Annotated in this window: 56 protein-coding genes (1 of these 56 running past the window's edge); 32 read left to right on the top strand and 24 right to left on the bottom strand. The window is 59.7% G+C overall.

The genetic code is table 11. The features are described 5' to 3' along the window. Positions 1-1,012: the 5' portion of a DUF748 domain-containing protein gene (locus tag CXK96_RS00280; RefSeq protein ID WP_102834529.1), read on the bottom strand. The gene continues 65 nt to the left of window position 1, outside the view; the window shows 1,012 of its 1,077 coding nt (coding positions 1-1,012); the start codon lies at positions 1,010-1,012; its stop codon lies off the left edge, out of view. A 138-nt stretch (positions 1,013-1,150) separates the two neighbouring features. On the opposite strand from CXK96_RS00280, the gene cysK reads away from it, so the two are divergent. The 3 genes from cysK (at position 1,151) to CXK96_RS21110 (ending at position 4,505) form a co-directional block, all read left to right on the top strand. After that, complete coding sequence (gene cysK, locus CXK96_RS00275) at positions 1,151-2,125, top strand: cysteine synthase A (RefSeq protein ID WP_102834528.1); 975 nt, start codon at positions 1,151-1,153, stop codon at positions 2,123-2,125. 353 nt (positions 2,126-2,478) lie between these two features. After that, positions 2,479-4,200 (top strand): bifunctional isocitrate dehydrogenase kinase/phosphatase, encoded by a 1,722-nt coding sequence (gene aceK, locus CXK96_RS00270; RefSeq protein ID WP_102834527.1) that lies wholly within the window; start codon positions 2,479-2,481, stop codon positions 4,198-4,200. A gap of 179 nt (positions 4,201-4,379) precedes the next feature. Then, positions 4,380-4,505: a PA1414 family protein gene (locus tag CXK96_RS21110; RefSeq protein WP_336442425.1), complete on the top strand. Its 126-nt coding sequence runs from the start codon at positions 4,380-4,382 to the stop codon at positions 4,503-4,505. Between the two features lie 23 nt (positions 4,506-4,528). Here the strand turns inward: CXK96_RS21110 and CXK96_RS00265 are convergent, their stop codons facing one another. Further along, a complete protein-coding gene (locus CXK96_RS00265) occupies positions 4,529-5,200 on the bottom strand; it encodes a glutathione S-transferase family protein (RefSeq protein ID WP_102834526.1) in 672 nt (223 codons plus the stop codon). Between the two features lie 91 nt (positions 5,201-5,291). Between CXK96_RS00265 and CXK96_RS00260 the strand changes: the two genes are divergently transcribed. Next, positions 5,292-5,876, top strand: a complete 585-nt coding sequence (locus CXK96_RS00260) for a tRNA-uridine aminocarboxypropyltransferase (RefSeq protein ID WP_102834525.1) — start codon at positions 5,292-5,294, stop codon at positions 5,874-5,876. Positions 5,877-5,883: 7 nt separating this feature from the next. Here the strand turns inward: CXK96_RS00260 and CXK96_RS00255 are convergent, their stop codons facing one another. Then, positions 5,884-6,285: a YbaN family protein gene (locus tag CXK96_RS00255; protein ID WP_102834524.1), complete on the bottom strand. Its 402-nt coding sequence runs from the start codon at positions 6,283-6,285 to the stop codon at positions 5,884-5,886. Between the two features lie 15 nt (positions 6,286-6,300). Beyond that, on the bottom strand, positions 6,301-6,888 hold the full coding sequence (locus tag CXK96_RS00250; protein WP_102834523.1) for a YecA family protein: 588 nt from the start codon (positions 6,886-6,888) through the stop codon (positions 6,301-6,303). A 246-nt stretch (positions 6,889-7,134) separates the two neighbouring features. Between CXK96_RS00250 and recQ the strand changes: the two genes are divergently transcribed. From recQ to CXK96_RS00235, 3 genes are all read left to right on the top strand, one after another. Continuing rightward, positions 7,135-9,258, top strand: a complete 2,124-nt coding sequence (gene recQ, locus CXK96_RS00245) for a DNA helicase RecQ (RefSeq protein WP_102834522.1) — start codon at positions 7,135-7,137, stop codon at positions 9,256-9,258. A gap of 167 nt (positions 9,259-9,425) precedes the next feature. Beyond that, positions 9,426-9,863 carry a MarR family transcriptional regulator gene (locus CXK96_RS00240; RefSeq protein WP_102834521.1) on the top strand — a complete coding sequence of 146 codons (438 nt, stop codon included), beginning with the start codon at positions 9,426-9,428 and terminating at the stop codon, positions 9,861-9,863. A gap of 279 nt (positions 9,864-10,142) precedes the next feature. After that, complete coding sequence (locus CXK96_RS00235; protein WP_102834520.1) at positions 10,143-12,107, top strand: peptidoglycan-binding protein LysM; 1,965 nt, start codon at positions 10,143-10,145, stop codon at positions 12,105-12,107. A 30-nt stretch (positions 12,108-12,137) separates the two neighbouring features. On the opposite strand, the gene CXK96_RS00230 is transcribed toward CXK96_RS00235, so the two are convergent. Next, positions 12,138-14,318, bottom strand: a complete 2,181-nt coding sequence (locus tag CXK96_RS00230) for a patatin-like phospholipase family protein (RefSeq protein ID WP_102834519.1) — start codon at positions 14,316-14,318, stop codon at positions 12,138-12,140. Positions 14,319-14,393: 75 nt separating this feature from the next. On the opposite strand from CXK96_RS00230, the gene CXK96_RS00225 reads away from it, so the two are divergent. Beyond that, entirely contained in the window at positions 14,394-14,678 is a 285-nt protein-coding gene (locus CXK96_RS00225) for a SelT/SelW/SelH family protein (RefSeq protein WP_102834518.1), read from the top strand. Between the two features lie 36 nt (positions 14,679-14,714). On the opposite strand, the gene CXK96_RS00220 is transcribed toward CXK96_RS00225, so the two are convergent. From CXK96_RS00220 to CXK96_RS00205, 4 genes are all read right to left on the bottom strand, one after another. After that, positions 14,715-15,623: a DMT family transporter gene (locus CXK96_RS00220; RefSeq protein ID WP_102834517.1), complete on the bottom strand. Its 909-nt coding sequence runs from the start codon at positions 15,621-15,623 to the stop codon at positions 14,715-14,717. A gap of 141 nt (positions 15,624-15,764) precedes the next feature. Then, complete coding sequence (locus tag CXK96_RS00215) at positions 15,765-16,532, bottom strand: AraC family transcriptional regulator (RefSeq protein ID WP_102834516.1); 768 nt, start codon at positions 16,530-16,532, stop codon at positions 15,765-15,767. Between the two features lie 75 nt (positions 16,533-16,607). Then, on the bottom strand, positions 16,608-17,996 hold the full coding sequence (locus tag CXK96_RS00210; protein ID WP_102834515.1) for an adenylate/guanylate cyclase domain-containing protein: 1,389 nt from the start codon (positions 17,994-17,996) through the stop codon (positions 16,608-16,610). 175 nt (positions 17,997-18,171) lie between these two features. Further along, positions 18,172-18,489, bottom strand: a complete 318-nt coding sequence (locus tag CXK96_RS00205; protein ID WP_102834514.1) for an Mpo1-like protein — start codon at positions 18,487-18,489, stop codon at positions 18,172-18,174. 172 nt (positions 18,490-18,661) lie between these two features. Between CXK96_RS00205 and CXK96_RS00200 the strand changes: the two genes are divergently transcribed. The 3 genes from CXK96_RS00200 to CXK96_RS00190 all read left to right on the top strand — a co-directional run bounded on the left by CXK96_RS00200 (position 18,662) and on the right by CXK96_RS00190 (position 21,189). Then, positions 18,662-19,663, top strand: a complete 1,002-nt coding sequence (locus tag CXK96_RS00200) for an AraC family transcriptional regulator (RefSeq protein ID WP_102834513.1) — start codon at positions 18,662-18,664, stop codon at positions 19,661-19,663. A 113-nt stretch (positions 19,664-19,776) separates the two neighbouring features. Beyond that, complete coding sequence (locus CXK96_RS00195) at positions 19,777-20,706, top strand: DUF808 domain-containing protein (protein ID WP_102834512.1); 930 nt, start codon at positions 19,777-19,779, stop codon at positions 20,704-20,706. Between the two features lie 42 nt (positions 20,707-20,748). After that, on the top strand, positions 20,749-21,189 hold the full coding sequence (locus CXK96_RS00190) for a nucleoside deaminase (RefSeq protein ID WP_102834511.1): 441 nt from the start codon (positions 20,749-20,751) through the stop codon (positions 21,187-21,189). Between the two features lie 5 nt (positions 21,190-21,194). On the opposite strand, the gene CXK96_RS00185 is transcribed toward CXK96_RS00190, so the two are convergent. Further along, positions 21,195-22,646 carry a TrkH family potassium uptake protein gene (locus CXK96_RS00185; protein WP_102834510.1) on the bottom strand — a complete coding sequence of 484 codons (1,452 nt, stop codon included), beginning with the start codon at positions 22,644-22,646 and terminating at the stop codon, positions 21,195-21,197. A 189-nt stretch (positions 22,647-22,835) separates the two neighbouring features. Here CXK96_RS00185 and CXK96_RS00180 point away from each other — a divergent pair, with 189 nt between their 5' ends. Then, on the top strand, positions 22,836-23,207 hold the full coding sequence (locus CXK96_RS00180) for a YkgJ family cysteine cluster protein (protein WP_102834509.1): 372 nt from the start codon (positions 22,836-22,838) through the stop codon (positions 23,205-23,207). Positions 23,208-23,331: 124 nt separating this feature from the next. Beyond that, positions 23,332-23,898 (top strand): nitroreductase family protein, encoded by a 567-nt coding sequence (locus CXK96_RS00175; RefSeq protein ID WP_102834508.1) that lies wholly within the window; start codon positions 23,332-23,334, stop codon positions 23,896-23,898. A 4-nt stretch (positions 23,899-23,902) separates the two neighbouring features. On the opposite strand, the gene CXK96_RS00170 is transcribed toward CXK96_RS00175, so the two are convergent. The 6 genes from CXK96_RS00170 to ispZ form a co-directional block, all read right to left on the bottom strand. After that, the gene (locus CXK96_RS00170) at positions 23,903-25,249 is read right to left on the bottom strand and encodes a sensor histidine kinase (RefSeq protein ID WP_102834507.1); all 1,347 of its coding nucleotides are present in this window, start codon (positions 25,247-25,249) and stop codon (positions 23,903-23,905) included. Between the two features lie 78 nt (positions 25,250-25,327). Then, on the bottom strand, positions 25,328-25,732 hold the full coding sequence (locus CXK96_RS00165) for a Spy/CpxP family protein refolding chaperone (protein ID WP_102835010.1): 405 nt from the start codon (positions 25,730-25,732) through the stop codon (positions 25,328-25,330). 144 nt (positions 25,733-25,876) lie between these two features. After that, entirely contained in the window at positions 25,877-26,554 is a 678-nt protein-coding gene (locus CXK96_RS00160) for a response regulator transcription factor (RefSeq protein WP_102834506.1), read from the bottom strand. A gap of 17 nt (positions 26,555-26,571) precedes the next feature. Further along, positions 26,572-26,961: a hypothetical protein gene (locus CXK96_RS00155; RefSeq protein ID WP_102834505.1), complete on the bottom strand. Its 390-nt coding sequence runs from the start codon at positions 26,959-26,961 to the stop codon at positions 26,572-26,574. Between the two features lie 90 nt (positions 26,962-27,051). Beyond that, positions 27,052-27,351 (bottom strand): YciI family protein, encoded by a 300-nt coding sequence (locus CXK96_RS00150; protein ID WP_102834504.1) that lies wholly within the window; start codon positions 27,349-27,351, stop codon positions 27,052-27,054. Between the two features lie 9 nt (positions 27,352-27,360). After that, entirely contained in the window at positions 27,361-27,942 is a 582-nt protein-coding gene (gene ispZ, locus CXK96_RS00145; RefSeq protein ID WP_102834503.1) for a septation protein IspZ, read from the bottom strand. Between the two features lie 180 nt (positions 27,943-28,122). Here ispZ and CXK96_RS00140 point away from each other — a divergent pair, with 180 nt between their 5' ends. The 5 genes from CXK96_RS00140 (at position 28,123) to scpB (ending at position 32,569) form a co-directional block, all read left to right on the top strand. Next, a complete protein-coding gene (locus tag CXK96_RS00140) occupies positions 28,123-28,989 on the top strand; it encodes a PHP domain-containing protein (protein ID WP_102834502.1) in 867 nt (288 codons plus the stop codon). Between the two features lie 13 nt (positions 28,990-29,002). Further along, positions 29,003-29,626, top strand: a complete 624-nt coding sequence (locus tag CXK96_RS00135; protein ID WP_102834501.1) for an L-threonylcarbamoyladenylate synthase — start codon at positions 29,003-29,005, stop codon at positions 29,624-29,626. Positions 29,627-29,672: 46 nt separating this feature from the next. Next, positions 29,673-30,878: a tryptophan--tRNA ligase gene (locus tag CXK96_RS00130; RefSeq protein WP_102834500.1), complete on the top strand. Its 1,206-nt coding sequence runs from the start codon at positions 29,673-29,675 to the stop codon at positions 30,876-30,878. A gap of 63 nt (positions 30,879-30,941) precedes the next feature. Beyond that, complete coding sequence (locus CXK96_RS00125; RefSeq protein ID WP_102834499.1) at positions 30,942-31,802, top strand: segregation and condensation protein A; 861 nt, start codon at positions 30,942-30,944, stop codon at positions 31,800-31,802. Further along, positions 31,799-32,569, top strand: coding sequence for an SMC-Scp complex subunit ScpB (gene scpB / locus CXK96_RS00120; RefSeq protein WP_102834498.1), 771 nt, complete (start codon positions 31,799-31,801; stop codon positions 32,567-32,569). The genes CXK96_RS00125 and scpB overlap by 4 nt, the downstream gene beginning before the upstream one ends. Here scpB and CXK96_RS00115 read toward each other — a convergent pair. Further along, the gene (locus CXK96_RS00115) at positions 32,563-33,039 is read right to left on the bottom strand and encodes a methylglyoxal synthase (RefSeq protein WP_102834497.1); all 477 of its coding nucleotides are present in this window, start codon (positions 33,037-33,039) and stop codon (positions 32,563-32,565) included. The genes scpB and CXK96_RS00115 overlap by 7 nt on opposite strands. A 34-nt stretch (positions 33,040-33,073) precedes the next feature. Beyond that, positions 33,074-34,075: a type I glyceraldehyde-3-phosphate dehydrogenase gene (gene gap, locus CXK96_RS00110; protein WP_102834496.1), complete on the bottom strand. Its 1,002-nt coding sequence runs from the start codon at positions 34,073-34,075 to the stop codon at positions 33,074-33,076. Between the two features lie 122 nt (positions 34,076-34,197). On the opposite strand from gap, the gene edd reads away from it, so the two are divergent. From edd to CXK96_RS00060, 10 genes are all read left to right on the top strand, one after another. Continuing rightward, the gene (gene edd / locus CXK96_RS00105) at positions 34,198-36,027 is read left to right on the top strand and encodes a phosphogluconate dehydratase (protein WP_102834495.1); all 1,830 of its coding nucleotides are present in this window, start codon (positions 34,198-34,200) and stop codon (positions 36,025-36,027) included. Continuing rightward, positions 36,024-36,995 carry a glucokinase gene (locus CXK96_RS00100; protein WP_102834494.1) on the top strand — a complete coding sequence of 324 codons (972 nt, stop codon included), beginning with the start codon at positions 36,024-36,026 and terminating at the stop codon, positions 36,993-36,995. The genes edd and CXK96_RS00100 overlap by 4 nt, the downstream gene beginning before the upstream one ends. Positions 36,996-37,034: 39 nt before the next feature. Then, a complete protein-coding gene (locus CXK96_RS00095) occupies positions 37,035-37,769 on the top strand; it encodes a response regulator (RefSeq protein WP_102834493.1) in 735 nt (244 codons plus the stop codon). After that, positions 37,753-39,213 carry an ATP-binding protein gene (locus tag CXK96_RS00090; protein WP_102834492.1) on the top strand — a complete coding sequence of 487 codons (1,461 nt, stop codon included), beginning with the start codon at positions 37,753-37,755 and terminating at the stop codon, positions 39,211-39,213. The genes CXK96_RS00095 and CXK96_RS00090 overlap by 17 nt, the downstream gene beginning before the upstream one ends. Positions 39,214-39,380: 167 nt before the next feature. After that, positions 39,381-40,631, top strand: coding sequence for an ABC transporter substrate-binding protein (locus CXK96_RS00085; protein ID WP_102834491.1), 1,251 nt, complete (start codon positions 39,381-39,383; stop codon positions 40,629-40,631). 178 nt (positions 40,632-40,809) lie between these two features. Next, positions 40,810-41,718 (top strand): carbohydrate ABC transporter permease, encoded by a 909-nt coding sequence (locus CXK96_RS00080; RefSeq protein WP_102834490.1) that lies wholly within the window; start codon positions 40,810-40,812, stop codon positions 41,716-41,718. Beyond that, entirely contained in the window at positions 41,711-42,556 is an 846-nt protein-coding gene (locus tag CXK96_RS00075) for a carbohydrate ABC transporter permease (protein ID WP_102834489.1), read from the top strand. Before CXK96_RS00080 ends, CXK96_RS00075 begins: the two co-directional genes overlap by 8 nt. A 10-nt stretch (positions 42,557-42,566) precedes the next feature. After that, complete coding sequence (locus tag CXK96_RS00070) at positions 42,567-43,724, top strand: ABC transporter ATP-binding protein (protein WP_102834488.1); 1,158 nt, start codon at positions 42,567-42,569, stop codon at positions 43,722-43,724. Positions 43,725-43,959: 235 nt separating this feature from the next. Next, positions 43,960-45,183, top strand: a complete 1,224-nt coding sequence (locus tag CXK96_RS00065) for a maltoporin (RefSeq protein ID WP_102834487.1) — start codon at positions 43,960-43,962, stop codon at positions 45,181-45,183. 66 nt (positions 45,184-45,249) lie between these two features. Further along, a complete protein-coding gene (locus CXK96_RS00060; protein ID WP_102834486.1) occupies positions 45,250-45,462 on the top strand; it encodes a DUF1289 domain-containing protein in 213 nt (70 codons plus the stop codon). On the opposite strand, the gene CXK96_RS00055 is transcribed toward CXK96_RS00060, so the two are convergent. Then, positions 45,463-46,326 carry a MurR/RpiR family transcriptional regulator gene (locus CXK96_RS00055; protein ID WP_102834485.1) on the bottom strand — a complete coding sequence of 288 codons (864 nt, stop codon included), beginning with the start codon at positions 46,324-46,326 and terminating at the stop codon, positions 45,463-45,465. Positions 46,327-46,479: 153 nt separating this feature from the next. On the opposite strand from CXK96_RS00055, the gene zwf reads away from it, so the two are divergent. The 4 genes from zwf (at position 46,480) to rluB (ending at position 50,575) form a co-directional block, all read left to right on the top strand. After that, a complete protein-coding gene (zwf, locus tag CXK96_RS00050) occupies positions 46,480-47,949 on the top strand; it encodes a glucose-6-phosphate dehydrogenase (protein WP_102834484.1) in 1,470 nt (489 codons plus the stop codon). Beyond that, entirely contained in the window at positions 47,936-48,649 is a 714-nt protein-coding gene (gene pgl, locus CXK96_RS00045) for a 6-phosphogluconolactonase (RefSeq protein WP_102834483.1), read from the top strand. The genes zwf and pgl overlap by 14 nt, the downstream gene beginning before the upstream one ends. Before the next feature lie 17 nt (positions 48,650-48,666). Beyond that, positions 48,667-49,317 (top strand): bifunctional 4-hydroxy-2-oxoglutarate aldolase/2-dehydro-3-deoxy-phosphogluconate aldolase, encoded by a 651-nt coding sequence (locus CXK96_RS00040; protein WP_102834482.1) that lies wholly within the window; start codon positions 48,667-48,669, stop codon positions 49,315-49,317. A gap of 124 nt (positions 49,318-49,441) precedes the next feature. Then, complete coding sequence (rluB, locus tag CXK96_RS00035; RefSeq protein ID WP_102834481.1) at positions 49,442-50,575, top strand: 23S rRNA pseudouridine(2605) synthase RluB; 1,134 nt, start codon at positions 49,442-49,444, stop codon at positions 50,573-50,575. Between the two features lie 84 nt (positions 50,576-50,659). On the opposite strand, the gene CXK96_RS00030 is transcribed toward rluB, so the two are convergent. The 5 genes from CXK96_RS00030 to CXK96_RS00010 all read right to left on the bottom strand — a co-directional run bounded on the left by CXK96_RS00030 (position 50,660) and on the right by CXK96_RS00010 (position 55,454). Then, positions 50,660-51,592: a GGDEF domain-containing protein gene (locus CXK96_RS00030; RefSeq protein ID WP_102834480.1), complete on the bottom strand. Its 933-nt coding sequence runs from the start codon at positions 51,590-51,592 to the stop codon at positions 50,660-50,662. Between the two features lie 205 nt (positions 51,593-51,797). Further along, positions 51,798-52,538: a YciK family oxidoreductase gene (locus CXK96_RS00025; RefSeq protein ID WP_102834479.1), complete on the bottom strand. Its 741-nt coding sequence runs from the start codon at positions 52,536-52,538 to the stop codon at positions 51,798-51,800. A gap of 76 nt (positions 52,539-52,614) precedes the next feature. Continuing rightward, positions 52,615-53,283 carry an N-acetylmuramic acid 6-phosphate phosphatase MupP gene (mupP, locus tag CXK96_RS00020; protein WP_102834478.1) on the bottom strand — a complete coding sequence of 223 codons (669 nt, stop codon included), beginning with the start codon at positions 53,281-53,283 and terminating at the stop codon, positions 52,615-52,617. Then, positions 53,283-53,981 carry a bifunctional 2-polyprenyl-6-hydroxyphenol methylase/3-demethylubiquinol 3-O-methyltransferase UbiG gene (ubiG, locus tag CXK96_RS00015; protein WP_102834477.1) on the bottom strand — a complete coding sequence of 233 codons (699 nt, stop codon included), beginning with the start codon at positions 53,979-53,981 and terminating at the stop codon, positions 53,283-53,285. The genes mupP and ubiG overlap by 1 nt, the downstream gene beginning before the upstream one ends. A gap of 141 nt (positions 53,982-54,122) precedes the next feature. Then, positions 54,123-55,454 (bottom strand): TRZ/ATZ family hydrolase, encoded by a 1,332-nt coding sequence (locus CXK96_RS00010; protein WP_102834476.1) that lies wholly within the window; start codon positions 55,452-55,454, stop codon positions 54,123-54,125. Positions 55,455-55,943: the final 489 nt, after the last annotated feature.

Here is a 55,943-nt window from a genome sequence, read left to right as displayed (position 1 = left end):
GGAGAATCGCAACGAAGGCCTGGAAAGGGCTGACATCGGCATTTTTAGTACTTCCATTCAGCTCAACGCGCGTAGCGAATTGCTCCTTGCGCTGGTTCTGCAGCACTTCCTCACCGGCGCCGACAACCGCTTCCCAGATGCCACGGAAGAATCCCTTGTCTTCGTTTCTAACGTCCTGCTTGAAATTGAATACCTCGACATTTCTCAGCAGCGGCTTGATATAACCGTCCAGCTGAGCGTCCTTGGCCTCGGCTTCTATTACCAGATCGCCGGTACCGCTAGCGAAGTCAAAGCTTCCATAGGCGTTGCTGAAATCATTCAATTTGGTCAGTTCGACGCCTGTCACACGCAAACTGAACTGGAAGTCTTCCCAGTCCGTATAGGGATCGAACTGTGCGCTGGCTTCCATCGGGGCCTGGTTGAAGAATTGAGCAGTGCCTTCGAAGCGTGCGACGCGGCCCTGCTGCTGGTTGGCAGTATTGGTCAGGTTGAAGAGGCTGGCATTGATGGCACTGGCATAGACGTGAACGGGCGGGTCTGCCTGAAAGTTGCGAAACGAGACCTGCCCGTTCACAACCTTCAGTTCATTAAGCGTGAACGGCATCAGCTCATTGAGGCGATCACGCCAATCGACCCCATCGCCCGTTTGCGAGCTTTCCTTTTTCTCACCGTCGACGAAGTTCAGGTGCGGCTGTGCAAGAATGATTTCCCCGACCAGCGCTTGATCCCTCCAGAGCGCCGTCCAGCTAAGGCCGATATCGACGGCGTGGGTGGTGAACAAGGGCGCCTGGACCTGCTCGTTCTTTTTCTCTATCACCAGATCGTTCAGGCGATAGGCACCACGCCACCAGGCCAGATCGACGTCTTCGATGTGGCCGCGATAGTCGCCCATATCGGCGAGCTTGCCGTTCAGGTAGTTGAGGACGAGGTAGGGCAGCGTTAGATGAACCGCCAGCAACAGCAGTGCAAGCGACAACAAGGTCCATAGTAGGGGTCGGTAACGTGTCTTCATCGGAGGCCTGGTTAGGTGGAAGCATGGGCGGCTCTGCTTCTGGATTGACCGTGCCCAAAGACCCTGAGTTCGGCTGGACGACTCCGTTGACTGCGCTTAGGCTCATTAGTCTGGTTTTTTCATCGCAGGGACACCGTCATGAGCCGCATCTTCGCTGACAACGCGCAAACCATCGGCAACACGCCACTGGTAATGATCAACCGGCTGGGGCCCAAGGGCGTCAGCATCATGGCCAAGATCGAAGGTCGTAATCCCGCCTATTCAGTCAAGTGCCGTATCGGCGCCGCAATGATCTGGGACGCCGAAGATAGCGGGCAATTGAAACCGGGCATGACGCTGGTCGAGCCGACCTCGGGCAACACGGGTATTGGCCTGGCTTTCGTCGCAGCGGCGCGGGGCTACAAGCTGATGTTGACCATGCCTGCGTCGATGAGCCTGGAGCGGCGCAAGGTATTGAAAGCGCTCGGCGCTGAACTGGTTCTCACCGAGCCCGCAAAAGGTATGAAGGGGGCCATCGAGAAGGCTGCTGAGATTGCTGCTTCAGCGCCAGATACCTATTTCATGCCGCAACAGTTCGAGAACCCGTCGAACCCCGCCATTCACGAAAAAACCACCGGGCCTGAAATCTGGAACGACACTGAAGGCAACATCGACGTGCTGGTGGCTGGTGTGGGAACGGGCGGGACCATCACGGGCGTATCGCGCTATATCAAGAACACCAAGGGCAAGCAGATTCTGAGCGTCGCGGTGGAGCCGGTCAGCTCGCCTGTGATCAGTCAGACGCTGGCGGGTGAAGAAGTCAAACCCAGTCCGCACAAGATTCAGGGCATCGGCGCGGGCTTCGTGCCGAAGAATCTGGACTTGTCGATCGTCGATCAGGTCGAGCGTGTCGATGATGATGAGGCGAAAGCGATGGCGCTGCGCCTGATGCGTGAGGAAGGCATTCTGTGCGGTATTTCGTGCGGTGCGGCGATGGCTGCGGCGGTGCGCCTGGCCGAGAAGCCGGAAATGCAGGGCAAGAATATCGTGGTGATCCTGCCTGACTCGGGTGAGCGCTACCTGTCGTCCATGTTGTTTTCCGACATGTTCGGCGAGCAGGAGCTGCAGCAATAATCGATGCTGTGCGGGGCTGTATGCAGTCCCGCCGTAGTCGATGTGATCAACGATAACGAGTGCCGGTTTCGCCTAGCCGCGGCGGGTCCTTGGCACCGCCTAGGCGCACAGCGCAGGTGCCAAGCACCGGCGCGATGATGCGCAGGAAGAGAAAGTTGGCGCTATAGACAGTGCAAGGCTGAGGAGGCGCAGCCTGTCGAAAAGTCTTAGTAGCGCTCCGGCGGACAGTCGTCAGTTTTGGTGAGGCGTGCCTGGCACTCGGCTCGCGCTTTCAAACACCCGTTGAGCTGACTGGCTTTCATTGAACGGGGTCCGTGGATAAGCTCGACGTTTTCATGCAGCGAGAAAATGATATGGCGCAGCATTCGCCGGACCTCGAGATCGCCCGACAGATCCTTCTGGGGTTCGATGATTACCGCGAACATTTCAGGCTTATCACCGAGGGCGCCAGGGCGCGCTTCGAGCAAGCCCAGTGGCAGGATGCGCAGCGTGCATCGGCAGCGCGCATCAACCTGTACGAAGAAAAGGTCAGCGAAACCGCGGCGGTTTTGCGCTCGGCTGTTGATCCGCAGGTTCTGCTCGACGTGAACCGTTGGCCGCAGATCAAGGGCGAGTACATCGGCCTGATCAATCCGCGCTTTGACGATGAGCTTTCGGAAACTTGGTACAACTCGATCTTTTGTACCTTGTTCAGCCATGACTGCATCAATGACAGCACCATGTTCATCCACACCACGCGGCCAGCTAATCGCGCCCAGCGGATGGCTCAGACGCGGCGCTACCAACCCAGCGGTGACCTGCATGGCGTGCTCGAGCAAATCCTCAGCGATTTCGCATTCGATGTACCGTATGGCGATCGGGAGGGGGATCTGCAGCGACTCGAGGCGCAGCTGGAGGTGTCCCTGCCGGATTGGGTTTGCAAGGATCCGGAGCTTGTCGTCGAGCTGTTCACCTCGGTGCTGTATCGCAACAAGGGCGCCTATCTGGTCGGGCGCATCTTTACTTGCGACGAGCAATGGCCGCTGGTTATCCCGCTGCTGCACCGGGAAGGCGACGGATTGGTCGCCGATACCCTGATTACGGATGAAGCGGAAGTGTCGATCATTTTCTCGTTCACCCGTTCGTACTTCATGGTTGAAGTCCCGATCCCGGCGGAGTTCATCGGCTTCCTCAAGCGGATCATGCCAGGCAAGCACATCGCTGAGCTCTACACCTCGATAGGCTTCTACAAGCACGGCAAGTCTGAGTTCTACCGCGCGTTGATCAACCATCTGGCGACCACGGACGACCGTTTCATCATGGCGCCGGGCGTACGAGGGATGGTCATGAGCGTGTTCACGTTGCCGGGCTTCAACACCGTGTTCAAGATCATCAAGGATCGTTTTTCCCATACCAAGAACGTCAACCGCGCGACGGTCATAGAGAAGTACCGGTTAGTCAAAAGCGTCGACCGGGTAGGGCGCATGGCCGATACGCAGGAATTCGCCGACTTCCGCTTTCCCAAGAACAAATTCGAGCCGGAGTGCCTGGCTGAATTGCTGGAAGTTGCGCCCTCTACGGTGGAAGTCCAGGGCGATACGGTTCTGGTGCGGCACTGCTGGACCGAGCGGCGGATGACGCCATTGAACCTGTACGTGGAAAGCGCAAGCGAGCAGCAGGTCCATGAGGCACTGGAAGATTACGGGTTGGCCATCAAGCAACTGGCTGCCGCTAACATCTTCCCTGGGGACATGTTGTTGAAGAACTTCGGAGTGACCCGCCATGGCCGCGTTGTGTTCTACGATTACGACGAGATCTGCTTTCTCACCGAAGTCAATTTCCGCTACATCCCCGAGCCCCGATACCCTGAGGACGAAATGGCCTCCGAGCCCTGGTATTCCGTTGGGCCCAACGATGTATTCCCCGAGGAATTTCCTCGTTTTCTGTTTGCTGATATCCAGCAGCGCCGGCTCTTCGCCAAGCTGCACGGAGAGCTCTACGACGCCAATTACTGGAAGGGCTTGCAGCAGGCGATCAGCGCCGGCAAGGTGATCGACGTCTTTCCATATCGTCGCAAGGAGCAGACTGCCCGCTAGTCGCGCGAAGCGAACACTTCTAGCAGGTATGGGTCGCTATCTATAAGTCTGGACGAACGGCGCGGCTACTGCACACTCTGCAACACCTGCCCACGGGCGATGTTGCGATTGTTGGGTTATGCTGATCTCGAAGTCCCACGGCTCCACCAAGACCCGTATCAAGCAGGAGGGGTTAGACCATGAAAGCATGGCTCAATAGTGTGTGCTGGAACCTGGCAGTGGCGCTTGGGTTAATCGAACCGCCTCGTTTGCAGCCTATCCCAGTACGTGCGCAACGGGATAGGGTAGCGTCTACACGTCGCTAGCTCCGGCGAGCCGGGCGCGGTTGTTAGCGCCCGGGCATTGCAGGACCGCCTTTCTCAACCGCGCGCTGATAGGCGGACCGTCCCCGTATCCGCTGCAAAAATGCCGTCAAGTTTGGGCGACTGGAGTCCAGGCCGGCCCGAGATTGGGCTGCCTCCAAAGGGAAGCTCATCTGAATATCCGCCAAGCTGAAGTTCTCCCCTGCGAACCACTGGGTTTTGGATAGCTCGTTCTCCATATAGTCCAGATGCAGTTTTAGCTGCGGGCCGATGAACGCCTGGTTAGCGCCTTTGGCAATTGCCCGCGCTACGGGCCGGATGAAGAATGGCATTGGCTCATTGGCGACACGATCAAAGACTAGCCGCAGCAGCAACGGCGGCATCACTGACCCTTCCGCGTAGTGCATCCAGTAGCGATAGCGGAGGTATTCCGGCGTTCCGGCAGCCGGCGCCAGCCGACCTTCGCCGTAGCGCTCCACCAGATATTCCAGAATGGCTGCGGACTCCGCGAGCGTCAGGTCGCCGTCGGTAATGACTGGGGATTTGCCCAGCGGGTGCACTTGTTTCAGTTCGGGCGGCGCCAGCATAGTCTGCGGGTCCCGAGTGTAGCGCTTGATTTCGTAGGGTAGCTGCAACTCCTCTAGTAACCACAGCACACGTTGCGAGCGGGAGTGTTCCAAATGGTGGAGCGTGATCATTGGCGCTTGCCTTCTTGGTCTCGGTGGGTGGGACCAGCATAGCCTGCCGTTGCGCGCGATATGGCAGACTTCGCCAATCACAGGAGAAGTCATGTCCCGTCCGCAATGTCCCCGTTGTCAGCGTCCATCCAGTCACTGCCTGTGTTCGCTGATTCCCTCACTCGACAGCTCCACGGAGGTGCTGATCCTGCAACACCCCAGTGAAACCGCACATGCGCTCAATACGGCTCGATTGGCGGCCTTGGGGTTGCGCAATGCGCAGTTGCGGGTGGGGGAAGTTGTGACGCTTCCGGTCGATGAGCGTGACAACTATCTCTTGTTCCCTGGGGTCGATGCCACTCCGCTGGAAAGTCTGGCGAGCGGCGCACGACCGTTGCGATTGATTGTTCCGGACGGCACCTGGCGGAAAGCGCGCAGGCTGTTGCATCTCAATCCAGAGCTGGCGGCGCTGCCTCGCGTCTCGCTGCCAGCGGGGCTCGTCTCGCGCTATCGGTTACGAAAAGCACCAGTGCCAGGTGCGCTTTCAACGATCGAGGCGATCGTCACAGCAGTGAACATGCTGGAAGGCGGAGGACGGTTCGATCAGTTGCTTCGGCCATTTGAAGCCTTGATCGAGGCTCAGATAGCCGCAATGGGTATTGAAACCTACCAGCGCAACCATGGCCATGACGGCTGAGAGCAACTCAGCGGGCGGCGAGGGTTTTCATGCGAAGGATATAGATGCTGACCAGTGTCGCGCTGGTCAGCATACCGATCCGCGCCCAGAACATCGGAACCAGCCAGCAGGAAATACCAATGCTTAGCCACATGGTCGCGATGGCGTAGACCTTGCCTTTCAGGGGGATGCCGTTGCCTTCCAGGTAATCGCGGAACCAGGGGCCGAGTCGCGGGTGTGTCACCAGCCAGTCATAGAAGCGACGAGAACTACGAACGAAGCAGGCGGCAGCGAGAAGGAGAAAGGGCGTGGTAGGCAGGACCGGCAGAAAGATTCCGATGATGCCGAGCGTGACGCTAAGCCAACCGATGACCAGTAGCACGTAACGCGCTACTGGGTTGCGATACGTCGGAATATCGCGGTGAGCCAAGTGGGCTGTCCGACGTCAGTGCTTGCGCGGTTTGAGAAGCGCGGGCTTCTCTTCAGGTGCATGGCAGATCAGATACAGCGCCGTGAGGATCTCTGGTATCTGCTCGACCATCTCTGCTACCAGGTCCTTGTCTGTGGCGATATCACTGAACTCGGGTTGCTCGTCGAACAGCCCTGAGCCGACCATGATCGGCAGAAGCAGCTCGCTGACTTCCTCTTCGGAATCTTCGAACCACACCGACTCGCGCATGAATACGCCTTCCATGAAACCGATGCACCAGCCGCGCAGATCGGATTCGTCAGGCTCGTCGCCCATGTCGAGCTCGCAGGGGAGTTCCATGTCTTCATCACTGGCCAGCTGCCGCGCGATGTGCGCCTTGAGCTGGATCAGCGTCGCCTCGATGGCTTCGCGCTCGGTGTCGTCCGCATATTTTGGCGGTTCGGCAAATAGCGCATCAATCCACTCGCGCTCGGACACTTGCTCGGAACAGATGCACAGGGCAGTCAGATAGCCATGGGCGGCGATGTAATCGAGCGCTTCTTCATGCAGATCATCTGCATCCAGAAACACTTGCAGGCGGGCGAGTTGCTCGGCGAAGGACATCGATGGCTACCTTGGAGAGAAAACAGCGCTGATTCTAGACGAGCTGCAGGCCTCCGGCTACCGCACGCTTTGGCGCTGCGGTGGCGGAGGTCGTTTCCAGTCTCTATTGCTTCGACTGATTGAAAAAAACGCGCGGAGTTCCGCTGTGCAAAGCATGGGGCATCCGACTATCGCGCCGGGGCAGTGTTCGGCCTGAACCGGGCGGCTGTGTCGCGTATACTCGCGCGTCTTGTTTCGGAGACCGGCATGCTCGATCAGGCACAGCGCATTCTCAAAGATGTATTCGGCTACGACGCGTTTCGTGGCAACCAGGGTGCGATCATCCAGCGCGTGGCCGACGGCGGCGATGCTTTGGTGCTGATGCCGACAGGTGGCGGCAAGTCGCTTTGTTATCAGGTGCCGGCGCTGCTTCGCGACGGCCTGGCTGTGGTGGTGTCGCCGCTGATTGCGTTGATGGACGATCAGGTGGCCACGCTTGATGAGCTGGGTGTTGCGGCGGCGGCTCTCAACTCTACCCTGACGGCCGAACAGCAGCGCGATATCGCTGAGCGGTTGCGCCGAAACGAAATCAAGATGCTCTATCTGGCGCCGGAGCGGCTCGTTCAGCCTCGTATGCTGGCGTTCCTGCAGCGCTTGCAGATCGGCCTGTTCGCCATTGACGAGGCGCACTGCGTGTCGCAGTGGGGGCACGATTTTCGACCCGAGTACCTGCAGCTCGGTCAGCTGGCTGAGTTTTTCCCCAATGTCCCACGCCTTGCGCTGACTGCCACGGCTGACAAGCGCACACGGGAGGAAATCGTCCAGCGCTTGCATCTGGGGAACGCCGAGCGATTCCTGTCGAGTTTCGATCGGCCAAACATCTTTTATCGCATTGTGCCAAAGGAGCAGCCGCGCAAGCAGCTGATGGCATTCCTGGCTGAGCGGCGCGGTGATGCCGGCATCATCTATTGCATGTCGCGCAAGAAGGTCGATGACATTGCCGCCTTCCTCACCGAGCAGGGCTTTCCGGCATTGCCTTACCATGCCGGCTTGCCGAACGATTTACGGGCCTTTCACCAGAAGCGCTTTCTCAATGAGGAAGGCCTGATCATGGTGGCAACCATTGCGTTCGGCATGGGCATCGACAAGCCCAACGTGCGTTTCGTTGCGCACCTGGACCTGCCGAAGTCGCTGGAAGCCTACTACCAGGAAACCGGCCGCGCAGGTCGAGATGGTCTGCCTGCAGACGCCTGGATGGCGTACGGGCTGCAAGACGTAATTTTCCTGAAGCAGATGCTCAACAACTCCGACGGTGACGAGCGGCATAAGCGTATCGAGCAACACAAGCTCGACGCGATGCTCTCGCTGTGTGAAGAAACTCGCTGTCGTCGCCAGGTGTTACTGGCCTATTTCGATGAGCAGATGCCGGAGCCTTGCGGCCATTGCGACAATTGTGTCGACGGCGTGCAGACCTGGGATGCCACCGAGCCGGCACGACAAGCCTTGTCGGCGATCTACCGTAGCGGCCAGCGCTACGGTGTGGGCCATCTGGTCGACGTCCTCATCGGACGGGACAACGAGAAGATCCGCAGTCTCGGTCATCAGCATCTGTCGGTTTTCGGCGTAGGCAAGGCGCTGTCCGAAGGGGAGTGGCGGTCGCTGTTTCGCCAGCTGGTCGCCCGAGGGCTGGCTGACGTCGATCTTGAGGGTTTCGGCGGCCTTCGACTCAGCGACAATTGCCGTAGCTTGCTCAGGGGAGAGGTTACCCTGGAGTTGCGTCGAGAGCTGACGACCAAGGCGCCAAAGTCGGCTGCCAGCGCGGCGAGTCAGTTGGTGCGCAGCGAGGAACGCGAGACCTGGGAAGCGTTGCGCGCACTGCGGCGCAAGCTGGCCGAGGAGCATGGCGTGCCACCTTACGTCATCTTCCCGGATGCGACCCTGCTTGAGATGCTGCGCAGCCAGCCCGGCACGCTCAGCGATATGGCGCGTATCAGCGGCGTGGGTGCACGCAAACTGGAGCGTTATGGCGAAGCGTTTCTTGAAGCCCTGCAGGGTACGGCGCCGGTGGCCAAGTCGCCCGCGGATGTTCGTCATGAGCTGATCACCCTGGCACGTGCCGGAATGACGCCGGCTCAGATCGCGCGGCAACTCGACTGCAGCGAAAAAAACGTCTACGCCATGCTTGCAGAAGCCATAGGCCAACAGCAGCTGAGCCTCGAGCAGGCGCTGGACCTGCCAGAGGATCTGCTCGGTGAGATTCAGGAGGCGTTCCTCGACGGCGAAGGAGAATTGCCTCCGGTTGCGGCAGTCGCCGAGCAGTTCGCCGGTCGCGTCCCGGAAGCGGTGCTGTTCTGCGTGCGTGCCTCGTTGCAGGCGGAGTTCGAGCTCTAGCGCCCGACGGGTGCAGTGCGGCGTATTGCCGCTGCGCTTGTTTGGCGTGTCGGCTAGCGCGGGGCACCGCAACACTGGGTTACGTACCCGAGTCGATGGTAGCCTTGCCAGTCTTCCGGTGCTGTGGTTAGCTCACTAATAATTAGTTTTTCCGGAAAGACCGCTCCATGTATCCCGACCAACACCGCTTCGCCATGCAGTTGGCTCAACTTTCGCGTGGCTGGCGCGCCGAGCTGGACCGTCGTCTGGCAGATCTCGATCTTTCTCAGGCTCGATGGTTGGTGCTGCTGCATCTGGCCCGGTTCGATCACGACCCGACACAACGTGAGCTTGCGCAAAGCGTTGCGGTTGAGGGTCCGACATTGGCGCGGTTGCTGGACAGTCTCGAAGCCCAAGGGCTCGTCCACCGCCAGCCGGCGCCCGGTGATCGTCGCGCCAAACTGATCACGCTCGGTGCTCCGGCGCGTCCTCTTATTCAGAGAATCGAGGCAATTTCCACGCAGGTTCGCCAGGAGCTCTTCGATGGCATTGATGAAGAGGATCTGCGCAAATGCCAGCAAGTGCATGAACGCATCCTGGCTAACCTGGTGAAAGCCAAACGTTGATAGCGCCGCTGGCAAGATTGCCTCGTGGGTGAAGGCTTGCAAGCAAAACGTGACGGTTTTGAAGCGAATACTTGAGCGACCAATTCCAGGCACTGCCTCTCGCTGCCGTTTGTCCTTTGACGTTAGGCTATGGTTTGCAAATGATGGCACAATGCTTTCGCGCGCAAGCCGACGAACTGCCTCTACTTTCTGCTGCATCAGTCGATAACCGCGTCACAGTTCAGTAATCGAACCGTGGACCGGCGACGAAACACGCCGAGCGCCACCAGCGGAGGTTTCATGGCACTCGGTCGTCGAGTCTTGTTCACAGTGGCCTCTGGCTCACTGATTTATTCGGGAATGGTTTCCGCCCTGGGTATGGGCGACATCACGCTCAATTCGGCACTGAATCAGCCGCTGAGCGCCGAAATTGATCTGCTGGACGTAGGCGATCTGAGCGCTGATGACATTCGTGTCGTATTGGCTTCCAGCGCTGACTTTGCGCGAGTTGGCGTCGAGCGTCCGGCGTTTCTGCAGGATCTGCGCTTCACGCCAGTGATCGACAGTAATCGCAGTCGCATCCGCGTTGCGTCCAACAAGCCCGTCCGCGAGCCTTATCTGAATTTTCTGGTCGAGATCACCCGAGCAAAAAGCCGGATGCTCCGTGAGTACACGGTTCTGCTCGACCCGATGCCGAGCTCGCCCGAGACCTCGACCAGCTTCGTCGTGAATAATCCGCAAGCCGTAGCTTCGCCGGCGCCCGTCGAGCCATCGCGTTTCGTGCCGTCTGCAGAGTTGCCGCAAGCGTCTCAGGGCCAGCGCCACAGGGTGGCGAGCGGCGAGAGCCTGTGGACCATCGCCGGCTCCTACACAGATGGCTCACAGACATCACAGGCGCAGTTGATGCGCGACATTCTGGCGCTGAACCCTGATGCGTTCGCCGGTGGTGATGCGGCGCGTCTCAAGGCGGGTGCTGATCTGCTGCTGCCCGACGCAGCCATACAAACCACAGCAGAGCTCGTCGAGCCCGTTACGCCAGCGCCAATGACGGAGACCATCGTGCAGAGCCCGCTGGCAGCTGATGCCGAGCCCACTGCGCCCGTACCTGCCGATCCGGCACTTGTCGATGATCAGGTGGCGATGTTGCGCCGGCAGTTGTTCGAAGAACTGGCCGCGAGTCGTGAAGAGAATCAGCAGCTCAAGCAAATGCTCATCGACATGCGGCTGCAGCTCGAAGCCGTTACTGCTCAACTGGCCGAGCAAAGAGCTCCGCAAACCAACGCTTCGCTAACTGGCCAACCGTCGGCGCCAGCGGTCATGCCGCAGAGCCAGCCGATCAAGCAGCCAGCCGCTGTGTCGACCCCAGCCGAGCCTTTTTCGTCATTCCGCTGGCAGGACTGGACGTTGCCGGGCGGGGGCGTATTGATTTCCATGCTGCTGGGCGGCTTGTGGTTCAGTCGCCGTAAAAAGCCTGAACCAAAATACCCGGATGCAGCGCCCTTGGTTGCAGCCCAGCCGGCGCGCGTACCACCGGTGGCTGTCGCGGCTGCGCCGGAAATGCCTCGTCAGCCCGCGCATGCCTCGGTCAGCGAGACCGACGTGCTCGAAGCGGCCAATATATACATCACCTATGGCCGCCGCGATGAAGCGATCGACGTGCTGTCACGTGGCATCGAGCGAGCGCCGGCACAACTCGATATTCGATTTCGCCATCTCGGGCTTCTTGCTGAGGCCGGTGACGCCGAAGGCTACAGCGCCGCAGCTGAAGCATATCTGCAGGCCGGCGGTGCGGACGCACAGCTCGATCAGCTGCTCGCGTTGCATCCCGCGCTGGCTTCGGCAGTTGCTGCAGCAAAACCGGACCCTGAGGCTTTGCTGGATCCGGACATTACCTTTATTTTGGATGAATCATTGGCGGCGGACTTTTTGGATGCTGCATCCGCTCCCGCCCTGCAAAGCTCAGCGGCAGAGGTCAGGCAGTCTTATCCCGCGCAACCATTGATCGATGGTTTCGATGAAGCGCTGACGCTTGGCGAGCTGACATCGTTGCTCGGCAATGTGGAACCGGTCGAGTCGAAGCCCACGGCAGAGGAGCTGCGCCAGCTAGAGCCAAACCCTGAACATCTGGTTCGTCTTAACCAGGCAGTTGCGTATATCAAACAGGGTGATATGGAGCGTGCGTGCAGCATTCTCGAAACCCTTGCGACTGAGGGCGATGAAGCGCAGCGGCGGCAGGTCAACGAGTTGCTGGCAATGATCGGCTGATGGCGTTGAAGTATTGAACGGGCGCAGCAATCAGAAACTGCGTCCTAGATTCAGATACATGGCCCGCTCGGCCTCGTCATTCAGACCGTAGCTGAAGTTCAGCGGGCCCAAAGGTGTTTCGTAGCCAACGAACACACTGCCGGCGTTGATATAGCCGCTATCGAACGCATTGTCGTTGTTCCAGGCGCGCCCTCGCTCGAGCGATGCGCCCAGGTACAAAGGAAAGTCCAGCGGCAGGAACGAGCGCGGCGTCATTCGGCGGAAATAGATCATCCGCGCCAGGCTGATGTTCTGCCCGGACAGGGCGTCTTGCCGGAAGCCCGACAACTGCCGCGCCCCACCGAGCAGAAAGCTTGATGTGACGATCTCAGCATCGTCCAGCGTGCGCCCGTAGCGGCCGCCAAATACCAATGTGTCCAGGCCGAAGCTGACGGCCTTGTCCAGGCGGAATTCCCACTGACGATAGCGCCCATCGGAGCCCAGGCTTGGATCGTACTGGCGAAGGGTGAGCCCAATGTCCTCGCCCTCGCGAGGGAAGTCGACGTCGTCCACCGTGTCGAATGAATATTTCAGCTGGTAGTAACCTTCCTCGAACGAGAAGTCCGGCAGCTGCTGATCGCCGACTCGGACATCGGCCTCACCCCAGGCCTGGCCTACACCGAAGCGGATTTCACCGTTATTGGCGATCTGCCGGCCCAGGTTCAGCCCGTAGCCATAACGTTGCAGGCGGTACTCGGCGATCGGGTCGTTATCCAGAATTGCTTCGACGTTTTGCGCCTCGGCAAACAGGTTGGGCGCCACGAACCAGCGCGAGCCGGCGTCCAGCGGCTGGTAGAACTCACTGAAGAACTCCTGATGATCGCCCAGTTGCAGGCGCGTCAGCCACTCGGCACCGAGTTGGTTGATGCCATTCTTGCGAAAACTTGCGCCAATGTTGAAGGCGCTATCGCCTCGAAAATCATCCGAGAGGTTGATCCCAAGGCGCAGATAATCGGTGCCGGAGCGCTTCTCTCGGGTCGTGATGACCAGGGTATTGCCAAGCTTGTCGTGGACCACTCGGTACTCGACCTGCTCGAAGTAATCGAGTCCGTACAGCGTGCCCATGTCCTTCTGCAGGCCCTGCAAATCCAGTCGCTTACCGGTCTGCTGACGGATGTGTCGGCGTACCACCGCATCGCTGACCTTGGAATCGTTCTCGATGCGCACGGCGCTGATCAGCGGGTTGCGCGGCTCGGCCGAACGGGCAAGGCTCAGCGAAAGGTTGCCGCCGCTTTCGCTGCGCATGGTAGCCAGCCGCGCACCCAAGGCATCGGCGGCGCGATAACCGGCATCGATCAGCTGCTCGGCTCTCGCGAAATCGGTCGCCCCAAACCCTGCCAGCATCGGTTGCACCAGCAGGTCTTCTGGACGCAGGGTGGCCAACTGCGCTTCTGAGTTGCGTCGCGTCATCATGGTGGTCGATTGGTTGAGCACATCGACGACAGTGAGCAGCTGCTCGCGAGGTAGAAGAGGGGTGCCGATGTCCACCACGATCAGCCGGTCTACGCCCATGTCCCGTGCAACGTCCATGGGGATGTTGTCGACCATGCCGCCGTCGACCAGTAGCCGGCCGTCGAGTTCGACCGGGGCGAAAACTGCCGGGATCGACATGCTGGCGCGAATGGCCTGAGGGAGGTGGCCGCTGCGAAAGATCACCTTCTTGTCATTGGCGATATCCGTTGCGACTGCGCGAAACGGGATGGGTAGTCGGTCGAAGTCACGGGTGTCACTGGCGTGAACCAACAGGCGCTCGAGCAGCAGCGACAGGTTCTGACCCTGAATAACGCCGAGGGGCAGGCCGAGGCTGCCATCGTCGCGAAAGCTCAGCTTGCGTTTGACCAGGAAATCTCGGTCGTCCTGCTTGCGTCGGAAAGGGATGTCCTCGCGCGGAGGGACATCGGAGAGTACCTGTTGCCAGTCCAGTTCGAGCGCCAGCTTTTCCAGTTCATCGACACTGTAGCCGGCAGCATACAGGCCACCGATCACGGCACCCATGCTGGTGCCAGCAATCGCATCGACCTGCACGCCTTGTTCTTCCAGCGCCTTCAGCACACCGATGTGCGCAAGGCCCCTCGCGGCTCCGCCGGAAAGGACCAGGCCTGTGCGTGGCTGGGTTTCGGCATAGCCTGCCAGGGGGACGAGCAGTATCAGCAGAAAGAGCAGACGAGACATGAAGGCACACCGGGCAAACTGACGTGAAAATGGCGGCTATTATAGGCGCCCCGTCAGCTACCCGAGCGCCTCGATATGGCCGCTACCAAGCCTGAAATTGTCATCACCTATTGCACCCAGTGCCAGTGGATGTTGCGCGCTACCTGGCTGGCCCAGGAACTGCTCTCAACCTTTTCGGATGACCTCGGCAAGGTGTCGCTGGTGCCTGCCACGGGCGGAACCTTTCACATCACCTGTGACGGAGTGCAGATCTGGGAGCGCAAGCTGGACGGCGGGTTTCCCGAAGCCAAGAGCTTGAAACAGCGGGTGCGGGACCAGATCGATCCAGAGCGAAATCTGGGGCATAACGACCGCCCCTGAGCCTGCCGTAGCGCTTGCAGCGACATCTACATTGTTTTAGCGCCGCTCTTGTACTTGTGCTGCTTTTGCCAAGGGCGTGGCGGCGTTGGTGACTACCGGTGTTTTCAATCGACTGGCGATGACCGAGGCGAGGATGATCAAGGCGCCGCCGACGAGCATCCTTACCGTGGGTTGTTCATTGAACAACCACCAGGCGATGGTGATGCCATAGACCGGTTCCAGCGCGAAGATCACCGCGGTGGTCCGGGCCTTCAATACCTTCAGGCTCGCCACGAACAGGCTGTGTGCGAGGCCCGTACAAAACACGCCGAGCAAGCCCAGCCACAGCCAGTCCATGGCTGGTACGGCCGGCAGGGACGTCCACGTGAAGGGCAGAAGGCACAGGAGGATGGTGCCGTTCTGCCAGAGCGCTGCCTGGACCGGGTCTACGTCGCGGGTGACTGCCCGGTTGAGTAGGGAAAGCAAGGCGAACGTCAACCCGGAGACGATCCCATACAGCAGACCCAGCGTGCTCTGGCTTCCTAGATCGAACTGTGGGGTCACCAGCAGCAGACCGAAGCAGACCAGCGCGACCAAGCCGAACTCGGCGGGGCGTGTACGCTCGCGAAACAGCACGCCCTCGAGCAGGATGGCAAACGCGGGAAAACTGGCGAAGCCCAGCGTAGCGATGCCAACTCCAGCCACCTTTACGGCCAGGAAAAAGGTAAGCCAGTGTCCACCGAGTAGCAGCCCGCCGAGCAGCAGTCCGAACCGCTGGCGTGCGGTTGGCTGCGTGCCTTTGTTGGGGAGCAGCTGTGCGGCCAGTAGCAACGCCACGACAGCGAAGCCGGCTCGGCCGAGGGTGATGATCAAAGGCGTACTCGCCGCCAGCTTGCCGAATACACCGGACAACCCGAACATCAGTGCGCCGAGGTGAATCGCCAACAGGGCGTTACGATGGGTCATGGTATGAGGTCCAGCGGAGCAGACCGAAGGTGGGGGGCGGATGAGCTGAAATGAGTCATGAAGCCTCGCGATAGCATGCGTTTACGCATCTGCATCAGTGAAGATTCATGGTAGGCCGTGCGAGGCGAATGGTCTGTCGCGTCACGCTTGCGGTTTGTCGAGCGTCTCGCGTCGGACCTCACGTGGGGTGATGCCGAACTGGCGGCTAAGCGCTGCGGTAAAGGCGCTTTGCGAGGCATAACCTACCCGCGCTGCAATCTCGCCTACTGCGAGCGGGGTGCTGAGCAGCAACTCACGGCCCTGATGCAGGCGTCGACGTCGAATGAATGCCTGCGGCGTGAGCCCCGTTTCGCTGACAAAGCGTGCGTGGAATCGCTGCACCGAAAGGCCCACCGACCGTGCAAGATCCTTTACCTCGAGTGGATGTGACAGATGCCGATCGACGAAATCCTGCAACGCCGTGATCGGCAGCGGGTGTTGCCGAGCAATGGGTTTGCAGCCGGCGGCGAGGCTCGCCAGCAAAAGGGCAGCGCCTTGCTCGCTGATGATCGGGTCGTTGATGGGGCTGGCAGCGAGCCAGCCCACCAGTTGGCTTTGCGTCTGGCTCAGGTGCAGGGCAGCAGGGCGTTCGAGCAGCCGCTGCGCCGAATCGGCGTGGTGGCCGAGCTGTCGCCGTAGCCAGTCACCATCCGGGATGTCGAGGACCAGACACAGACTGCCCTCGGCGCTGTCGCAGGCATGCCGTGTGTCACTGGGCACGACGGCCAGAAGCTGTTGTTGGATGCGGCTGCCATGGCCATCAACCTCGAAATCCAACCGTCCTCGCAGGCCGAAGACCAGCTGCGTGTGCTCATGGCTATGGGTGATCTGGTCACGGTTGTAATGACGCAAGGAAAGGATGGGCGGCATGGTAGACCTCGACTGCTTGCGGAGCGCCGGCCGGTATTGATGAGTGATGGCGATCGGACCCGTGCCGTGCGGTCGTTACATGATGACTTTGTCGCGCAGTTTTTCGGCGGCCTGGTTGAGCGCCTGGATAACACGTTCCTTGTCGAAGTTCTGCACGCCATTGGTGTCCAGGTACATCGAGAAGCCGGGCAACTCGTGCTCGACGAAGCTGTTTGTGGCGCCGAGGTCGCGTCGGAAGTCCACGACCTGATAGATCTGTACCGGGCGGGTAAAGCCTTTGACCGTGATCTGGCCTTTGTCGCGGCACATGATGACGTCTTTGACCAGTGAATAGGTTTCGTGGGAAATGAGGATCTCGCCAGCTTCGGCGGAGCTTTCTAGGCGGCTCGCCAGATTCACTTCGCGACCGATGATGGTGTAGTCCATTCGAGTGTCGGCGCCGAAGTTGCCGACTGTGCAATAGCCCGTGTTGATGCCCATGCGGATTTCCATCGGCTTGGTAATGCCCTGGGCGCGCCATTGCTGGCGAAGGACTTTCATGTGCTTGCGCATGGCAATAGCCATCGAAACCGCTGCCACGGCGTCCTTTTTCGCGCCCTGGCTGGTGGGGTCGCCGAAAAACACCATCACGCAGTCGCCAACGAACTTGTCGATGGTGCCGCCGTACTTGAGCGTGATTTTCGACATCTCGTTGAGGTAGGTGTTGAGCAGATCGGTGAGGGCTTCGGCTTCCAGTTCTTCCGAGAGCTCAGTGAAGCCTTTGATGTCCGAGAAGAAGACGGTGAGCTTCTTGCGTTGAGTTTCAAGACGCACGGTGCGCTTGCCGGAGAAGATCGATTCCCATACCTGCGGTGACAGGTATTTGGCCAGGCTTCGGGCCAGTCGCGCCGCTTTAGCCTGTTGGGCCTCCACTTCGCTGCGTGCCTGCGCCAGACGGATGCCCTGCTGGTGGACGTAGTAAGCCGTTACGCACACGTAGAGCGTGGTGAGCAGGATGCTGACTGTGGATACCAAGACCGAGCTGACGCCTTCGAAGCGCAAAGGCACCAGTAGGCTGGTCAGTCCAGCGCCGATGCAGACCATCAACAGCGTCATCAACAGATGACGCAGGCTACCGACCACCAGCGCGCTGAAACTCAGCGTCAGCATGAACATCAGGCTCGGTACGAGGCTGCCTCCGAGCAGCACGATTCCGGCGCCTGCATTGAGGGCATCGAGGCACAACAGGGTCTGTGAGGTGGTTTCCGGATGGTCGCGTTTGAAGCGGTAGCTGAGGTGATAGGCGAAGTGCGGATACAGGAGTGTGTACGGCACCATCCACAAGAGCTCGAGCCCGAACTGCTGGGTATAAACACCGGCAGCGAGCGTGGCGGCACAGATCAGATAGGCGAAGACTCGTGCGTAGTACTCGCGCAATGGACGAGTCGCGAGGCCGTTACGTCGTTCACCGGTCACGGTTGACATGATGGTTGCTATCCCTGAAAGATGCCGGCGCTCTGGAATGCCCCGTGAGAGGCTGCAGCGCATCGACCGGCGCTGGCTCGCAGATCATAACCAAGTCGCCAGCACTGCGCCAAACCGCCGGTCCATTCCGTGACCGAGCGCCGGTGCAGCGCAGCACCGGCACACGATCCATGGATCAGAATCGAATCTTTCCAGTCAGCATGTCCTTGAGCATTACCCAGTCGCCGAGAAAGCTGTACAGCGGGTACTGAAATGTCGCCGGACGGTTCTTCTCGAAAATGAAATGACCGACCCAGGCAAACCCATAGCCGGCCAATGGCATCGCCAATAGCCATAGCCACTGCTGGGTGATCACTGCGTACGCCAGGATTGCCAGTACCAGCAAGCTGCCAATGTAGTGCAACCGTCTGCAGGTGAGGTTGCTGTGCTCGGCCAGGTAGAACGGGTAGAAATCTGCAAAGCGGGTAAAGCGTTCGGCGGTTTGCGTGCTCATGCCGCACCTCCTGTCATTGTGGTCGTTGGAGTCTAGAACCTCCGGCAATATAGGCCACTGACTCCAGGTGCCAGTTTAGTAGCCTTGTGTGCCATCCCTCGGCGGTTGAAACTGCGTTGGCCGTTGTTATGACGGCGCGCTGAGTAATAGCTGACCATGAGCGAATCGATTAATGACAGAACGCACCACGTCCTCGAGCTGGGCCTTGAGCATTGTCCAGGCGCTTGAACTCGAGGGCCTCGACTGCCAGGCGCTGTTCAGCGAGCTTGGGCTCGACTATTGCGCACTGAGCGATCCCGACGCCCGGTTTGCCCAGGATGGCATGACGCGGCTCTGGCAACGCGCAGTGGAGATGACCGGGAACCCTGCGATCGGCTTGAATCTGGCAAAGGTGATGCGCCCCGGCGCGATGCATGTGGTCGGCTATGCACTGATGTCCAGTAGCACGCTCAGGGACAGCTTCCAGCGTCTGGTGCGGTACCAGCGCATCATTGCCGAAGGTGCGGACCTGCAGTTCAGGCCAACTGATCGCGGCGCTTTGTTGACCTTGGCGATTCATGGTGATCAGTTGCCACCCGCCCGCCAGAGCGCAGACGGTTCCCTGGCCAGTACGCTTGCGTTCTGTCGCTGGCTGACCGCCAAGTCACTGGTCCCGCTAGAAGTCTATTTCCAGGGCCCACGACCTGCGGATGTCGAACCGTACCAGGCCATGTTTCAAGCACCGCTACGCTTCAATGCCGACAGCCACGGCTTGCTGATGCGCCACGCTGATATGGATATTCCATTACCTACCGCGAACGCCGAACTGGCTCGGTTGCACGACCGGTTTGCCGGCGACTACCTGGCACGCTTCTCGGACAACCGGGTGACGCACCGGGCCCGGCAGGTGATCTGCCGTCTGTTGCCTCAGGGCGAACCGCGGCGCGAAACAGTAGCGCAGTCGCTGCAACTGTCCGAGCGTACATTGCAGCGGCGACTGGACGAGGAGGGCACGAGCTTCCAGCAGTTGCTCGACGACACCCGGCGCACGCTTGCCGAGCAATATCTGGCGCGTGCAGATCTCGCCTTGCTGGAAGTGGCTTATCTGCTGGGCTTTGCCGATCCGAGCAATTTCTTCCGCGCCTTTAAGCGCTGGTTCGCGATGACACCTGGCGAATACCGCGCACAGCGTTGAAGCGCCCATGCCGGAACTTGTGCTTTGCTGCCATAGCCATAGCCATAGCTTGCGTATACATGACCGCGGCGCACCTGTGCCGCTTTTTGCCGATACCTAAAGGATGACCCGCATTGGCCAGTAGCCTTCTTGCCTTGATCGACGATATCGCTTCGGTCCTGGACGACGTATCCCTGATGACCAAGGTGGCAGCAAAGAAAACTGCCGGCGTGCTCGGCGACGATCTGGCGCTCAATGCTCAGCAGGTCACCGGCGTCAATGCGGACCGCGAGCTACCGGTGGTCTGGGCCGTGGCCAAGGGCTCCATGCGCAACAAGCTGATTCTGGTGCCGGCAGCGTTGCTGATCAGCGCGTTTATCCCCTGGGCCATCACGCCGTTGCTGATGCTGGGCGGTGCGTTTCTCTGCTTCGAAGGATTCGAGAAGCTGGCACACCGGTTCCTGCACCGCGATCAGGATCATCATGCGGAGCAGATCAAGGCGTTGGCCGACGAGAACGTCGACATGGTGGCGTTCGAGCGCGACAAAATCAGCGGGGCGGTGCGCACAGATTTCATTTTGTCCGCCGAAATCATCGCCATCACACTGGGTACGGTCGCTGCCGCCACCTTTGTCGAGCAGATCGCTGTGCTGGCGGGCATAGCAATCATAATGACCATCGGCGTCTACGGTTTGGTTGCGGGCATCGTCAAACTCGACGATGCGGGCCTGGCGCTGACCAAACGCACCAGTTCCGCAGCGCAGTCGCTCGGCAGTGCCATTCTCTCGGTCGCGCCCTGGTTGATGAAGTCTCTGTCAGTGATTGGTACGGCCGCCATGTTCATGGTCGGCGGCGGCATTCTGACCCACGGCTTCAAGGCTATTCACCACCTCATCGAGAACAGCGCGGAGCACACCTTGGCGCTGCCGTACATCGGGACTGTTCTGGCCGGGCTCTTGCCGACGCTGCTGGACGCCGCTTTCGGGATACTGGCTGGCGGCCTGGTATTTGCAGCTGTCGAGCTGGGTAAGCGACTGTTCAAGCGTCGATCCGAAACCGCCTGATGGCGAACCCCACTATCCAGCAAGAGCGAAGGAGCACCGTGAATGGATGAATTCATGCAGGCCGCAATCGACGAAGCGCAGAAGGGGCTGTCCGAGGGGGGGATTCCGATTGGTTCGGTAATCGTCCATCGGGGTCGGATCATTGGTCGCGGTCACAACCGGCGGGTTCAGCAAGGCAGCGCGGTGCTGCACGGAGAGATGGACGCATTCGAAAACGCCGGTCGGCAACCGGCCAGCGTCTACGCCGATTCCACCCTCTATACGACGCTGTCGCCCTGTTCCATGTGCAGCGGGGCGATTCTGCTCTATGGCATACCGAAGGTGGTGATCGGCGAGAACCAGACCTTCATGGGCGAGGAACTGCTGCTGCGCGGTCGGGGCGTTGAGGTTGAGGTGCTGCAGGAGCCGGGCTGTGTCGAGATGATGCGTCGCTTCATCGCCGACAGCCCCGAACTGTGGAACGAGGATATCGGCGAGACATGAGCCCGTCAGTGGCGCCAGAAAGAAGGGGTCAACATCACCAGCACGGTGATGATTTCCAATCGGCCAAGCAGCATGCCGACGGATAACAACCACTTCGCGGCATCGGGTAGCGTTGAGAAATTGCCCGCCGGGCCGATGATCGGCCCGAGCCCCGGACCTACGTTACACACCGCTGACGCGGCACCTGTGAGCGCTGTGATCGGGTCCAGCCCAAGCAGTGCCAGACACAGGGCCAGCACACCAATGGTCATGGTGAAGAAGAATGAAAATGTCAGGATCGAACGGACAATTTCTTCGTCCAGATTATGCCCGTTGTACTGTTGGCGGATGACTGCCCTTGGGTGAACCAGTTGCTTGAGGTTCGAGCGCAGCAGGGTGTAAGCGACCTGAAAACGAAACATCTTCAAGCCGCCGGACGTAGACCCGGAACAACCACCGAGGAAGGTGAGATAGAAGAACACCATGACCGCGAAACCACCCCATTGGGTGTAATCGCTGACGGCATAGCCTGTGGTCGTGATGACCGATACAACGCTGAATGTCACGATGCGCAGCGAGTCGAGAAGGCTGTCTTCATGGTTGAACCAATACCACAGGCTGAATAACAGGCTTGTTGCGGTGAGCATCACCAGAAACCCGCGAACCTGCTGATCCCCAAAAAGTGCCCGACGGTCGCCGCGAGCGGTGGCTACGTACAGGGTGAACGGCAAGCTGCCTAAAATCATGAAGAAGATCGCAACCCAATGCGTGGCTGGACCGAACTTGCCGAGCGATGCGTCGGAGGTCGAATAGCCGCCAGTCGCCACGGTGGACATCGCATGGTTGATCGCATCGAATCCGCTCATTCCTGCCAGCCAGAACGCGATGAACGCTGCCAGAGTAAAGACCAGATAGATAACGATCAGGTATTTGCCGGCCATGTGTGAACGCGGCATGACTTTTTCTGACCAGTCAGATGATTCGGTCTGGAACAGTCGCATACCACCAACGCGTAGCAGCGGCAGAATGGCGACTGCCATGCCGATGAAGCCGATACCGCCGAGCCAATGCAGCAGTGATCGCCACATAAGCAGGCCTGGTGATGCGCTATCGAGTCCTGAGAGTATCGTCGCACCGGTGGTGGTGATACCGGACATGGTTTCAAAGAACGCATCGGTATAGCTGATGTGTTGGATGAGCATGAGCGGCAGGGCGGCGAAGCAGCACACGATCACCCAGCTGACCGTGGTCAGGAAGTACATGTCGCGCGGGCGTAGGTTGGTATTGGCCGGTCGACCTGGTGCAACAAGCGCAAAACCGCAGCCGAAAGTAATCAGGCTGGACCACAGAAACGCTTGAAGATCGTCAGTTCGGTCAAACGCGAACAGCGTGACCATCGGAATGACCATGCTGACTGCGAGTGTGATCAGGAAAATGCCGAGAATGAAACCGATGATGCGCAGGGTCGGCAAGGCCATGTGTGATTGCTGCTCGGCTCGAAAAATGAGGCCGCCATTCTACGCCTGTCGCTGTGGCAGTAAACCGGCTATCGGCCTGTTGAAAAATCTTTTGTAACCCCCCTGGCGGGCCTCTTCCCAAGTTCGTTGCGATGAATAGAATAGCCGCCCGGTGCCGGCCCTTTGCCGGTTTCTGAGTGTTCACCTTCCATGTCCATCGACAATCCCTGCCTCACGTGCGGCGCCTGCTGCGCGTATTTTCGTGTGTCTTTCTTTTGGGGCGAGTGTGCCTCGTCCGGCGGTGCAGTTCCTGACAGCGCAACCGTGCAGGTCAGCCCATTTCACGTCGCTATGCTTGGGACGCAATCCAATCCAGCGCGTTGTGTAGGGCTGATGGGCGATGTGGGCTGCGGCGTGCGTTGCACCATGTATGAGCAGCGCTCGAGTACCTGTCGCGAATTCGAAGCGTCCTGGGTCGACGGTCAGCATAACGCGCATTGCGACACGGCTCGCGCGGCCCACGGTCTTCCACCGCTGATGCCCCCGCTGGAACCGCAGCTTGCGCCTGATCGGGTCGCCTGACAGCGTTGGCATTCGGGGCGCTGATCGTCAATTGGTCAGCCGATACGGCGCTTGCTACAACCTGTGCTGCCAAACGAACGGCTCTGGGCTCTAGAATGTCCGATTCGTTTTCGGAGGTAGTCGGATGGAAGCTCTCGACCTGTTGCTCAACCGCGTGTCTGTCACGCGGCTTACCGATCCTGCGCCAACACCGGCTCAGCTGGGCGTGATGTTTCGTGCTGCCCTGCGCGCGCCGGATCATGGCCAGCTGCGTCCGTGGCGTTTCTTGACTGTGCAAGGCGAAGCCCGCGAGCAGTTGGGCAAGTTGATGGCTGAATCGCTGCGTATGCGCTCGCCTGAGGCGCGCGATGATGCCGTACTGAAAGCCCGCAAGATGCCGTTGCGCGCGCCGCTGCTGGTGGTGGTCATTGCACGCGTGCAGCCGCACCCGAAGGTGCCGGGTTCCGAACAAGTGCTTGCAGTGTCCTGCGCTGCGCACGGTTTGTTACTGGCTGCGCACGCTCAGGGCCTTGGCGCCGTATGGCGGACCGGCGACTTTGCTTACGATCCGTACCTGGCGAAGGCGCTGGGGTTGACCGGTGACGAGCAAATCCTGGGGTTCATCTACGTCGGCACCCCTGAGGGTACGCTGCGAACCCCGCCGGAACTGGAACCGCGGCAGTTCGTCACTGAGTGGTCCGGTGCACGCTAGCTCACTACGCGTGCTGCGGAGCGTCGATAGCCAGTTTCAGCGGCAGCTTCAGCGTAACGATAAAGCCACCGTCCGGGTGATTGCCCAGCAGTAGCTCGCCGTTATGACGTTCTGCGGCTCGGCGAGCGATTGCGAGCCCCAGCCCGTGTCCCGCTGTGGTCTGCCCGGGTGCTCGAAAGAAGGGTTCGCTCAGTTGCTCGAGGTGGGCTCCGTCTACGCCAGGTCCATGGTCACGGACACTCAGTAGCAGGTGTTGAGTGTCGCTGCTGGCTCGCAGTTCGATGGGCTTGCCTTCGGGATTGAAACGCAAGGCATTGCGTAACAGATTGTCGAGGGCGCGCTCGAGCATGTCCGGCCAGCCTTGCAACTGGGCTTCGGTTTCAACCTGACAGTCAATGCGTTGATTCGGCGAGACAATGCGGGCGTTTTCCTCAAGCTGGTCGAACATCGATTGCAAGTTGATGGGGTTCGGCGCGCCAGGGTCGGCGTCGAGTCGGGCGAGCTCCAGGATCTCGCTGATCAGCGCCTCCAGGCGATCACATTCCTTGGCCAGCCGTGGCCAGATGGCTTCGCGTTCGGCCGGCGTGGCGCGTTCTGCCAGTGCCAGTGCGATGCGCAGGCGGGCCAGCGGCGAACGCAGTTCGTGGGAAACGTCACGCAGCAATTGCCGCTGGCTGCCGATCAGGCTTTGCAGTCGGGCTCCCATGCGGTTGAAGTCCTTGGCAAGCACGCCCAGCTCGTCGCGTCGATTGGCCAGGCGCGCCAGCGAATTCTGCTGATAGGTGGTCTGCCCCAGGTCGTGCACGGCGCCGCGAAGCCGGTCGAGCGGACGCGTGATTGAAAGGGTCAGCAGCAGACTGAACCCGGTCAGAACGACCAAGGCGATGGCGAGCGCACTCAGGGGCCAGAACAGGCTGCCTCGGTGCCAGGCTTGCAGCTCCTGATTCGGAATACGGTAGATAAACAGGTAGGTATTGCCGGTTTCGGGACTGGTGTAATCAGCAGTCAGCCGCCGCCAGGGCAGGCGACCGTCGCGGTGTTCCTGGCGCGCTTCGAAAGCGGCGGCGCGAGCCGGAAAGGTACCGCGGATGATTGGCTGGCCGTTCTCGGCCAGAACCTGCACATCGACGCCGAAGCGGTTGCGATGCCGTTCGAGAAGAAACTGTGCAGTGATTGGTCCCTGTCGCTCGTAGACCTTGGTCCACATCTCGGCCAGGCCATTCACGCCGGGGTGACGGTTGAGAATCCAGGTGTCCTGGTTGAGCGCATGACCGAGGAGCATGGCCAAGCCTGCTACCAGCGCAATGGCTAGCCAGAACGTCGCAAGGATGCGCCAGAACAGTGATCGCACCGGTCATGTACTCCAGAGGAAAGCCCGGCGCGCTTGGCTCAAGGTGGGGTGCGCCGGGCGGTTTTGCGGATTTGTAGATCAGTTCTTTTGATCGCGTTCGGCTTTCCACTGTTCGAATTCAGCGCGGTCGGCGCGCTTGGCTGCCATCTTTTCGTGCAGCTCGTCGAACTTCTCCTGCTGTTCAGGCTTGAGCAGGTCACGCACCTGTTTTTGGGTTTTTTCCTGGTTGGCCTTTAATTCTTCCTGCATGGCTTTGCGATCGGCTTCGGGCAGCTTGTTCAAGTACCGTTGAGTGATTTCGCGATGACTTTTCATCTGCTGCCCCATCAGCTGGCGCATCTCTTTCCGCTGCTCTTTGGTCAGGTCGAGCTGCTCGAAAGGCGAGTGGTTGCCACCATGATGGCGCTGGCCATCGTCTGGCATTGCCATGGCAATGGTGGGCAGGGTGGAGGCGAAAAGTACGGCAATCAGGGTTTTGCGCATCATGAGTTTCTCCTTGATATGGAAACCGGTCACCGAGTGGGCGCCTTTCGAGGGCGCCTCAGCAGGCTTCGACCGGATGAGCTCAGTCTAGGATGCGCAAGGTCAACGGCAGTCAGTGCAGGGTAAAGGCTGGGTAAAGGCCGGTCAGGATGCGTAAAGGTAGCCGCGGCTGCGCAAGGCGACGATCCGCTGGCGGCCGTCTGGATGGGGGCCGAGTTTTCGGCGCAGGTTGCTGACGTGCATGTCCAGGCTGCGGTCGTACAGGGTGAGCTTGCGACCCAGGGCCAGCTGCGCCAACGCCTGCTTTTCCATAGGTTCGCCGGGCTGGCCCAGGAGTGCTTCGAGAATGCGCCCTTCGGAAAGGGTGAGCGTGACCTCATGATCGCCAACGCTGGCGACGCCGCGTGCGGGGCTGTACCAGAGATCACCCAGCTCGAGTTGGGTCGGCGTGCTGGCCGGTTGGCTACGGCGCAGAACGGCCTTCAGGCGGGCGGTGAGTTCGCGTGGATCACAGGGTTTGGCGAGGTAGTCGTCGGCACCCAGCTCCAGGCCCAGGATGCGGTCAAGTGGCTCGCCTCGCCCGGAAAGCATCAATACTGGCAGGTCGGGATATTCGCTACGCAGCTGCTTGAGCAATTCCAACCCACTGCCGTCAGGCAGCATGACGTCGAGCACGACTGCCGAGGGTTGGTGTTCGGCCAGCGCTGCACGTGCGCTTTGGCCGTCATGGCAGGCACGGGCGACGAAGCCTTCCTGGGCCAGCCAGCTGACCAGCAGCTCGCAAAGCTCCTGGTCATCATCTATCAGCAGCAATTCGCTCATGGTTCGCTCGCGTCGATTCAGTTCAGCCATTGACGGCGGCGGCGGCCGCGGGTTGTCAGGACACCAAGCAGAAAGCCCAGCACGCCGACGCCGCCCCCAACGGCGAACCACTGTTGCTGGTCGTTGAGCAGTGGCGGCTGCACCTGCGTCTGCGCTTGTTCTTGTTCAAGCTGCAGGCGCAAACGCTGGTTCTCCTGGCGCAGTCTTAAAAGCTGGGCCTGGCTCACTGCACTGACGGCGACGTCGAGGTTTTCCTTGATCGCCTCCCGTTGCTGCTGATTGTCGCTTAGGCGGTGCTCCAGCTCGACATGCTGTTCGGCGGGCGGCTCGATGGTGGCTTCTTCGGCCTGCAGCAAGGGTGTGGCGAGACCTAGGGCAATCAGCAGAAACAGCGGACCTTGGCGCATCGGAACTCCTTTTTCCTCAACGGTTGTTTCTCTGCAGGGCCGTGGCGAAGCGACGGCTCTGCAGCAGGGTGGCGGCGTCAGCCGATCGACTTAGGGGTAAACCTGCTTGAAAGGTTTGACGATGACATCGCCATAAACGCCTGCGGCTTTGTAGGGGTCGGCCGCAGCCCACTGTTCGGCTGCCTGCAGCGAGTCGAATTCGGCGACAACCAGACTGCCAGTAAAGCCGGCTGCGCCTGGGTCATTGCTGTCCACTGCCGGATGTGGGCCAGCCAACACGAGCCGGCCCTCGCTTTTGAGTTGGTCGAGACGCGCCAGGTGAGCGGGGCGCGAGGCCAGACGGTCCTGCAGGGAGTTGGGTACATCGCTGGCGATGATGGCGTAGAGCATGTTGGATTCCTATGATTGTTCAGGTTCGGGTTGCATGTGGCGCACCAGATATAGGGCCTGGCCAGCCATGAACAGCAGCGTCAGGCCGAGGCTGCCAAAGACTTTGAAGTCTACCCAGATCGCGGGGTAGACGAAGGCAACGAAGAGATTGGCGAAGCCGCAGACAAGAAAGAACAGAATCCAGGCGACATTGAGCTGGGCCCATTGGGCTACCGGCAAGCTGACGGCATGACCCATCATCCGCTGGATTAGCGGTTTGTCGCCGATGAAGTGGCTACCGGTGAAGGCCAGCGCGAACAGCCAGTTCAGTACGGGCGCTTTCCACTTGAGAATCGCTTCGCTGTGCAGCGCCAAGGTCAGCCCGCCGAATAACAAGCAAGCCGCCAATGTCAGCCACTGGCTTTTTTCAAGTCGTCGCTGATGGATGAACAAAACGCCGTAGATGATGACGGAGCTGACGACCAGCACCGCTGTTGCGCTGAATATGCCGCCAACGCCCAGGCTAAAAACTCCGATGTCGACCGTTGTAGGCTCGATTTTGTAGGCGATGAAGAACAGCAGCAGCGGAACGAAGTCGATGATTTGTTTCACGAGGCAAGCCAGAGGGCAGATGTGCCCGGCATAATAACAAACCGCGCTTTTAGCGGAACGCTGTCCGCTTGCCGTTTCCAAGACATTGCGCAAGCTTTGGCAAACTGGACGACGGCACGAGCGCTGGCGCTGGCGGTCACACGCTGTGAGCTGCCAAGCCCCCTGGAGAATCTGTCCCGAATGATTGTTGATCTGCATTGCCATAGCACCGCCTCTGACGGCGTGCTTGCGCCGGACGCGCTGGTGCAGCGAGCACATGCGCGTGGAATCGAACTGCTTGCGCTGACCGATCACGACACCCTCGAAGGGCTCGATGATGCTCGCGCCGCTGCTGATTTGCTGGGTGTCCGGCTGGTCAATGGCATCGAGCTGTCCTGTGTCTGGAATGGCGCCACCATCCATGTGCTGGGTTACGCGTTTCGCCGTGATGCCATTGCGCTGCAACAGGCTATTGGCGAGTTGCACGCCGGCCGCTGGCAGCGTGCCGAGACGATTGCTCAGCGCCTGGAGGCCAAGGGAATGCCTGGTGCGCTGGAGGGTGCGCGGGCAATTCAGCAGGAGCTGGGGGATAGCGGCAACGCGCCGGCTCGCCCTCATTTTGCGGATTACCTTGTGCGTGCAGGGCATGTGCGCGACCGCGCCGAGGCATTTCGCAAGTGGCTCGGCTCCGGCAAGCTGGGGGACGTCAAGCAGCATTGGCCGACGCTTGAGCGAACCGTGAGTACCTTGCGCGACGCCGGCGCCTGGATCAGTTTGGCGCATCCCTGGCAGTACGATTTCACCCGCAGTAAACGACGCCGACTGGTGAGCGAATTCGCCCAGGCAGGAGGTCATGCGCTGGAAGTGGTCAATGGTATGCAACCGCTGGAGCAGGTGGGTGGCTTGTCGATCCTGGCGCGGGAGTTCGGGCTGATGGCCAGCATCGGCAGTGATTTCCATGCGCCAGGCGACTGGTCGGAGCTAGGTATGTATAGAACCCTCCCTGACGATTTGCGACCGCTGTGGAAGTCTTTTGATCATGAACCCGGCGAGTCTGTTGGCCGCTGAACAGGGAGTTCCCATGAGCCAATTCTTTCAGATACACCCAGACAACCCACAGGCCAGGCTGATCAAGCAGGCCGTAGAGATCATTCGCAGCGGCGGCGTGGTGGTTTACCCCACCGACTCTTCCTATGCCGTGGGTTGCTCGATGGGAAACAAAACCGGCATCGAGCGCATTCGCCGCCTGCGCCAGTTGGACGATAAACATAATTTCACCCTGGTCTGTCGCGACTTGTCCCAGCTGGGATTGTTCGCGAAGGTGGATACCGCCGCTTTCCGCCTGCTCAAGACGCATCTGCCAGGGCCTTACACCATCATTCTCAGCGCCACTCGGGAGGTGCCGCGAATGCTGTTGCATCCGAAGCGTCGTACCATTGGCCTGCGCGTGCCTGCTCAACCGATTGCGCAGGCGTTGCTCGCCGAGCTGGGTGAGCCATTGATGAGCGTCAGCCTGATCCTGCCTGGTCAAACCGACCCGATGAGCGACCCTTACGAAATGCGGGATGCGCTGGAGCATCAGGTAGACCTGATCATCGACGGCGGTTACGGTGGCGTCGAAGCGTCGACCGTCATCAGCCTGGTTGATGGCGATCCGGAAGTGGTACGGGTCGGCTGCGGCGATCCCGCGCCGTTCGCTGGCTGAACCGTTCGCTTTTTTCAAATCTACGAAGGAAACCCTTTTGAGCGCCATGGATTCGCAGCGACGTGTAGTCTCCGGAATGCGGCCTAACGGCCGTCTCCACCTCGGCCACTATCACGGCGTGCTGAAGAGCTGGGTCAGAATGCAGCATGAGTACCAATGCTTTTTCTGCATCGTTGACTGGCATGCACTGACCACCGACTACGCTGCAGGCACAGATGTCGCACGCAATGTGCAGGAGATGGCAGTCGATTGGCTGGCGGCCGGTGTCAGCCCGAGCTCTGCCACGTTGTTCATCCAGTCCCAGGTGCCCGAACACGCCGAGCTGCACCTGCTGCTTTCGATGATCTGCCCCTTGGCGTGGCTGGAGCGCGTGCCGTCCTACAAGGAGCTGCAGCTTGATTCGCAGAACAAAGATCTCGGCACCTACGGTTTTCTCGGTTATCCCTTGTTGCAGGCCGCTGACATCCTCGCCTATCGCGCAGGTGTCGTGCCTGTTGGCGCCGATCAGTTGCCGCATATCGAGTTTGCTCGCGATGTCGCCAGACGCTTCAACCATCTGTACGGCAGCGAAGAGGATTTCGAGGTCAAGGCCGAAGCGGCGGTACGCAAGCTCGGCAAGAAAAGCTCCAAGCTATACGCCAGTCTGCGCAAGAGCTATCAGGAGCAAGGCGATCTCGAAGCGCTGAATACCGCCCGTGCGCTGCTCAAGGATCAGCAGACCATTACCATTGGCGACCAGGAACGCCTGTTTGGGTATCTCGAGGGAAGCGGCAGGTTGTTGTTGCCCGAACCGCAGGCGTTGCTCAGCGATATCCCCAAGGTGTCTGGGCTGGACGGCGGAAAAATGGCCAAGTCGGCCAGTAATTCCATCTTTCTGCGCGACACGCCGTCTGAGATCGAGGAAAAGATCAAGCGCATGCCAACCGATCCGGCACGCGTTCATCGCCACGACCCGGGTGAGCCGACACGTTGTCCGGTGTGGCAAATGCACCAGGCCCATTCTGTAGAAGACGTCTGCAGGTGGGCGGAGCAAGGCTGTCGCACCGCGGGCATCGGCTGCCTGGAATGCAAAGCGCCACTTATCGATGCGATCAAGCTCGAGCTGGCACCGCTGCAAGAACGAGCTCAGGACTACGAGGCGAATGCGGATCTGGTGCGCAGCATTCTCGCTGAAGGCGCTGAGCAGGCCCGCGACGAAGCACGCGAGACCCTGGTGGTCGTGCGTCAGGCCATGGGTCTGAATTATCGCTAGAGCCTATTCGGGCGCCGGCATAAGCTGTCGCCGCTTCCAGTACTCGTTCGTTCCGGAGAGATAATGCAGGACACCCAGGCCGAGGCGACCCTCAAGGCGCCCGGCGAGCAGCTGCGGCTGGCGCTTGTCTACGGCGAGGCTTTCAATAACCTGCCGCAGGATCTCTATATCCCCCCAGATGCGCTCGAGGTCTTCCTTGAGGCATTCGAGGGACCGCTGGATTTGCTGCTCTATCTGATCCGCAAGCAGAACATCGATATTCTCGATATCCCTGTCGCGGAAATCACTCGTCAGTACATGGGCTATGTCGAGTTGATGAAGGCGGTGCGCCTGGAGCTTGCGGCCGAGTATCTGGTAATGGCGGCCATGTTGGCTGAGATCAAGTCGCGCATGCTGCTGCCTCGCTCGGCCGAGGTGGAGGAGGACGAACTCGACCCGCGTGCCGAGTTGATCCGTAGGCTTCAGGAGTACGAGCGGTTCAAGGCGGCGTCGGAAGATATCGACCAGCTGCCGCGGGTAGGTCGTGACCTTCACGTGCCGAAACTCGACGCACCTGACGCTCGCGCACGCAAGCTGCTGCCTCAGGTCAGTCTGGAGGAGCTGTTGATCTCCATGGCTGAGGTGTTGCGTCGTGCTGACATGTTCGAAAGCCATCAGGTCACGCGTGAGACGCTGTCGACCCGCGAGCGCATGAGCGATGTGCTCGAACGGCTCAAGGGCGGCGGCTTTGTACCTTTTGTTGCGCTGTTTACCGCCGAGGAAGGGCGGCTCGGTGTGGTGGTGACCTTCATGGCAGTGCTTGAGCTGATCAAGGAATCGCTGGTCGAGCTGGTGCAGAACGAGCCCTTCGCACCGATTCATGTCAGGGCCCGCAGCGATGAGTCCTCATTGCCACTGGAAGAGTCAATGGAACCGAGCCTGTGAATCTGTCCGATCCCAAGGATCTTGCCTCGCTGCTTGAAGCCTTCTTGCTGGCCTCAGGCAAGCCGATGTCGGTTGAGCGAATGGCCGAGCTGTTCGACGAAATCGAGCGGCCAACCCCCAGCTTGTTGCGCAAGGCGCTAGAAGTGCTGGACAAGTCATGCAAGGGACGAGCGTTCGAGCTGAAAGAAGTGGCCAGTGGTTACCGCCTGCAGGTGCGCGAGCGTTTTTCTCCCTGGGTTGGCCGGCTATGGGAGGAGCGGCCACAGCGTTATTCGCGGGCCCTGTTGGAGACGCTGGTACTGATCGCGTACCGCCAGCCAATCACCCGTGGCGAGATCGAGGATATCCGCGGAGTGGCGGTCAACAGCCAGATCGTAAAGACGCTACTGGAGCGCGAGTGGGTGCGGGTGGTCGGTCATCGCGACGTGCCAGGGCGACCGGCCATGTTCGCCACTACCAAGCAATTCCTCGATCATTTCAACCTCAAGAACCTCGACGAGCTGCCCCCGCTGGCCGTGTTGCGCGAGATGGAGCCCGAACCCCAGCTGGTCGACGTCGAAGAGGCTCCGGTGCCGGCGGCGCTGCAGGCGCGCGCCGATCTCGAAGGGGAGCCGGAGACGCCGCGTGAACAAACCAGCTTCCGCAGTCTTCTGGCCGAGCTGGACAGTATGGAAACCGGATTGAAGACCGATTTTGATGACCTGCGCGGCGAGACTGACCCTGAGGAAGGTCAGTCCACACCAGAAGAGGACCGTCGCGACTATTGATCGGTTACCTGGCGGCCGGCCAGGTAGTTTGCGTAGTTCGGGATGCTCAGTGAATGTTCCTGGTCCAGCAGCGGGCTGGAAAGCAGGTAATCGGCACTGCTTTCGTTGGCCGCCAGCGGGATGTTCCACACCGCGGCGACCCTTAGCAGCGCCTTCACGTCAGGGTCATGGGGCTGTGGCTCGAAGGGGTCCCAGAAGAACACCAGCATGTCGATCCTGCGCTCGGCAATGCGTGCGCCGATCTGCTGATCTCCTCCGAGGGGGCCGCTGATCATGCACTCCACCGGCAACTTCAAGCGCCGCTCGAGTAGCAACCCCGTGGTCCCGGTGGCCAGCAACTCATGTGGCTCCAGTTTTGATTTCTGCCGCTCAGCCCAGTCCAAAAGGCGCTCCTTGCAGTGGTCGTGCGCGACCAGTGCGATACGTTTGCGGGCGGGGAGTGTCGCGCTCACAAAATCGATGCGGTTCATGTTCTTCCTTGAGGGCAGGAATGGGCGGCTGATCTTATGACGCTTCGTGAAGAGCGCGGCAAGTGTCTAGCATCCGGTTGGAAAAACCCCACTCGTTGTCATACCAGGCCATCACTTTCAGCAAGCGTCCGCTAACCTTGGTGTGGTTGGTGTCGAAAATCGACGACATCGGGTTGTGGTTGAAGTCGCAGGAAACCAGCGGCAGCGAGTTGCACGCCAGAATCGGCGAGTGCTGACTGGCGTCGAGCATTAATGCGTTGACCTCCTCGGCGGTTGTCTCGCGACTCAGTTCGAGGGTCAGGTCGACCAGCGAGACGTTGATCACCGGAACGCGTACGGCCATGCCGGTCAGCTTGCCGGCCAGCTCTGGCAGTACCAGGCCCACCGCTTCGGCGGCGCCGGTCTTGGTCGGGATCATCGACTGGGTGGCCGAGCGCGCTCGGAACGGGTCGCTGTGATAGACGTCCGACAGATTCTGGTCATTGGTGTAGGCATGGATGGTGGTCATCAGGCCGTGTTCGATGCCGTATTCGCGTGACAGGACCTGCGCTACGGGCGCCAGGCAGTTGGTCGTACAGGATGCGTTGGAAATGATCTGGTGCGACTGACGCAATGTGTCGTGATTGACGCCATAGACGATGGTGGCGTCAACGCCGGAGGCCGGGGCTGAAATGATGACTTTGCCGGCACCGGCCTGCAGGTGTGCGCTGGCTTTTTCACGGGAGGTGAACAGGCCGGTACACTCGAAGACCACATCGACGTTGTGCTGGCGCCACGGCAGCTCCGCGGGGTTACGAATAGCTGTCACGGCAATCGGGTCACCGTTGACCCGCAGCTGGTCGTCTGACACTTCGACTTTTGCGTCGAAATGGCCGTGGACGCTGTCGAATTGCAACAGGTGGGCGTTCATCGCCGGGCTGCCGAGGTCGTTGATGGCCACGACCTGCAAATGCTCGCGATAGCTCTGGCTGTACAGGGCACGAAGGACGTTGCGTCCGATACGACCGAAGCCGTTAATGGCGATCCGAATAGTCATAAGAGGTCCTGGGCGGAATTTGTTGTAGGAATTACAAGATTATTCCTGTCAAAATAGAAATCAAGCCCAAATCCATGTTGTTTTGTTGATAAAACCAAAGATTCATGAGCAGGAGTGATGGCATGCACCCGCGGATTCAAGAAGTGACTGAGCGATTGATCGAACGCAGCCGGCCGACCCGACAGCGCTATCTGGCGCAGATGGCCGGCGCGGCGAGTGATGGGCCTCAGCGCGGCAAGCTGCAGTGCGCCAACTTCGCTCACGGCGTTGCCGGTTGTGGATCGGCCGATGACAAGCAGCGTTTGCGGCTGATGAACGAGGCGAATGTAGCCATCGTCTCGGCCTACAACGACATGCTCTCGGCGCATCAGCCGTATCAGTACTTTCCCGACCTGATAAAGGAAGCGCTGCGCGAAGTGGGGTCGATCGGGCAGTTCGCTGGTGGTGTGCCGGCAATGTGTGACGGCGTGACTCAGGGCGAGGCGGGTATGGAACTGAGCCTGGCCAGTCGCGAAGTAATCGCCATGGCCACGGCCGTCGCGCTGTCTCACAACATGTTCGACGGGGCCCTTTACCTCGGTATCTGCGACAAGATCATTCCGGGACTGATGATCGGCGCGCTGCGCTTCGGCCACCTGCCGTCAGTGTTCGTGCCCGGTGGCCCGATGACCTCTGGGATTCCCAACAAGCAGAAAGCGGAAGTGCGCCAGCGCTACGCAGAAGGCAAGGCCAGCCGTGAGGAGCTGCTGGAATCGGAGATGGCGTCTTATCACAGCCCTGGTACCTGCACGTTCTATGGCACCGCCAACACCAACCAGGTGGTGATGGAGATCATGGGCCTGCACCTGCCGGGTTCGTCCTTCGTCAATCCCTATACGCCACTGCGTGACGAGCTCACACGTGAGGCGGCGCGGCAGATCACTCGCCTTACGCCGCAGTCGGGTAACTACGTGCCGCTGTGCAAGATCGTCGATGAAAAATCGGTTATCAACTCAATCGTAGCGCTTAATGCCACGGGCGGTTCGACCAACCACACCCTGCACATCCCGGCGTTCGCCCAGGCGGCAGGCATCCAGTTGACCTGGCAGGACATGGCCGACATTTCGGCGGTCACGCCGACGCTCGCCAAGGTCTATCCGAACGGGCAGGCGGACGTTAACCATTTTCACGCCTGCGGTGGGGTTCCGTTCATGGTGCGTACGTTGCTTGAGGCCGGCTTGCTGCACGATGACGTATACACCGTCTTGGGCAAGGGCCTCAGCCAATACACCAAGGAACCCTTCCTCGACGACGGCAAGCTCGTCTGGCGCGAAGGCCCGGAAAACAGTCTGGACGAGGCTATCCTGCGCCCGGTCGAGCGCGCGTTCTCGCCTGAGGGCGGACTGCGTGTCCTCGAAGGGAACCTTGGGCGTGGCGTCACGAAGATCTCCGCGGTCGCGCCGGAACACCGCGTGGTGGAGGCGCCGGCGCGCGTGTTCAATGACCAGAGCGAGCTCGCACTGGCATTCAAGAACGGTGAACTGGAAAAGGATTTCGTCGCCGTGGTGCGTTTCCAGGGGCCGAAAGCCAATGGCATGCCTGAACTGCACAAGCTGACCCCATTCCTCGGCGTGCTGCAGGATCGCGGCTACAAAGTTGCGCTGGTCACTGACGGCCGCATGTCCGGCGCCTCCGGAAAGGTACCGGCGGCTATCCACGTCTGTCCGGAAGCGCTCGACGGCGGTCCGCTGTGCCGTGTGCGCGACGGCGATGTCATTCGTGTCGATGGCGAAACGGGTGAGCTTCGAGTACTGGTTGATCAGGCCGAGTTCGATAGCCGCGACGCCATCTCGGCTCCGAGCGATCTGGGGATTGGCTGCGGACGTGAGCTGTTCGGCTTTCTGCGCGCGGCGTTCAGCCCGGCGGAAAAGGGCGCTAGCGTCTTCACCGAGGCGTTGGGGGCGCTCAAGTGACGGCGCTCGTAGGGGATATCGGCGGCACCAATGCGCGCTTTGCCTTGTGGCGAGACCAGCAGATCGAGTCGGTGCGGGTATTGCCGACGGTTGATTATCCACGCCCGGAAGATGCGATTCGTGCCTACCTGCAAGGCGTCGGACTGGCTGTCGACGCGCTGCAGGCCGTGTGTCTGGCCTGTGCCGGGCCGGTTTCAGGCGATGAATTCGCTTTCACCAACAACCATTGGCGCCTCAGCCGCAAGGCGTTCAGCCAGGACCTGGGATTGAGCAACCTGTTGCTGATCAATGACTTCACCGCCATGGCGCTGGGCATGACCCGGCTGCGCGAAGGCGAACTGGTCGAGGTCTGTTCGGGGCAGTCTGAACCCGGCGCCGCACGCCTGGTGATCGGCCCTGGGACCGGCCTCGGCGTCGCGACACTGCTGCCGCTCAAGGACGGCAGTTGGCGGGCGCTGCCAGGGGAGGGTGGCCATGTCTGCCTGCCTATCGGCAGCGCGCGAGAGGCTGCACTGTGGACGCGGTTGCACGATAAGTTAGGGCACGTGAATGCTGAAGCGATTCTGAGTGGCGGCGGTTTGCTGGAACTCTATCGGACCAGCTGCGCGCTGGATAACGAGCCGGTAAAACTGGCCAGCCCAGCTGAGGTGACCGCGGCAGCGCTGACCGGTGATGCCTATGCGGCAGCGGTGCTGGAACAATTCTGCGTCTGGCTGGGTCGGATCGCCGGCGATAACGTGTTGACCACGGGTGCGCGAGGCGGCGTTTATATCGCGGGTGGTATCGTTCCGCGCTTCGTCGAATTCTTCAGGCGCAGCGGTTTCAGCCAGAGTTTTCGCGACAAGGGCAATATGAGTCGGTATTTTGACAATATTCCGGTCTGGGTAGTGACTGCCAAGTATCCTGGCCTGGAAGGCGCCGGCGTGGCATTGCAGCAGTTGCTGGAGGGCCTGCCCAGCGGGGACTGACCCGTTTCGAAACACCCTATAAGAAGAGAAAGGACGCCAGTGAGCCAGGTTGGAAGATCGATTCTGCTGGTCGACGATGACCAGGAAATCCGCGAGCTGCTAGACACCTACCTCAGCCGATCAGGCTTTCGGGTGCGCACCGTTGCCGACGGTGCGCAGTTTCGCGAAGCCATGAGCCACGACCCTGCAGACCTCGTCATTCTTGATGTGATGTTGCCCGATGAGGACGGTTTCAGCCTTTGCCGTTGGGTGAGAGGGCATCAGCGGCTGGCACAAATGCCGATCATCATGCTGACCGCCAGTTCAGATGAGGCTGATCGAGTGATTGGTCTGGAGCTGGGTGCCGACGATTACCTCGGCAAGCCTTTCAGTCCGCGCGAGCTGCTGGCGCGGATCAAAGCGTTGCTGCGTCGGGTCAACTTTGGCCAGGAGCGCGGCAGTGACGTACAGGCCTTCGATGAATGGCGGCTGGATATGGTCAGTCACCGGTTGTTTCATCAAGACGGTGAAGAGGTGCTGCTGTCCGGCGCCGACTTTGCGTTGCTCAAGCTGTTTCTGGACCATCCGCAACAGATCCTCGACCGTGACACCATTGCCAACGCCACCCGCGGCCGCGAGGTCATGCCGCTCGAGCGGATAGTCGACATGGCGGTCAGTCGCCTGCGTCAGCGGCTGCGCGACACCGGAAAGTGCCCAAGATTGATTCGAACCGTACGGGGCAGTGGATACATGCTCGCCGCGCAGGTCGCACCGCATCATGACGCGCTCGGTTAAGCGCCGCTGGTCGCCTGTTCCACGCTCACTGCTCGGCCGCATGCTTTTCCTGACGCTGCTAGTGGTGCTGATGGCGCAGGCGCTGTCCAGCTTTATCTGGGTCTCGCAGCTTCGCGCAAGCCAGATGGAAGGGCTGCTGACCAGTGCGCGTAGCTTGGCGCATTCGATGGCTGCCAGCGTCAGCTACTTTCGTTCGTTGCCGTTGGGGTATCGGCCGCTGGTGCTCGACCAGTTGCGCAGCATGGGTGGCACGCGCTTTTTCGTATCGCTGAATGACAAGCCGCTTGAGATGCGAATCCTGCCGCCAACCGAGCGCAAGCAGGCGGTGCTGGCGCAGGTGGATGAGGTGCTGCGCGAACGTCTCGGCAGGAATGTCGACATGTCAGTCAGCTTCGTCAGTCCTGACGATCTGCGGATTTTCAACGGCGGCCTGAAGCTGGACGAGTTGCCGCGGTCCTGGGCGCATTACGCACTGAGCCTGGAGCCGCTGAACCCGCCTGTGCTGGTCACTCAGATTCAGATTGCGCCGAACGAGTGGCTGTATCTCGCCTCGCTGATGCCGGCACCCTATGTCAGCCTCGAGAATGAAGGCGTCCCCACTCAGCAGCTCTGGTTCATCTTTCTGACCAGCAGTTTTCTGCTGCTGTTCATCGGTATTCTGGTGCACTGGCAAAGCCGACCGCTCAAGCAGCTGGCCCAGGCGGCGCGCGAGATGTCGCTGGGCAGCGAAGTGGAACTGTTGCCCGAGGCGGGGGGAAGTGAGGTGGTGGAAGTCAGTCGCGCATTCAACAGCATGCGTGAGCGCATCGGGCGTTACCTCACCGAACGTAGCCAGTTGTTCAGTGCGATCTCGCATGATCTGCGTACGCCCATCACGCGGCTGCGGTTGCGTGTGGAGCTGCTGGAAGATGAAGCCTTGCAGCGCAAATTCAGCCGTGACCTGGATGAGCTGGAGTTGTTGGTCAAAGGCGCACTGCAGTGCGTCAAGGACACCGATATCCACGAAAACATCGAACCGCTGGATCTCAATCTGCTGCTCGATTGCGTCACCGAGCCGTATCTGGCGACTGGAGGCAACGGCCGCGTCACGGTTCAGGGCAGGGCGAGTGCCCCCTATGCCGGCAAGCCGCTGGCGCTCAAGCGCTGCATCGGCAACCTGCTGGACAACGCGTTGAAGTATGGCGAACGTGCCCATCTGCTTATCGAAGACGATAACGGAACCTTCGTTCTGCATGTTGATGATGAAGGGCCTGGGGTGCCTGAAGCCTGGCTCAAGCAGGTATTCGAACCCAACTTCCGCCTCGCCGCCAAGCAACCCGGTTACGGACTTGGTCTCGGCATCGCGCGCAACATCGCGCATGCCCATGGCGGTGAGGTCAGTCTGCGCAATCTGCCTGCTGGGGGGCTACGGGTGACCTTGAGCCTTCCGCGGACGACCGATTGAGCCCCTCCGCAGGCGTGGCACCTCAACGCGTTACAAAGTCCCGAGCTTTGTAACGAAACGGTGACCAATCACTATCCCTTCGTTACCCGGCGCGATGATTCGCGCGCCTAGAATCGGTGCAGCGCAAGCAAAGACTTGCATCGATAACAACAAGAAAAGGAACCCCAATGAACGCGATTCATCGTCTGGTTACTGCTGTTTCCCTTGTTTCCCTCGTTCCTTTCGCCCACGCCGGGGAAGTTGAAGTGCTGCACTGGTGGACCTCAGGAGGCGAAAAGCGCGCTGCTGACACCCTGCAGCGCCTGGTCGAGGAAGAGGGCCACACCTGGAAGGATTTCGCCGTTGCCGGTGGCGGTGGCGAAGCAGCCATGACCGTTCTCAAGACCCGCGCCGTTTCTGGCAACGCACCCGCAGCCGCTCAGATCAAAGGCCCTGACATTCAGGAGTGGGGTGAGTTGGGCCTGCTGACTGACCTTAACGAGGTGGCGGAAAAAGCCAATTGGGACGAACTGCTGCCCAAACAGGTATCGGCTGCGATGAAGTACGACGGTGACTACGTCGCCGTGCCGGTCAACGTACACCGTGTGAACTGGCTGTGGATCAACCCGGACGTGTTCGAGAAAGCCGACGTTGAACCGCCGAAAACTCTCGATGAATTTTTCGCAGTGGCCGAGAAGCTGAAAGAAGCGGGCTTCATGCCACTGGCTCACGGTGGCCAGCCCTGGCAGGACGGAACCGTCTTCGAAGATCTGGCCCTGGCCATTCTTGGCCCGGAGGACTTCCGAAAGGCATTCGTCGAGCTCGATCGTGACGTGCTGACCGGCGACAAGATGGTCAAGACCTTCGAGGCCCTGAAGAAGCTGCGCAGCTACGTCGACAACAATGCCGCAGGCCGCGACTGGAACAGCGCAACGGCCATGGTCATGAACGGCAAGGCTGGCATGCAGATCATGGGCGACTGGGCCAAGAGCGAGTGGAGCGCAGCCAAGAAAATCGCTGGCGATGACTACAAGTGCGTGCCGTTCCCGGGCACTCAGGGCAGCTTCGCCTACAACATCGACTCACTGGCGATGTTCAAGCTGAACAACGATGACAATCGCAAGGCCCAGCAGGATCTGGCCCGGATCGTTCTGGAGCCTGAGTTCCAGCAGTTCTTCAACCAGAACAAGGGCTCGATCCCGGTCCGTCTGGATCAGGACATGAGTGAGTTCGATGCCTGCGCCCAGCAATCGATGACGGACTTCAAGCAAGCGGCTCAGGGCCCGGGTCTGGTGCCCAGCCTGGCGCATGGCATGGCGGCGTCGAGCTACGTTCAGGGCGCTGTGTTCGATGTCGTGACGAACTTCTTCAACGACTCGTCCGCCGACCCGAAAAAGGCTGCCCAGCAATTGGCAGCTGCGATTCAGGCGGTCCAGTAGCGCAACGGGGCGCGGACCCTCGCGCCCCATTTCAACACCGATCAAGCATTGACTCCCCCGCGGCCGAGCTGTCAGCCGGCCGCGACGGGAACGGCTTGTTCGAAATTCGTAACGGGCCTCGATATCAGCGCGCTCTGATCACGACCGTAACGGAACCTGTAAACAATCGGAGCCAACCATGAGCTCAACAGCCGTTTTCACCAAGGCTTCGCCGCTGGATGCGCTGCAGAACTGGCTACCCAAGTTGGTACTGGCGCCCAGCATGCTGATCATTCTGGTCGGCTTCTACGGCTACATCCTGTGGACCTTCCTGCTTTCGTTCACCAACTCAAGCTTCATGCCGAGCTACAAGTGGGTCGGGCTGCTGCAGTACGAGCGACTCTGGAACAACGATCGCTGGTGGGTGGCAAGCAAGAACCTGCTGGTATTCGGCGGGCTGTTCATCACGATCAGTCTCGCGATTGGCGTGTTGCTGGCGGTGCTGCTGGACCAGCGCATCCGCCGCGAGGGCTTCATTCGTACCGTCTACCTCTATCCGATGGCGCTGTCGATGATTGTCACCGGCACGGCCTGGAAGTGGCTGCTGAACCCCGGCCTGGGGATTGACAAGATGCTGCGCGACTGGGGCTGGGAAGGCTTTCGTTTCGACTGGCTGGTGGACCCGGACCGCGTGGTCTATTGCCTGGTGATTGCAGCCGTATGGCAGGCCTCGGGTTTTGTCATGGCGCTGTTCCTCGCCGGCTTGCGCGGCGTCGACCAGTCCATCGTGCGCGCCGCGCAGATTGATGGCGCCAGCCTGCCGAGCATCTACCTGCGCATCATCCTGCCCAGCCTGCGTCCGGTGTTTTTCAGCGCGCTGATGATCCTCGCGCATATCGCCATCAAGGCTTTCGACCTGGTGGCGGCCATGACCGCAGGCGGCCCGGGCTACGCCTCCGACTTGCCGGCCATGTTCATGTACACGCACACCTTCACCCGTGGGCAGATGGGGCTTGGCGCAGCGAGCGCGATCCTCATGCTGGGCGCGGTGATGGCGATCGTCGTGCCTTATCTGTATTCGGAATTGAGGAACAAGCGCCATGACTAGCCATCCAGGGCAAAAGCGCCTGACGTTGAGTCGTGTAGCGATCTACACAACGCTGCTGGTCGCCGTTGCGGTTTATCTCATACCGCTGGTGGTCATGCTGCTGACCAGCCTGAAGACGCCCGCAGACATCCGCACCGGCAATCTGCTGTCGTGGCCGGAGGTCACGACTGTGATCGGCTGGGTCAAGGCGTGGGATGCCGTCGGCGGTTACTTCTGGAACTCGGTCAAGATCACCGTTCCGGCCGTCATCATCTCGACACTGCTCGGCGCCTTGAACGGCTACGTGCTGGCCATGTGGCGTTTTCGCGGCTCGCAGCTGTTCTTCGGTCTGTTGTTGTTCGGCTGCTTTCTGCCGTTTCAAGTGATTCTGTTGCCAGCGTCCTTCACCCTCGGGCAACTCGGGCTGGCCAATACCACGCCGGGCCTGGTGCTGGTGCATCTGGTCTATGGCTTGGCCTTCACCACGCTGTTCTTCCGCAACTTCTACGTGAGTGTGCCGGACGCGTTGATTCGGGCAGCACGCCTAGACGGTGCGGGATTCTTCACCATCTTTGCGCGGATCCTGCTGCCGATGTCGATCCCCACGATCATGGTCTGCCTGATCTGGCAGTTCACCCAGATCTGGAACGACTTCCTCTTCGGTGTGGTGTTCGCCAGTGGCGATACGCAGCCGATCACCGTGGCGCTGAACAACCTGGTGAACACCAGCACGGGGGTCAAGGAATACAACGTCGATATGGCTGCGGCGATGATCGCCGGGCTGCCAACACTGCTGGTGTACATCCTCGCCGGCAAGTATTTCCTGCGCGGGCTCACCGCCGGCGCAGTCAAGGGATAGGAGAACAATCATGGCCGCACTCGAACTTTGCAACGTCCGCAAGAGCTATCCCGGAAGCAACCACGACACCCTGAAAGACATCGATCTGAAAATTGACGATGGCGAATTCCTGATCCTTGTCGGGCCTTCCGGTTGCGGCAAATCGACCTTGATGAACTGCATTGCTGGGCTGGAAGAGATCACGGGTGGAGAGATCCGCCTGGACGGCGGAGACATCAGCGGCGCCAGCCCAAAGGATCGCGACATCGCCATGGTGTTTCAGTCCTACGCCCTGTACCCGACCATGACGGTGCAGGAGAACATCGCCTTCGGCTTGAAGATGCGCAAAGTGCCGGCATCGAAGATCGACGAAGAGGTTTCTCGTGTCGCCAAGCTGTTGCAGATCGAACATCTGCTCGGTCGCAAGCCGGCTCAGCTTTCCGGTGGTCAGCAGCAACGCGTTGCCATGGGCCGGGCATTGGCGCGCCGGCCGAAGATCTATCTGTTCGATGAGCCGCTCTCCAACCTCGATGCCAAATTGCGGGTGGAGATGCGCACCGAAATCAAGCTGATGCATCAGCGCCTGAAGACCACGACGGTCTATGTCACCCATGACCAGATCGAAGCCATGACTCTGGGCGATAAAGTTGCCGTGATGAAGGATGGCATCGTCCAGCAGTTCGGGACACCAAAGGAGATCTACAACGATCCCGCCAATCTCTTCGTCGCAAGCTTTATCGGATCACCGCCGATGAACTTCATCCCGCTGCGCCTGAGCCGTCACGCCGGTGGCTGGCGCGCTTTGCTGGAAAGCGGCCAGGACCGTTGCGAGTTGCCGTTGAACCTGGCGGATGGGCAATCGCTGGAAGGCCGAGAGGTGATCCTCGGCATACGTCCAGAGCAGATCAGCGTAGGTGCCGAGGTAGATCTGCCTTCGCTGCGCGCCGAAGTGCAGGTCATCGAGCCGACAGGGCCCGACACCATGATCTTCGTCAGCCTCAACCAGACCAAGGTTTGCTGCCGGCTGAGCCCGGACGCCGCGCCGAATCCCGGCGAGAGCCTGACGTTGCAATTCGAGCCGGACAAGGTGCTGCTGTTCGATGCGCAGACGGGTGAGCGGTTGGGCGTTACGCCTGGCAACGGAGCTTCCGGGCGCAATAGCACCATCACCCGGCTGGTCGCGCGGTAAATCGCTGATCCCAAGCGAAGTGGGAAAAAGGCCGGGTCGCCGTGTATTTGCGTACCGGCACCAGGCGCTTTGAGATGTTATTGATATTTCAGACTTTTTTAGCAGGCAGTGGCCATGGTCGCTGCTGGCGAAAACTCGAGCCGCGACAGGCAGCGACGCTGATGCGGATCGAAAGGAGAGCCATACCGGCTCAATCCAAAAGCAGTAACAACAATAAGAGCTAATTGGAGTGGATATGAAGAAAACGACACGCATAGGCCTCGCAGTCTCGCTGGCCAGTCTCGCTTTGCCGTTTACTGCGCAGGCATTGGACTTCAACGGCTATGTGCGCAGTGGTGTTGGCGAATCGACGGCAAGCGAATCGCAGGCCTGCTTCCAGCTACCGGGCGCAGCGTCCAAGTTCCGACTGGGGAACGAGTGCGAGCAGTACGCCGAGCTGGGGTTGCGTCAGAACCTGTTCACCATGGACGACGGGTCAGTCCTGAGCGTTGAGGGCATGGCTGCGCTGTACAACGAATACGATCACACACCCAAGTTCACCGGCGACCATGGCTTTGCGCGCTTGGTGCAGGCCTACGCCGAATGGAGCAACATCGCGGCGCTTAACAACGGCTCGTTGTGGGCCGGTAGGCGCTTCTACAAGCGGAATGACATCCACATCTCCGACTTCTATTACTGGAACCAGAGTGCTACGGGTGCCGGTATTGAAAACGTTGAAATTGGCGGCCTGCAATACAGCTACGCCTTTTCGCGCAAGGACAGCGTCTTCCAGGAAAACTACACCAATCGCCACGATTTCAACGTCGGCGGCTTTGACACTAACCCTGACGGTGAGCTGCAGTTCGGCGTCAGCTACATCGCCGATCCGGACCGTGGCGACTCCAGCAGTGGCTGGTCGGTGACGGCTCAGCATGAGCAGATTGGGTTTCTGGGGGGCAGCAATACTTTCGCTGTTCAATATGGTGAAGGCCCGGGTACCGGGCTTGGCTACACCGGAGACGTGACGCTGGATGAAAGCGCCAAGAGCTGGCGGGTGGTGGAGTTCTTCGATTGGCAGGTCACGCCGCGCTTCGGTGGGCAGTTCCAGGTGGTCTATCAGAAGGACAAGCGCCAGGGTGGCGGCGATCAGGATTGGATCTCGGTGGGGGTGCGCCCGGTTTATGCCTTGACCGAGGAGTTCAAGCTGGTGGCCGAGGTGGGGCACGATCAGATCGATGCAGAAGCCGGGACCCGCAAGCTGACCAAATTCACCATCGCTCCGACCTGGTCACCCGCAGGCCCTGGGTTCTGGGCGCGTCCCGAATTCCGTCTGTATTACACCTATGCCCAATGGAACGACGCTGCGCAGGAGGCCGCCAATCTGATGGCCGCTGGTAGCGCCTTGTCGGAGACCGGTGCCTTTGGCACCGCGCAGCACGGTTCCAGCTTTGGCGTGCAGGTCGAATACTGGTGGGATTGATCGACGCCATAGCCGAATTCGCTTAGAACCTCCTACCCGCCATGGCCTCTACTGATCGTAGGCGCCATGGCTGATCAGGAGGTGGTTTTGGGCGACAAGGCGAAGAACCCTTGCATCAGTATCTGCAAGCTCAAGGACGACATCTGCATCGGCTGCGGTCGCAGCCGGGAGGAGATGAAGGCCTGGAAGGGCATGAAGAACAAGGAGCGCAAGGCGGTCAATGAGATGGCCGCCCAGCGGCTCAAACAGCTGGGCAAGGCAAAGAAGAAAAAGAAATGATCAGTGCTCTTCGCTTGGATAGCGGGTCGCCATCAGGCTTTCTTTGATCTTGCGCAGGTGTGGCTGGAAATCCACACCTCGCTTCAATGTCACGCCGGCAGCCAGTGCGTCGAGTACCGTCAGCTGAATGATTCGAGACGTCATCGGCATGTAGATATCAGTATCTTCTGGCAGCGGAATATCCAGGCTCAACGTGGAGACTTTTGCCAAAGGGGAGTCTGCTGCCGTTAGACCTAGAACAGAGGCACCGTTGTCCCGTGCGATAGTCGCGGCTTCCACCAGCTCACGGGTGCGTCCGGTGTAGGAGATGATCACGAATAGATCGCCGGTATGCGCGACCGAAGCCAGCATCCGTTGCATCAGCACGTCACTGTGTGCGGTTACCGGCAGGTTGAACCGGAAGAATTTGTGCTGAGCGTCCAGCGCCACCGATGCCGAAGCCCCAAGCCCGAAGAAGTGAATCTGCCGCGCCTGAATCATCAGATCGACGGCTTGGCTGATCGCCTGAGGGTCTATCGCCTGGCAGGCGCTGTCCAGGGACGCAATGGCGCTGCCAAATATCTTCCTCGTGTACGCCTCCGGTCCATCGTTCGCTTCCACGGCCCGGCTGACATAGGCCGCGCCGCTGGCCAGGCTCTGTGCCAGCTGGATTTTCAAGGCTGGATAGCCGGCCGCACCAAATGAGCGACAGAAGCGATTTACCGTTGGCTCGCTGACCTTCGCTGCTTGCGCCAGCGCTGCGATGCTATAGCGCGTTGCTTCTTGCGGGTCGCGAAGAATGACCTCGGCTACCTTGCGTTCTGCCTTGTTCAGCTCATCGAGCCGATTCTTTATCTGTTCCAAGAGATTTTTCATGCGATCCATGTCTCTTCCTTCAGGGACTCATGCCCAAGGCTACGGATAGTAGCGAAATCGGCGTTCGAAAAAATCGGTGTATGTTGTTTTAATAACAACATATTGTGCTTAAACTGCGCATCTGAACCTCTCGCGCAGACTAATTTGGTTAATATAAAAATCATGCCTGCTATAACTGTTGACGCAACTACCTTCGCCTTGTTTGGCGCCCTCGGGGATTTGGCGCTGCGTAAGCTGTTCCCGGCACTTTATCAGCTCGATAGAGCGGGGCTGCTGAACAACGACACGCGCATCCTGGCTCTGTCGCGTGATCCGGGCGAGCCGGCGGCTCATCTCGAGCGTATCGACCAGGCGCTGCGTCGCTATGTGCCGGCTGCTCAGCTGGACGAAAGCGTTCTCAGCCGATTCCAAGACCGGCTGGGCTATCTGACCATGGACTTTCGCAATGCGGAAGACTACGCGGCCCTGGCCGAAATGGTCGCGCCCGAGATGCCGCTGATTGCTTATTTCGCCACACCTGCAGCTGTGTATGGCTCGATTTGCGAAAACCTGGCAGCGGCCGGATTGGCCGAGCAGACGCGAGTCGTTCTGGAGAAGCCGATCGGGCATGATTTCGACTCGTCGCGACTGGTCAACGATGCCGTTGCGCAGTACTTCCCCGAGACGCGCATCTATCGGATCGACCACTACCTCGGCAAGGAAACGGTCCAGAACCTGATCGCGCTCCGCTTTGCCAACAGCCTGTTTGAAACCCAGTGGAATCAGCACCACATCTCCCACGTCGAGATCACGGTCGCCGAAACGGTTGGTATTGAAGGACGCTGGGGCTATTTCGATCAGGCCGGCCAGCTGCGCGACATGATTCAGAATCACCTGCTGCAGTTGCTGTGTCTGATTGCCATGGACCCGCCGAGCGACCTGACTGCCGACAGCATCCGTGACGAAAAGGTAAAGGTACTCAAGGCGCTGGCGCCGATCACACCCGAGCGTCTGTCTCGGCACGTTGTGCGGGGCCAGTATGTTGGGGGTTCGGTCGGCGGCAAGCAGGTGCCGGGTTATCTCGAGGAAGAGAACTCGAACGCCGAAAGCAGCACCGAGACCTTCGTTGCGCTACGGGCCGATATCTGCAACTGGCGCTGGTCCGGAGTGCCGTTCTATCTGCGTACAGGCAAGCGCATGGGTGAAAAGGTCTCTCAGATCGTCATCCATTTCAAAGAGCCGCCTTTCTATATCTTCGCGCCCGAGCAACGGTCGCTGATCAGCAATCGTCTGATCATTCGCCTGCAGCCGGACGAAGGCATTTCCTTGCAGGTGATGACCAAAGAGCAGGGCCTGGACAAAGGCATGCATTTGCGTAGCGGCCCGCTCCAGCTGAACTTCTCCGAAACCTACAAAAGCTCGCGCATTCCGGATGCTTATGAGCGCTTGCTGCTCGAGGTGATGCAGGGCAACCAGAACCTGTTCGTCCGCAAGGATGAAATTGAATATGCCTGGAAATGGTGCGATCAGCTGATCGACGGTTGGTCGCGCATCGGGGATTCCCCCAAGCCCTATCCGGCGGGTTCATGGGGGCCTGTGGCTTCTATTGCATTGATTACTCGTGACGGGAGGTCTTGGTATGGCGATCTCTGAGCTCGATCTACCCTCCGACGTCGTGGCACACAGTCTGCCTGGGCCGGAACAGCTGGCGCAGGCGCTGGCCGATCGGGTTGCGGGGGCGTTGCAGTACGCCGTCGCCAATCATGGCCGAGCAAGCCTGGTGGTATCGGGCGGCCGGAGCCCGATAGCGTTTCTCGAAGCGCTGTCCGTGCGCGAGTTGCCCTGGGCCAAGGTTCAGGTCAGCTTGGCTGACGAGCGCTGGGTTGAACCTGAAGACCCGGACAGTAATGAAGGCTTGCTCCGTCGACATCTTCTACAACATGCAGCGGCCGACGCCCAGCTTGTGGGTCTGTATCAAGCCGCTGAGACCCTGGAGCAAGCGGCAGAGCTCGCCAGTGAGAAGCTGTTGGGCTTCGCTCAGCCGATCGATGTGCTGGTGCTTGGGATGGGTAACGATGGACACACCGCATCGCTGTTCCCGAACAGTCCGCTGCTGGCAAAAGGGTTGGATGAAAGCGGTAGTGACCTTTGCCTGCCAATGCTGGCGCCCGTCAGTCCCGAGCAGCGCATCAGCATGACCTTCCCGCTGCTGGCATCGGCACGCGTTCAATGCCTGGCGATTCAGGGCTCCGCCAAGCTGGAAACGCTGCGCCAGGCCATGCGGCTCGAACCTTCGCAGATGCCGATTCGCGCATTTCTGCATTCACCTCTAGAGATCTACTGGTGCCCGTGAGGCCCGAGGACTTTTCCATGACCATGGACCAGAAAAACGCGCTGATCGAGAAGATCTGTACCGAAGCTCGCATCCTGCCGGTGATCACCATTGGCAGCGAGGAGCAAATCCTGCCGTTGGCTGACGCTCTCGCCGCTGGTGGGTTGACGGCGCTTGAGATAACCCTGCGTTCGGCACATGGGCTGACTGCTATTCGCCGCCTGCGCCAGGAACGGCCCAACCTGTGCGTCGGTGCCGGTACGGTGCTGGACAAGCGCATGATGGACGAGGTCGAGGCTGCGGGTGCTCAGTTCATCGTCTCGCCGGGTTGCACCGATGAACTGTTGCAAGCAGGCGTCAATTGCTCCGTGCCGCTGTTGGCCGGCATCAGCAATGCCTCCGACATCATGCGTGGCTACGCGCTCGGGTATCGGCGCTTCAAGCTCTTCCCGGCCGAAGTGTGTGGTGGGGTCGCTGCGATCAAGGCGCTTGGAGGACCGTTCGCTGACGTCCGTTTCTGTCCCACCGGTGGCGTCAATGCAGGCAATGCCGCTCAGTACCTGTCGCTTCCTAATGTCATGTGCGTCGGCGGAACCTGGATGATTGATGGCGCCGCGTTGAAGAACGGGGATTGGGCTTCGATACAGCAAGCCACGGCTGAAGCTCTGGCCTCCTTGGCGAAAGGCTGACGGCAGATCGAGGCGTGCCAGGCGCGCCTCCTTTGTGGCTGCTAACCTTCTCGTGCTTCGGTAAACCGTTGCGCGTATAGTGCGCGGCCTTTCAATCGGAATTGCCACACCGGGAGGTGCCCAGATGACCGAACACGAAGAAACAACCCCTCACATTGCCCACGGCGAAAAACTGCAGAAGGTGCTGGCCCGTCTTGGCCTTGCCTCGCGGCGAGACGTGGAAAACTGGATCGCGGCTGGCCGAGTCAAGGTCAACGGATCCGTAGCGACGCTCGGCCAGCGTGTCGATCTGCACGATGCGATTGCCGTCGATGGCCGCTTGCTCAAGCGTGAAGAAGCGGCCGAAACGGTCCGTCGCGTGCTGATCTACAACAAGCCCGATGGCGAGATCTGCACCCGTGACGATCCAGAAGGTCGTCCGACGGTATTCGACCGGTTGCCACGTCCAAAAGAGGGACGCTGGATCAACATTGGTCGCCTCGACATCAATACGACAGGCTTGCTGCTGTTCACCACCGATGGCGAACTGGCGAACCGTCTGATGCATCCCTCGTACGAAATGGACCGTGAGTACGCGGTGCGTGTGCGTGGCGAAGTCGACGAGGAAATGATCGAGCGCCTGAAGACGGGCGTCATGCTCGAAGACGGCCCGGCCCGTTTCACTGACATTCAGGAAGCGCCTGGCGGTGAGGGCTTCAACCATTGGTATCACTGCGTGGTGATGGAAGGCCGTAACCGCGAAGTCCGGCGCCTCTGGGAGTCGCAGGGTTTGGTGGTCAGTCGTCTGAAGCGTGTGCGTTTTGGTCCTGTGTTCATGACCTCAGACCTTCCAATGGGGCGCTGGCGTGAAATGTCGCAAAGCGAAGTCGATATCCTCAGTGAAGAGGTTGGCCTCAAGTCAGTGGCGTTGCCAGGTATGAAGGCCAAGGCCAAGGACAAGCTTGATCGCATGCAGCGTAAAGTGGCCAAGCCTATCGGTCGCGGCGACCGTCGCCCCCGTGTGCTGCGCTCTTCACATGAAGCTGATGCGCCTGGAGATGCGGGACGCGGCCGAGGCGCACGCGGTGATAAACCAGCACGCAAGCCGCGCGATACTGATGAGCGCAGCAAACCCAGCCGCGGCACACCCGTGGCGGAGCGGCCAAGTGCTGTTGGCCGCGAGCGTGGCAAGCCGGCGCCTGCCAAGCGTAATGGCCCGGCAGCAACCGAAGGGCAACGTCCGGGTTTCGGGCGTGGTGATCGCTCCAAACGGCCTTGACGGTGTAGCGAAAAGCTAAATAGAAAGGGCGAGGCCATTACGGTCTCGCCCTTTTTGTTTGGCTGGCCTACCTAGCCTTTGTTGCTAAGCCGAGGCAACGCGGATCAGATTGCGTCCATCTCTTTTGGCTTGGTACAGGGCCTGGTCAGCGCGACGCAGCAAATCATCCTGAGACTCGCAGGGCTGGTAGGTAGCGCAGCCGAGGCTAGCTGATAGCCGGACCTGTTTGTCCCCGACCAGCAAGCAGAGGTTCTGAATGGAGGCTCTGATCCGTTCGGCCACAACAGCCGCAGCCTCCGGCCCCGTGTTTGACAACACCAGAACGAACTCCTCGCCGCCAAAGCGGAACACCATGTCGACGTTGCGTAGCTGTTCTCTAAGCAGCAGCGCGGTGGCTTTCAGGGCAGCATCTCCCGCCTGATGTCCGTAGGTATCGTTAAGGTGTTTGAAATGGTCCATGTCCAGCATGACGATTGACACGGCTTGGCAATGGCGGCGCGACAATTCGGTTTCGCGCGTCAAAGACTGGACCATGGCTGCGCGATTGCCAGCACCTGTCAACGGATCTCTGAGCGAGGCTTGAACGGCTTGCCGGTAAAGCAACGCATTGCGCAACGGGAATAGCAGGCAGTCGAGGGCATCTTCGAGCTGATCCAGAAGCGGATCGGCCACATACTTCGGGCTGAACAGGCGCAGCTCGCCGAGGCAGTCCCCGCTATGGGAGAGCGAATAACTGACATCGAAGCCATTGGTCTCGCCAATTTGAAGCTGGAAGTCAGTGCCCGAATGGCGGTACGAAAGGGCTCGCAGGGGAACCAGATGGCGGACCTCCTCGAAGAAGAACTCCAGTAGCCGGTCGAGCTCAAGGCTGGTTTGCAAGCGCAACGTCAGATGTCTAAGTCGTTCGGAAAGGCCATATTGGCCTGTCGACAGCGTCTCGCTGCAACTGATGTCCATGCGTCGAATTCGGGCGCTGCCGATGTCGACTGTAGAAGGGGTCTGCTTGTCTGCCAGCATGGGAGTGAACCTCAGAACGCTGCCTGCGTTGATAAAGGTTCTATAGCGAATATGATGCCAACTTAATAATTGCCACAAAAACAAGTACTTAGCCCGGCGCTACAAAGCTAGTGGCAAGAGGTTGCCAGCGAAACGGCAGCCTGATGCCAATTTGACATGTATGCCGCTGCCGTTGCGCCGGAAAACAGGCGCCCCTGCTGAGTGCTTACTGAGCGTTGAGTGACTGTCCGTTGACGTCTCGACTGTCCGGACCCATCAGATACAAGTAGGCAGGCATGATTTCAGCAGGCAAAGGGTTGACTGCAGGATTCTCACCGGGATAGGCCTTGGCGCGCATGTCTGTCCGCGTAGCGCCGGGGTTGATGCTATTGCTGCGCACGGAGCTGGTGCCATCTAGCTCGTCAGCCAGTACCTGCATCAAACCTTCGGTGGCGAACTTGGAGACGGCATATCCGCCCCAGTAGGCTCGACCTTTCCGGCCGACGCTGCTCGACGTGAAAATCACCGAAGCGCCATCCGCCAGTTTCAGCAGTGGCAGTAAGGTGCTGGCGAGCATGAAGGTAGCGTTCACGTTCACCTGCATTACGCGCATGAAGTTATCGCCTGACAACTGTTCGATCGGAGAGCGGGGGCCCACGATACTGGCGTTGAGTAGAAGCCCGTCCAGTCGCCCAAACTCGCGCTCGACGGTCGCGGCCAGTTCATCGTATTGATGTGGCAGGGCAGTTTCGAGGTTGAGCGGTATTACCACTGGTTGCGGCCAGCCGGCTGCTTCAATCTCATCGTAGACCCGGTTGAGGTTGTCCTCGTTTTTGCCCAGCAGGAGCACGGTCGCCCCATGTGCTGCGTAGGCTTTTGCGGCTGCTTCGCCAATTCCGCGGCCTGCTCCGGTGACCATGATGATCCGATCCTTGAGCAGGTCGGGGCGGGCTGAGTACTCGAACATCTGAAGCCTCGTAGAAAACAGAGTAGGGCGATCGCCCATTGGTAATTATCGTGAAAGTGGTGATGACCGTTGTCGGTCAGTCGAGCCTTGGCGACCCGAGAAACCTGCGCAGCTCAAGCGGGTGATTTACCACCACATCCGCGCCCCAGGTATCTGGATTGTCATCGGGATGGATATAGCCGTAACGCACAGCAGCCGTGCGGCTTCCTGCAGCACGCCCGGACTCGATATCCCGAAGATCGTCTCCAACGAACAAGACTGTTGCAGGATCGAGGTCCAACTGGCTGCAGGCCAACAGCATCGGCTCAGGATCGGGTTTGCTTTTGCTGACGTGATCGGGGCAGACCAGAACGGCGGAGCGAGAAGAAAGCCCCAGTTGCTGCATGATCGGCTCGGCGAAACGCACTGGCTTGTTGGTAACCACGCCCCAGATCAGATCGGCTTGTTCGATCTCGGTGAGCAACTCTGCCATCCCTTCGTATAGCTGGCTCTCGACTGCACAATGCTGTTGATAGCGCTCCAGAAACTCCAGCCGTAGTAACTCGAACTCATCGGAAAGCGGGTCGACATCAAAAGCGCTGAGGACCATCGCCCGGGCACCACCGGATACTACGTCACGCACATGCTGGTCAGGTACGCGCTCGAGGCCGCGCGCCAGACGCATGGCCTGCGCCACGGCGATAAAGTCAGGCGCGGTGTCGAGCAGCGTACCGTCCATATCAAATAAAACTGCGCGCAGACGCATCACGCCTCCCGCAGTGTCTGGATCATGTAATTCACGTCCACGTCAGGTGACAGCTTGTAGTGTTTTGTCAGGGGGTTGTAGGTCAGGCCGATGATGTCCTTTACCAGTAGCCCGACTTCGCGGCTCCAGGCGCCAAGCTCCGATGGGCGAATGAACTTTCGGTAATCATGCGTACCGCGCGGCAGCAGCTGTAGCACATATTCAGCGCCGACAATGGCGAATGCATAGGCCTTCGGGTTGCGGTTGATCGTCGAAAAGAATACCTGTCCGCCGGGCTTCACCATCTTGTAGCAAGCCCGAATGACCGAAGCGGGATCCGGCACATGTTCGAGCATCTCGAGGCAGGTCACCACATCGAACTGCGCAGGCATTTCCTCGGCCAGCGCCTCGGCAGTGATTTGCCGGTAATCTATCTCCAGTTCTGACTCAAGCAAATGCAAGCGGGCAACGGACAGAGGCGCCTCGCCCATGTCAATCCCTGTCACGGTAGCGCCACGCTGAGCCATTGCTTCGCTGAGAATTCCGCCACCGCAGCCGACGTCCAAGACCTTTTTGCCGGCCAGCGAAACGTGCTCATCAATCCAGTTGACCCTGAGCGGATTGATTTCGTGGAGCGGTTTGAACTCGCTTTCGCGATCCCACCACCGATGGGCGAGGGCTTCGAATTTGGCGATTTCGGCGTGGTCGACGTTGCTCATGGTTTGTTCCATTTAGAAGCTTGAAGGGGAAGCTTGAGCTGCAAATGCCCATGTTGCCAGCTTTGGTCGGATGCAGGACATCAATAGAAGGCATCGTGTAAGTCAGTTTGTCGCGGAGTATCGGTTGAGGGTAGCTTCGCCTCAGTGTTTAGAGCCGATCTTGTTTCCCCACTCCTGGGCGGTGGCGATGAGCTGTTCCTCGTCCATGCGGGTCAATTGACGGTCGTCGAGCAGGTGCTTGCCAGCGACCCACACATGTCGCACGCAATCCCGGCTACAGGAATAGATCAGTTGAGACACGGGATCATAAACAGGCTGCTGCGCTAGGCGCGATAGATCGAAGGCTACCAGGTCCGCAAATTTGCCGACTTCGATGGATCCGGTATGGTCATCCAGCCCGAGCGCCCGTGCACCGTTGAGTGTCGCCATACGCAGCGCACGATGGGCATTGAGTGCGGTCGCTGAGCCCGACACGGCTTTTGCAACCAGTGCCGCGGTGCGGGTTTCTCCCAGTAGGTCAAGGTCGTTGTTGCTGGCTGCCCCATCGGTACCGATGGCCACGTTGACGCCTGCTTCCCATAAACGCTCCACAGGACAAAAGCCGCTGGCCAACTTGAGATTGGACTCAGGGCAATGGATCACGCTGCAGTTGTGCTCCACCAGCAGTGCGATGTCGTCGTCGTTGACCTGGGTCATGTGCACTGCTTGAAAGCGCGGCCCTAGAAGCTGCAGGCGGGCCAAGCGGGCGAGCGGGCGCTCGCCATACTCGCGAATCGCTTCTTCTACTTCATTTGCAGTTTCATGGACGTGCATATGAATGCCGATATCCATTTCCGCGACCAGCGTGCGGATGCTTTCCAGCTTATCGTCGCCAACTGAATAGGGAGCATGGGGACCAAAGGCAATACTCAAGCGCGGATGGTGTTTGAGGTCGTCGAACAGCGCGACGCCTTTACGAAGAGCCTCATCGGCGTCGCGGGCACCCGGGATGGGGAAGTTCAGCACCGGAATCGTTATCTGCGCGCGAATCCCGTGCTTGTGAGCGAGCTGGCTGACAACCTCTGGAAAGAAGTACATGTCTGAGAAACAGGTGATGCCACTTTGCAGCTGTTCCGCGATAGCCAGCTCGGTGCCTGTTTTGATGAACGCCTCATCGACCCACCGACTTTCTGCTGGCCAAACATGCTCGCGTAGCCACGTCATCAGCGGCAGGTCATCGGCCAGTCCCCGGAAAAGGGTCATCGCTGCGTGGCCATGAGCATTTACAAGCCCTGGCGCAAGAAGCATTCCGGAAAGGTCACGCGTTTCATTAGCGAGATACTGATCGGCCTCTTCACGGGGAGCTATCAGCACAATGCGCCCGTCACGGATTCCCAGCGCATGGTTCTTCAGCACAACACCAGCTGGTTCGACTGGGACTAGCCACGTCGGAAGTAACAGCAGGTCGAGCGGCTCTACAGGTATGCGCGGCATATCGATCTTCGGATGATGAGGATAAGGATATGAGTGTAAGGCCTGTAGAACTCAGTTTGAAGGAATCCAAGGTGGGTCCGATGTTGGTACATATATATGCAGCATAGACAGCCTCGGTTCCTTAATTCAATCAAAGCTAAAACAACCGTTGACGCGAGAATCTGAGTGCCTATAATGCGCACCTTCTCCGGCGCAGGCCTTTGGCGAAACCTCTTGTAAATCAAGAAGTTAGCGAAAATAAAGGCTTGCACGGATGGCGAATTCGAGTAGAATGCGCCGGGCTGGCAGGGTGGTGGTTTGGCTCTGTTAGTGGCTTCGGTCAGGTTGATCGGAGGCGGTTGAAAGAGGTGGTTGACAGCGGGTTTGAACGCTGTATGATTCTCCTCCCGCTGACGAGAGACGCTAGGTTGATCGGAAGCGCAAGCGGTTGAGAAGAAAGAAAAACTTCTTCAAAAACAGCTTGACGAGAAACAAGGCTGCTGTAGAATG

Origin of the sequence: Stutzerimonas stutzeri (assembly GCF_002890895.1) — a bacterium.
Classification (GTDB): Bacteria; Pseudomonadota; Gammaproteobacteria; order Pseudomonadales; family Pseudomonadaceae; genus Stutzerimonas; species Stutzerimonas stutzeri_AB.
This window is presented reverse-complemented; position numbering and strand designations above follow the sequence as displayed.

Coding starts and splice junctions, on each gene's coding strand:
- CXK96_RS00200 (WP_102834513.1), top strand. CDS start 18,662: ATGACAGAACGCACCACGTCCTCGAGCTGGGCCTTGAGCATTGTCCAG.
- CXK96_RS00030 (WP_102834480.1), bottom strand. CDS start 51,592: ATGCTGGCAGACAAGCAGACCCCTTCTACAGTCGACATCGGCAGCGCC.
- CXK96_RS00230 (WP_102834519.1), bottom strand. CDS start 14,318: ATGTCTCGTCTGCTCTTTCTGCTGATACTGCTCGTCCCCCTGGCAGGC.
- CXK96_RS00240 (WP_102834521.1), top strand. CDS start 9,426: ATGTATCCCGACCAACACCGCTTCGCCATGCAGTTGGCTCAACTTTCG.
- CXK96_RS00235 (WP_102834520.1), top strand. CDS start 10,143: ATGGCACTCGGTCGTCGAGTCTTGTTCACAGTGGCCTCTGGCTCACTG.
- CXK96_RS00215 (WP_102834516.1), bottom strand. CDS start 16,532: ATGCCGCCCATCCTTTCCTTGCGTCATTACAACCGTGACCAGATCACC.
- CXK96_RS00115 (WP_102834497.1), bottom strand. CDS start 33,039: ATGAACCGCATCGATTTTGTGAGCGCGACACTCCCCGCCCGCAAACGT.
- CXK96_RS00265 (WP_102834526.1), bottom strand. CDS start 5,200: ATGATCACGCTCCACCATTTGGAACACTCCCGCTCGCAACGTGTGCTG.
- gap (WP_102834496.1), bottom strand. CDS start 34,075: ATGACTATTCGGATCGCCATTAACGGCTTCGGTCGTATCGGACGCAAC.
- CXK96_RS00205 (WP_102834514.1), bottom strand. CDS start 18,489: ATGAGCACGCAAACCGCCGAACGCTTTACCCGCTTTGCAGATTTCTAC.
- CXK96_RS00075 (WP_102834489.1), top strand. CDS start 41,711: ATGACTAGCCATCCAGGGCAAAAGCGCCTGACGTTGAGTCGTGTAGCG.
- CXK96_RS00090 (WP_102834492.1), top strand. CDS start 37,753: ATGACGCGCTCGGTTAAGCGCCGCTGGTCGCCTGTTCCACGCTCACTG.
- rluB (WP_102834481.1), top strand. CDS start 49,442: ATGACCGAACACGAAGAAACAACCCCTCACATTGCCCACGGCGAAAAA.
- zwf (WP_102834484.1), top strand. CDS start 46,480: ATGCCTGCTATAACTGTTGACGCAACTACCTTCGCCTTGTTTGGCGCC.
- CXK96_RS00210 (WP_102834515.1), bottom strand. CDS start 17,996: ATGTCAACCGTGACCGGTGAACGACGTAACGGCCTCGCGACTCGTCCA.
- CXK96_RS00175 (WP_102834508.1), top strand. CDS start 23,332: ATGGAAGCTCTCGACCTGTTGCTCAACCGCGTGTCTGTCACGCGGCTT.
- CXK96_RS00260 (WP_102834525.1), top strand. CDS start 5,292: ATGTCCCGTCCGCAATGTCCCCGTTGTCAGCGTCCATCCAGTCACTGC.
- CXK96_RS00250 (WP_102834523.1), bottom strand. CDS start 6,888: ATGTCCTTCGCCGAGCAACTCGCCCGCCTGCAAGTGTTTCTGGATGCA.
- CXK96_RS00065 (WP_102834487.1), top strand. CDS start 43,960: ATGAAGAAAACGACACGCATAGGCCTCGCAGTCTCGCTGGCCAGTCTC.
- CXK96_RS00040 (WP_102834482.1), top strand. CDS start 48,667: ATGACCATGGACCAGAAAAACGCGCTGATCGAGAAGATCTGTACCGAA.
- CXK96_RS00125 (WP_102834499.1), top strand. CDS start 30,942: ATGCAGGACACCCAGGCCGAGGCGACCCTCAAGGCGCCCGGCGAGCAG.
- CXK96_RS21110 (WP_336442425.1), top strand. CDS start 4,380: ATGAAAGCATGGCTCAATAGTGTGTGCTGGAACCTGGCAGTGGCGCTT.
- CXK96_RS00085 (WP_102834491.1), top strand. CDS start 39,381: ATGAACGCGATTCATCGTCTGGTTACTGCTGTTTCCCTTGTTTCCCTC.
- CXK96_RS00155 (WP_102834505.1), bottom strand. CDS start 26,961: ATGCGCCAAGGTCCGCTGTTTCTGCTGATTGCCCTAGGTCTCGCCACA.
- CXK96_RS00185 (WP_102834510.1), bottom strand. CDS start 22,646: ATGGCCTTGCCGACCCTGCGCATCATCGGTTTCATTCTCGGCATTTTC.
- ubiG (WP_102834477.1), bottom strand. CDS start 53,981: ATGAGCAACGTCGACCACGCCGAAATCGCCAAATTCGAAGCCCTCGCC.
- CXK96_RS00070 (WP_102834488.1), top strand. CDS start 42,567: ATGGCCGCACTCGAACTTTGCAACGTCCGCAAGAGCTATCCCGGAAGC.
- CXK96_RS00160 (WP_102834506.1), bottom strand. CDS start 26,554: ATGAGCGAATTGCTGCTGATAGATGATGACCAGGAGCTTTGCGAGCTG.
- CXK96_RS00140 (WP_102834502.1), top strand. CDS start 28,123: ATGATTGTTGATCTGCATTGCCATAGCACCGCCTCTGACGGCGTGCTT.
- CXK96_RS00080 (WP_102834490.1), top strand. CDS start 40,810: ATGAGCTCAACAGCCGTTTTCACCAAGGCTTCGCCGCTGGATGCGCTG.
- pgl (WP_102834483.1), top strand. CDS start 47,936: ATGGCGATCTCTGAGCTCGATCTACCCTCCGACGTCGTGGCACACAGT.
- recQ (WP_102834522.1), top strand. CDS start 7,135: ATGCTCGATCAGGCACAGCGCATTCTCAAAGATGTATTCGGCTACGAC.
- aceK (WP_102834527.1), top strand. CDS start 2,479: ATGGCGCAGCATTCGCCGGACCTCGAGATCGCCCGACAGATCCTTCTG.
- CXK96_RS00010 (WP_102834476.1), bottom strand. CDS start 55,454: ATGCCGCGCATACCTGTAGAGCCGCTCGACCTGCTGTTACTTCCGACG.
- CXK96_RS00165 (WP_102835010.1), bottom strand. CDS start 25,732: ATGCGCAAAACCCTGATTGCCGTACTTTTCGCCTCCACCCTGCCCACC.
- CXK96_RS00150 (WP_102834504.1), bottom strand. CDS start 27,351: ATGCTCTACGCCATCATCGCCAGCGATGTACCCAACTCCCTGCAGGAC.
- CXK96_RS00225 (WP_102834518.1), top strand. CDS start 14,394: ATGGCCGCTACCAAGCCTGAAATTGTCATCACCTATTGCACCCAGTGC.
- CXK96_RS00220 (WP_102834517.1), bottom strand. CDS start 15,623: ATGACCCATCGTAACGCCCTGTTGGCGATTCACCTCGGCGCACTGATG.
- CXK96_RS00060 (WP_102834486.1), top strand. CDS start 45,250: ATGGCTGATCAGGAGGTGGTTTTGGGCGACAAGGCGAAGAACCCTTGC.
- CXK96_RS00135 (WP_102834501.1), top strand. CDS start 29,003: ATGAGCCAATTCTTTCAGATACACCCAGACAACCCACAGGCCAGGCTG.
- CXK96_RS00180 (WP_102834509.1), top strand. CDS start 22,836: ATGTCCATCGACAATCCCTGCCTCACGTGCGGCGCCTGCTGCGCGTAT.
- cysK (WP_102834528.1), top strand. CDS start 1,151: ATGAGCCGCATCTTCGCTGACAACGCGCAAACCATCGGCAACACGCCA.
- CXK96_RS00025 (WP_102834479.1), bottom strand. CDS start 52,538: ATGTTCGAGTACTCAGCCCGCCCCGACCTGCTCAAGGATCGGATCATC.
- CXK96_RS00130 (WP_102834500.1), top strand. CDS start 29,673: ATGGATTCGCAGCGACGTGTAGTCTCCGGAATGCGGCCTAACGGCCGT.
- mupP (WP_102834478.1), bottom strand. CDS start 53,283: ATGCGTCTGCGCGCAGTTTTATTTGATATGGACGGTACGCTGCTCGAC.
- CXK96_RS00055 (WP_102834485.1), bottom strand. CDS start 46,326: ATGGATCGCATGAAAAATCTCTTGGAACAGATAAAGAATCGGCTCGAT.
- edd (WP_102834495.1), top strand. CDS start 34,198: ATGCACCCGCGGATTCAAGAAGTGACTGAGCGATTGATCGAACGCAGC.
- CXK96_RS00190 (WP_102834511.1), top strand. CDS start 20,749: ATGGATGAATTCATGCAGGCCGCAATCGACGAAGCGCAGAAGGGGCTG.